This is a genomic window from Pseudarthrobacter sulfonivorans (genome assembly GCF_014712225.1).
Classification (GTDB): Bacteria; Actinomycetota; Actinomycetes; order Actinomycetales; family Micrococcaceae; genus Arthrobacter; species Arthrobacter sulfonivorans.
On record NZ_JACXBW010000001.1, the window covers coordinates 1 to 57,064 of the forward strand.

55 protein-coding genes (1 of these 55 cut by a window edge) are annotated in these 57,064 nt (G+C 64.0%); 32 read left to right on the forward strand and 23 right to left on the reverse strand.

Annotation, left to right across the window (positions count from 1 at the left end):
• Positions 1-96 precede the first annotated feature (96 nt).
• The 9 genes from IAQ70_RS00005 to glmS all read right to left on the reverse strand — a co-directional run bounded on the left by IAQ70_RS00005 (position 97) and on the right by glmS (position 14,476).
• Positions 97-1,182 carry an inositol-3-phosphate synthase gene (locus IAQ70_RS00005; protein WP_190987273.1) on the reverse strand — a complete coding sequence of 362 codons (1,086 nt, stop codon included), beginning with the start codon at positions 1,180-1,182 and terminating at the stop codon, positions 97-99.
• Positions 1,183-1,342: 160 nt separating this feature from the next.
• Complete coding sequence (mgrA, locus tag IAQ70_RS00010) at positions 1,343-2,380, reverse strand: L-glyceraldehyde 3-phosphate reductase (RefSeq protein WP_190987274.1); 1,038 nt, start codon at positions 2,378-2,380, stop codon at positions 1,343-1,345.
• A 92-nt stretch (positions 2,381-2,472) separates the two neighbouring features.
• A complete protein-coding gene (gene treZ, locus IAQ70_RS00015; RefSeq protein ID WP_190987275.1) occupies positions 2,473-4,242 on the reverse strand; it encodes a malto-oligosyltrehalose trehalohydrolase in 1,770 nt (589 codons plus the stop codon).
• The gene (gene treY, locus IAQ70_RS00020; protein ID WP_190987276.1) at positions 4,239-6,566 is read right to left on the reverse strand and encodes a malto-oligosyltrehalose synthase; all 2,328 of its coding nucleotides are present in this window, start codon (positions 6,564-6,566) and stop codon (positions 4,239-4,241) included. The genes treZ and treY overlap by 4 nt, the downstream gene beginning before the upstream one ends.
• Entirely contained in the window at positions 6,563-8,821 is a 2,259-nt protein-coding gene (gene glgX, locus IAQ70_RS00025) for a glycogen debranching protein GlgX (protein WP_190987664.1), read from the reverse strand. The genes treY and glgX overlap by 4 nt, the downstream gene beginning before the upstream one ends.
• A gap of 213 nt (positions 8,822-9,034) precedes the next feature.
• Entirely contained in the window at positions 9,035-10,564 is a 1,530-nt protein-coding gene (locus IAQ70_RS00030) for an NAD(P)H-hydrate epimerase (RefSeq protein ID WP_190987277.1), read from the reverse strand.
• Positions 10,565-10,600: 36 nt separating this feature from the next.
• Positions 10,601-10,948, reverse strand: a complete 348-nt coding sequence (locus tag IAQ70_RS00035) for a holo-ACP synthase (RefSeq protein ID WP_190987278.1) — start codon at positions 10,946-10,948, stop codon at positions 10,601-10,603.
• Between the two features lie 120 nt (positions 10,949-11,068).
• Positions 11,069-12,403: a sensor domain-containing phosphodiesterase gene (locus IAQ70_RS22550; protein WP_223858559.1), complete on the reverse strand. Its 1,335-nt coding sequence runs from the start codon at positions 12,401-12,403 to the stop codon at positions 11,069-11,071.
• A gap of 180 nt (positions 12,404-12,583) precedes the next feature.
• Positions 12,584-14,476 carry a glutamine--fructose-6-phosphate transaminase (isomerizing) gene (gene glmS / locus IAQ70_RS00045; protein WP_190987279.1) on the reverse strand — a complete coding sequence of 631 codons (1,893 nt, stop codon included), beginning with the start codon at positions 14,474-14,476 and terminating at the stop codon, positions 12,584-12,586.
• Positions 14,477-14,564: 88 nt separating this feature from the next.
• On the opposite strand from glmS, the gene coaA reads away from it, so the two are divergent.
• The 5 genes from coaA to IAQ70_RS00070 all read left to right on the forward strand — a co-directional run bounded on the left by coaA (position 14,565) and on the right by IAQ70_RS00070 (position 19,695).
• Positions 14,565-15,530, forward strand: a complete 966-nt coding sequence (coaA, locus tag IAQ70_RS00050; protein WP_190987280.1) for a type I pantothenate kinase — start codon at positions 14,565-14,567, stop codon at positions 15,528-15,530.
• Between the two features lie 5 nt (positions 15,531-15,535).
• Positions 15,536-16,417: a M15 family metallopeptidase gene (locus tag IAQ70_RS00055; protein ID WP_190987281.1), complete on the forward strand. Its 882-nt coding sequence runs from the start codon at positions 15,536-15,538 to the stop codon at positions 16,415-16,417.
• Positions 16,303-17,862: a glycosyltransferase family 87 protein gene (locus IAQ70_RS00060; RefSeq protein ID WP_190987282.1), complete on the forward strand. Its 1,560-nt coding sequence runs from the start codon at positions 16,303-16,305 to the stop codon at positions 17,860-17,862. The genes IAQ70_RS00055 and IAQ70_RS00060 overlap by 115 nt, the downstream gene beginning before the upstream one ends.
• A 125-nt stretch (positions 17,863-17,987) precedes the next feature.
• The gene (gene mscL / locus IAQ70_RS00065; RefSeq protein ID WP_190987283.1) at positions 17,988-18,377 is read left to right on the forward strand and encodes a large conductance mechanosensitive channel protein MscL; all 390 of its coding nucleotides are present in this window, start codon (positions 17,988-17,990) and stop codon (positions 18,375-18,377) included.
• 148 nt (positions 18,378-18,525) lie between these two features.
• The gene (locus IAQ70_RS00070) at positions 18,526-19,695 is read left to right on the forward strand and encodes a hypothetical protein (RefSeq protein ID WP_190987284.1); all 1,170 of its coding nucleotides are present in this window, start codon (positions 18,526-18,528) and stop codon (positions 19,693-19,695) included.
• On the opposite strand, the gene glmM is transcribed toward IAQ70_RS00070, so the two are convergent.
• Positions 19,685-21,046 carry a phosphoglucosamine mutase gene (gene glmM, locus IAQ70_RS00075; RefSeq protein WP_190987285.1) on the reverse strand — a complete coding sequence of 454 codons (1,362 nt, stop codon included), beginning with the start codon at positions 21,044-21,046 and terminating at the stop codon, positions 19,685-19,687. The genes IAQ70_RS00070 and glmM overlap by 11 nt on opposite strands.
• Positions 21,047-21,242: 196 nt before the next feature.
• On the opposite strand from glmM, the gene IAQ70_RS00080 reads away from it, so the two are divergent.
• From IAQ70_RS00080 to IAQ70_RS00090, 3 genes are read left to right on the forward strand one after another with little or no spacing between them, the layout of a single operon-like run.
• The gene (locus tag IAQ70_RS00080; protein ID WP_190987286.1) at positions 21,243-22,487 is read left to right on the forward strand and encodes a bifunctional glycosyltransferase family 2/GtrA family protein; all 1,245 of its coding nucleotides are present in this window, start codon (positions 21,243-21,245) and stop codon (positions 22,485-22,487) included.
• Complete coding sequence (locus IAQ70_RS00085) at positions 22,484-24,388, forward strand: ArnT family glycosyltransferase (RefSeq protein WP_317983539.1); 1,905 nt, start codon at positions 22,484-22,486, stop codon at positions 24,386-24,388. The genes IAQ70_RS00080 and IAQ70_RS00085 overlap by 4 nt, the downstream gene beginning before the upstream one ends.
• Entirely contained in the window at positions 24,360-26,303 is a 1,944-nt protein-coding gene (locus tag IAQ70_RS00090; protein ID WP_190987287.1) for an ArnT family glycosyltransferase, read from the forward strand. Before IAQ70_RS00085 ends, IAQ70_RS00090 begins: the two co-directional genes overlap by 29 nt.
• 57 nt (positions 26,304-26,360) lie before the next feature.
• Here the strand turns inward: IAQ70_RS00090 and rpsI are convergent, their stop codons facing one another.
• Together rpsI and rplM are read right to left on the reverse strand one after the other, a co-directional pair.
• On the reverse strand, positions 26,361-26,867 hold the full coding sequence (gene rpsI, locus IAQ70_RS00095) for a 30S ribosomal protein S9 (protein ID WP_164205955.1): 507 nt from the start codon (positions 26,865-26,867) through the stop codon (positions 26,361-26,363).
• Positions 26,868-26,905: 38 nt separating this feature from the next.
• Positions 26,906-27,349 (reverse strand): 50S ribosomal protein L13, encoded by a 444-nt coding sequence (gene rplM, locus IAQ70_RS00100; RefSeq protein ID WP_058931751.1) that lies wholly within the window; start codon positions 27,347-27,349, stop codon positions 26,906-26,908.
• 296 nt (positions 27,350-27,645) lie between these two features.
• Between rplM and IAQ70_RS00105 the strand changes: the two genes are divergently transcribed.
• From IAQ70_RS00105 to IAQ70_RS00200, 20 genes are all read left to right on the forward strand, one after another.
• Positions 27,646-28,311: a prepilin peptidase gene (locus IAQ70_RS00105; RefSeq protein ID WP_190987288.1), complete on the forward strand. Its 666-nt coding sequence runs from the start codon at positions 27,646-27,648 to the stop codon at positions 28,309-28,311.
• 277 nt (positions 28,312-28,588) lie between these two features.
• The gene (locus IAQ70_RS00110) at positions 28,589-28,789 is read left to right on the forward strand and encodes a Flp family type IVb pilin (protein WP_190987289.1); all 201 of its coding nucleotides are present in this window, start codon (positions 28,589-28,591) and stop codon (positions 28,787-28,789) included.
• Positions 28,790-28,825: 36 nt separating this feature from the next.
• Positions 28,826-29,017, forward strand: a complete 192-nt coding sequence (locus IAQ70_RS00115) for a Flp family type IVb pilin (protein ID WP_190987667.1) — start codon at positions 28,826-28,828, stop codon at positions 29,015-29,017.
• A gap of 81 nt (positions 29,018-29,098) precedes the next feature.
• Positions 29,099-29,512 carry a TadE/TadG family type IV pilus assembly protein gene (locus tag IAQ70_RS00120; protein WP_190987290.1) on the forward strand — a complete coding sequence of 138 codons (414 nt, stop codon included), beginning with the start codon at positions 29,099-29,101 and terminating at the stop codon, positions 29,510-29,512.
• Positions 29,500-30,474, forward strand: coding sequence for a pilus assembly protein TadG-related protein (locus IAQ70_RS00125; RefSeq protein ID WP_190987291.1), 975 nt, complete (start codon positions 29,500-29,502; stop codon positions 30,472-30,474). The genes IAQ70_RS00120 and IAQ70_RS00125 overlap by 13 nt, the downstream gene beginning before the upstream one ends.
• 22 nt (positions 30,475-30,496) lie before the next feature.
• Positions 30,497-31,294: a Flp pilus assembly protein CpaB gene (cpaB, locus tag IAQ70_RS00130; protein ID WP_190987292.1), complete on the forward strand. Its 798-nt coding sequence runs from the start codon at positions 30,497-30,499 to the stop codon at positions 31,292-31,294.
• A complete protein-coding gene (locus IAQ70_RS00135) occupies positions 31,291-32,493 on the forward strand; it encodes an AAA family ATPase (RefSeq protein WP_190987293.1) in 1,203 nt (400 codons plus the stop codon). Before cpaB (IAQ70_RS00130) ends, IAQ70_RS00135 begins: the two co-directional genes overlap by 4 nt.
• Positions 32,490-33,947: a CpaF family protein gene (locus tag IAQ70_RS00140; protein ID WP_407682550.1), complete on the forward strand. Its 1,458-nt coding sequence runs from the start codon at positions 32,490-32,492 to the stop codon at positions 33,945-33,947. The genes IAQ70_RS00135 and IAQ70_RS00140 overlap by 4 nt, the downstream gene beginning before the upstream one ends.
• The gene (locus IAQ70_RS00145; protein WP_190987294.1) at positions 33,947-34,903 is read left to right on the forward strand and encodes a type II secretion system F family protein; all 957 of its coding nucleotides are present in this window, start codon (positions 33,947-33,949) and stop codon (positions 34,901-34,903) included. Before IAQ70_RS00140 ends, IAQ70_RS00145 begins: the two co-directional genes overlap by 1 nt.
• A gap of 9 nt (positions 34,904-34,912) precedes the next feature.
• Positions 34,913-35,785 carry a type II secretion system F family protein gene (locus IAQ70_RS00150; RefSeq protein ID WP_190987295.1) on the forward strand — a complete coding sequence of 291 codons (873 nt, stop codon included), beginning with the start codon at positions 34,913-34,915 and terminating at the stop codon, positions 35,783-35,785.
• A gap of 8 nt (positions 35,786-35,793) precedes the next feature.
• Positions 35,794-36,006 carry a Flp family type IVb pilin gene (locus IAQ70_RS00155; protein WP_190987296.1) on the forward strand — a complete coding sequence of 71 codons (213 nt, stop codon included), beginning with the start codon at positions 35,794-35,796 and terminating at the stop codon, positions 36,004-36,006.
• Positions 36,007-36,286: 280 nt separating this feature from the next.
• Complete coding sequence (locus tag IAQ70_RS00160; protein ID WP_190987297.1) at positions 36,287-36,514, forward strand: Flp family type IVb pilin; 228 nt, start codon at positions 36,287-36,289, stop codon at positions 36,512-36,514.
• Between the two features lie 114 nt (positions 36,515-36,628).
• On the forward strand, positions 36,629-37,018 hold the full coding sequence (locus tag IAQ70_RS00165; protein ID WP_190987298.1) for a TadE family protein: 390 nt from the start codon (positions 36,629-36,631) through the stop codon (positions 37,016-37,018).
• A 38-nt stretch (positions 37,019-37,056) separates the two neighbouring features.
• Positions 37,057-37,977 (forward strand): TadE/TadG family type IV pilus assembly protein, encoded by a 921-nt coding sequence (locus IAQ70_RS00170; RefSeq protein WP_317983540.1) that lies wholly within the window; start codon positions 37,057-37,059, stop codon positions 37,975-37,977.
• 27 nt (positions 37,978-38,004) lie between these two features.
• Entirely contained in the window at positions 38,005-38,775 is a 771-nt protein-coding gene (gene cpaB / locus IAQ70_RS00175; RefSeq protein WP_190987300.1) for a Flp pilus assembly protein CpaB, read from the forward strand.
• On the forward strand, positions 38,772-39,968 hold the full coding sequence (locus tag IAQ70_RS00180; RefSeq protein WP_190987301.1) for an AAA family ATPase: 1,197 nt from the start codon (positions 38,772-38,774) through the stop codon (positions 39,966-39,968). The genes cpaB (IAQ70_RS00175) and IAQ70_RS00180 overlap by 4 nt, the downstream gene beginning before the upstream one ends.
• Positions 39,969-41,525: a CpaF family protein gene (locus tag IAQ70_RS00185; RefSeq protein ID WP_190987302.1), complete on the forward strand. Its 1,557-nt coding sequence runs from the start codon at positions 39,969-39,971 to the stop codon at positions 41,523-41,525. It abuts the gene before it with no gap.
• 7 nt (positions 41,526-41,532) lie between these two features.
• Positions 41,533-42,465, forward strand: a complete 933-nt coding sequence (locus IAQ70_RS00190) for a type II secretion system F family protein (protein WP_190987303.1) — start codon at positions 41,533-41,535, stop codon at positions 42,463-42,465.
• Between the two features lie 7 nt (positions 42,466-42,472).
• Entirely contained in the window at positions 42,473-43,354 is an 882-nt protein-coding gene (locus IAQ70_RS00195) for a type II secretion system F family protein (RefSeq protein WP_190987304.1), read from the forward strand.
• A 92-nt stretch (positions 43,355-43,446) separates the two neighbouring features.
• Positions 43,447-43,920, forward strand: coding sequence for an Hpt domain-containing protein (locus tag IAQ70_RS00200; protein WP_223858565.1), 474 nt, complete (start codon positions 43,447-43,449; stop codon positions 43,918-43,920).
• On the opposite strand, the gene IAQ70_RS00205 is transcribed toward IAQ70_RS00200, so the two are convergent.
• Complete coding sequence (locus tag IAQ70_RS00205; RefSeq protein ID WP_190987305.1) at positions 43,917-44,762, reverse strand: response regulator transcription factor; 846 nt, start codon at positions 44,760-44,762, stop codon at positions 43,917-43,919. The two genes, IAQ70_RS00200 and IAQ70_RS00205, sit on opposite strands and share 4 nt — an antisense overlap.
• Positions 44,763-45,013: 251 nt before the next feature.
• Here IAQ70_RS00205 and IAQ70_RS00210 point away from each other — a divergent pair, with 251 nt between their 5' ends.
• The gene (locus IAQ70_RS00210) at positions 45,014-46,681 is read left to right on the forward strand and encodes a sensor histidine kinase (RefSeq protein WP_190987306.1); all 1,668 of its coding nucleotides are present in this window, start codon (positions 45,014-45,016) and stop codon (positions 46,679-46,681) included.
• A 76-nt stretch (positions 46,682-46,757) separates the two neighbouring features.
• On the opposite strand, the gene IAQ70_RS00215 is transcribed toward IAQ70_RS00210, so the two are convergent.
• From IAQ70_RS00215 to IAQ70_RS00250, 8 genes are all read right to left on the reverse strand, one after another.
• Entirely contained in the window at positions 46,758-47,651 is an 894-nt protein-coding gene (locus tag IAQ70_RS00215; RefSeq protein ID WP_190987307.1) for a tRNA pseudouridine synthase A, read from the reverse strand.
• 32 nt (positions 47,652-47,683) lie between these two features.
• On the reverse strand, positions 47,684-48,277 hold the full coding sequence (rplQ, locus tag IAQ70_RS00220) for a 50S ribosomal protein L17 (protein WP_190987308.1): 594 nt from the start codon (positions 48,275-48,277) through the stop codon (positions 47,684-47,686).
• 66 nt (positions 48,278-48,343) lie between these two features.
• Positions 48,344-49,354: a DNA-directed RNA polymerase subunit alpha gene (locus tag IAQ70_RS00225; RefSeq protein WP_013601812.1), complete on the reverse strand. Its 1,011-nt coding sequence runs from the start codon at positions 49,352-49,354 to the stop codon at positions 48,344-48,346.
• 130 nt (positions 49,355-49,484) lie between these two features.
• Positions 49,485-49,886, reverse strand: a complete 402-nt coding sequence (gene rpsK, locus IAQ70_RS00230) for a 30S ribosomal protein S11 (protein WP_018769149.1) — start codon at positions 49,884-49,886, stop codon at positions 49,485-49,487.
• Positions 49,887-49,938: 52 nt separating this feature from the next.
• On the reverse strand, positions 49,939-50,313 hold the full coding sequence (rpsM, locus tag IAQ70_RS00235; RefSeq protein WP_028275004.1) for a 30S ribosomal protein S13: 375 nt from the start codon (positions 50,311-50,313) through the stop codon (positions 49,939-49,941).
• 177 nt (positions 50,314-50,490) lie between these two features.
• Complete coding sequence (gene rpmJ / locus IAQ70_RS00240) at positions 50,491-50,604, reverse strand: 50S ribosomal protein L36 (RefSeq protein ID WP_009358722.1); 114 nt, start codon at positions 50,602-50,604, stop codon at positions 50,491-50,493.
• Between the two features lie 60 nt (positions 50,605-50,664).
• Positions 50,665-50,886: a translation initiation factor IF-1 gene (infA, locus tag IAQ70_RS00245; protein ID WP_009358723.1), complete on the reverse strand. Its 222-nt coding sequence runs from the start codon at positions 50,884-50,886 to the stop codon at positions 50,665-50,667.
• A 171-nt stretch (positions 50,887-51,057) separates the two neighbouring features.
• Positions 51,058-52,071: a P1 family peptidase gene (locus tag IAQ70_RS00250; protein WP_190987309.1), complete on the reverse strand. Its 1,014-nt coding sequence runs from the start codon at positions 52,069-52,071 to the stop codon at positions 51,058-51,060.
• A 391-nt stretch (positions 52,072-52,462) separates the two neighbouring features.
• Here IAQ70_RS00250 and IAQ70_RS00255 point away from each other — a divergent pair, with 391 nt between their 5' ends.
• The 3 genes from IAQ70_RS00255 to IAQ70_RS00265 all read left to right on the forward strand — a co-directional run bounded on the left by IAQ70_RS00255 (position 52,463) and on the right by IAQ70_RS00265 (position 55,765).
• Positions 52,463-53,380 carry a carbohydrate ABC transporter permease gene (locus tag IAQ70_RS00255; protein WP_223858640.1) on the forward strand — a complete coding sequence of 306 codons (918 nt, stop codon included), beginning with the start codon at positions 52,463-52,465 and terminating at the stop codon, positions 53,378-53,380.
• Entirely contained in the window at positions 53,377-54,315 is a 939-nt protein-coding gene (locus IAQ70_RS00260; protein ID WP_190987311.1) for a carbohydrate ABC transporter permease, read from the forward strand. Before IAQ70_RS00255 ends, IAQ70_RS00260 begins: the two co-directional genes overlap by 4 nt.
• Positions 54,316-54,418: 103 nt before the next feature.
• Positions 54,419-55,765, forward strand: a complete 1,347-nt coding sequence (locus tag IAQ70_RS00265; protein ID WP_190987312.1) for an ABC transporter substrate-binding protein — start codon at positions 54,419-54,421, stop codon at positions 55,763-55,765.
• Positions 55,766-55,896: 131 nt separating this feature from the next.
• On the opposite strand, the gene map is transcribed toward IAQ70_RS00265, so the two are convergent.
• Positions 55,897-56,724 (reverse strand): type I methionyl aminopeptidase, encoded by an 828-nt coding sequence (gene map / locus IAQ70_RS00270; RefSeq protein WP_190987313.1) that lies wholly within the window; start codon positions 56,722-56,724, stop codon positions 55,897-55,899.
• A gap of 71 nt (positions 56,725-56,795) precedes the next feature.
• Positions 56,796-57,064, reverse strand: partial view of an adenylate kinase gene (locus IAQ70_RS00275; protein WP_190987670.1) — the end only. 301 nt of this gene lie beyond the right edge of the window; 269 of the gene's 570 nt are visible here — the last part of the coding sequence; the start codon falls outside the window, past its right edge — the gene reads right to left on this strand; its stop codon occupies positions 56,796-56,798.

A 57,064-nucleotide genomic window follows, 5' to 3' on the forward strand; every position in this document is an offset into this window, starting at 1 on the left:
GGAGTGAGAGAGCGTCACGTAAAAACCCACATTAAGTGAGAGAGGATCGCCCGGAAACCCACATTAAGTGAGAGAGCGTCGCAGGGGTGGGAGGGGTTAGCGCTCCAGGTCGCCGCGGATGAAGGCCTCGACCTTTTCGCGGGCGAGGTCGTCGTTGAACTGCTCCGGCGGGGACTTCATGAAGTAGCTGGAAGCGGAGAGCAGCGGGCCGCCGATACCGCGGTCCAGGCCGATCTTGGCGGCACGGATGGCGTCGATGATCACACCGGCGGAGTTGGGTGAGTCCCACACTTCGAGCTTGTATTCCAGGGACACGGGGGCGTCGCCGAAGTTGCGGCCTTCCAGGCGGACGAAGGCCCATTTGCGGTCATCGAGCCACTGGACGTAGTCGGACGGGCCGATGTGGACGTCCTTGGCAGCCAGCTCGGCTTCGACGTTGGAGGTGACGGCCTGGGTCTTGGAGATCTTCTTGGACTCGAGGCGGTCGCGTTCCAGCATGTTCTTGAAGTCCATGTTGCCGCCGACGTTCAGCTGGTACGTGCGGTCCAGCGTGACGCCGCGGTCTTCGAAGAGCTTGGCCATCACGCGGTGCGTGATGGTGGCACCGATCTGGCTCTTGATGTCGTCGCCCACGATCGGGACGCCGGCAGCGGTGAACTTGTCGGCCCATTCCTTGGTGCCGGCAATGAAGACCGGCAGGGCGTTGACGAAGGCCACGCCTGCGTCGATGGCAGCCTGGGCGTAGAAGTGGGCAGCATCCTCGGAACCAACCGGAAGATAGCAGACCATCACGTCGGCCTTGGATTCCCGGAGCGCGGCGACGATGTCAACGGGCTCTTCGGTGGACTGCTCAATGGTCTCGAGGTAGTACTTGCCGAGGCCATCCAGGGTGTGGCCGCGCTGGACAGTCACGCCGGTGGGAGGAACGTCGGCGATTTTGATGGTGTTGTTTTCGCCGGCGAGGATGGCGTCGGCAAGGTCAACGCCCACCTTCTTGCCGTCTACATCAAACGCGGCAACAAACTGGACGTCGTTGACGTGGTACTTGCCGAACTCCACATGCATCAGACCCGGGATCGTGGCCTGGGGGTCGGCGTCGCGGTAGTACTGCACACCCTGGACGAGCGAGGCGGCGCAGTTACCTACACCAACAATGGCAACACGAATCGGATTTGCAGACACGGAACTCCTTTGAAGACAACCTCAGCCGCCAGGACGGTCAACACCGGAAAGTACGACGGCGGCGCGCTGGCAGTGCGCCAATCGGCGCTTTATCATCTTACCCAACCAAGCGGCGGCCGGGATTGTTCCCGGCCCCCGCAATGTCAAAAGTGCGGCTACGTTACTTCTGCTTCCAGAGGTTGATGTCCGATTCCACGGCGAACTCGTCGATTGCCTGCAGTTCATCGTCCGTGAATTCAAGGTTGTTGATGGCGGCGAGGCTGTCTTCCAGCTGCCGGACGCTGGAAGCGCCGACGAGGGCGGAGGTCACCGAAGAGCCCTTGCCCTGCTCACGCAGGATCCAGGCGACGGCCATTTGCGCCAACGTCTGGCCCCGGCCTTCCGCAATGGCGTTGAGCCCGCGGATACGGCCCAGGGTCTCGTCCGTGATCATGCCCTGGTCCAGGGACTTGTCCTGCGCCGCCCGCGAATCGGCGGGCACGCCGTTGAGGTAGCGGCCCGTGAGCATCCCCTGGGCCAGCGGTGAGAAGGCGATGCAGCCGGCGCCCACCTGCTCCAAGGCCTCGTAGAGGTTAGGGCTGCCGTTCTCGGTCCAGCGGTTCAGCATGGAGTAGCTCGGCTGGTGGATCAGCAGCGGCGTGCCGAGTTCCTTCAGGATCCGGGCCGCTTCCAGGGTCTGCTCCGGCGTGTAGGACGAGATGCCGGCGTACAGGGCTTTGCCCGAGCGGACGGCCTGGTCCAGGGCACCCATGGTCTCTTCCATCGGCGTTTCCGGGTCCGGGCGGTGGCTGTAGAAGATGTCCACGTAGTCCAGGCCCATGCGCGCCAGGGACTGGTCCAGGCTGGCCAGCAGGTACTTGCGCGAGCCAAAGTTGCCGTAGGGGCCGGGCCACATGTCGTAGCCGGCCTTGCTGGAGATGACGAGTTCGTCGCGGTACGGCTTGAAGTCGTCTTTGAAGTGGCGGCCAAAGTTGGTTTCGGCTGCGCCGTAGGGCGGACCGTAGTTGTTGGCGAGGTCGAAGTGGGTGACGCCCAAATCGAAGGCGCGGCGCAGGATGGCGCGCTGCACTTCGAAGGGCTTGTCGTCACCGAAGTTGTGCCAGAGTCCCAGCGAGATGGCCGGGAGCTTCAGACCGCTGCGTCCGACGCGGCGGTAGGGCATGGATTCATAGCGGTTTTCCGCGGCTGAATAAGTCATACGTTCTATCCTGCCACCTGTGACCCAGGCAACAGGACAGAGCGCCGGTGTTACGCCGCGGGCTGACAGAAGCCAGCCCGCGGCCATTCACCCTAGAACTGCACGATTGCGGCACTCCATGCAGGGAGGCTGAGCGAGCCGCCTTCCGGCTGCGCAGCGTCATCAGTGCTGAGCAGTACCGTTCCGCCGACGTTCTCAAGCCGTGCCGCCTCCGGGGAGAAGTTCAGCAGCACCTCCACGGGCCCGCGCCGGAAACGCAGCCAGCCGGCGTCGTCGTCGAACGTCACGTCGGTTTCCGCGAAACCCAACCCCGCCAGGTCGGGATGCTCGCGACGCAAGGCCGTCAGCGACCGGTACAGGGCCAGCAACCGCGCGTGGTCACCGTCGGATGCCTCCGCCCAGTCGAGCTTGGAGCGCCGGAACGTTTCGGGATCCTGCGGATCGGGCACGACGGCGGGATCCCACCCCATGCGCTCGAACTCGCGGATCCTGCCCTCCGCCGTCGCCTTGCCCAGCTCCGGTTCGGGATGGGAGGTGAAGAACTGCCACGGCGTGGAGGCCGCGAACTCCTCGCCCATAAACAGCATGGGCGTGAACGGCGAGGTCAGCGTCAGGACTGCCGCCACGGCCAACGGGCCGTAGGGCAGGGACTGGGACAGCCGGTCCCCGGTGGCGCGGTTGCCGATCTGGTCATGGTTCTGGTTGCACACCACCAGCGCGGCAGGGTGGACCAGGGAGGTGTTGATGGGCCGGCCGTGGTGGCGTCCGCGGAAGCTGGAGTAGCTTCCGTCGTGCAGGAAGCCGTCCTGGAGGACCTTGGCCAGCACGCCGAGGGACGCGAAGTCGGAGTAGTACCCGGTGGTCTCGCCGGTGACGTTGACGTGCACGGCATGATGGAAGTCGTCGCTCCACTGCCCGGCGAGGCCGTAGCCGTTGGCCTCGCGGGGGTAGATCAGCCGGGGATCGTTGAGGTCCGACTCGGCGATCAGCGTCTTGGGCAGCCCGGTCTCGGCCGAGATGGCGTCGCCCAGCGCACCGAGGTCCTCCAGCAGATGCACGGCACGCTCGTCACGGAGCGCGTGCACGGCGTCCAGGCGCAGGCCGTCCACGTGGTAATCGCGCAGCCAGAGGGCGGCGTTGTCCAGGATGTATTCACGCACGACGTCGGAGCCGGGGCCATCGAGGTTGACCGCATCACCCCACGTGTTGGCGTCGCCCTGCTTGAGGTACGGGCCGAACCGCGGCAGGTAGTTCCCGCTGGGGCCCAGGTGGTTGTAGACCACGTCCTGGATGACGCCCACCCCGGCGGCGTGGGCGGCGTCCACAAAGCGCTGGTAGGCAGCGGGCCCGCCGTAGCCTTCGTGCACCGCGAACCACTGCACGCCGTCGTAGCCCCAGTTGTGGGTGCCGTTGAAGCCGTTGACCGGCAGCAGTTCCACAAAATCGACACCAAGGTCCGCGAGGTAGCCGAGCTTGCCGGCCGCCGCGTCCAGGGTCCCCTCAGGGGTGAAGGTTCCCACGTGGAGCTCATAAATGACCGAGCCACGCAGTTCCTTCCCCTCCCAACCGGGGTCCTGCCAAGCGTGCGAGGCGGGATCGTACGTTCGGGACAGGGCGTGAACGCCGTCCGGGAGGCGGCGGGACCGGGGGTCCGGCAACGGGGTGGTGTCGCCGTCGAGCAGGTAGCCGTAGTCCACCACACCGTCCTCGGGCGCGTCAGGCGCGGACCACCAGCCTTCCGCGCCGGGGGCGGCGGCCACCTGCTTCATAGGGTACTGCTGCCCGTTGGCGAGCAGGACCACCGCAGAGGCATCCGGCGCCCAAACGTCGAACCGTTCGGATCCTACATTGACCACAGTCATTCGTTTTCTCCATCCACCGGTACGAGCAAAGCCACCGGGTAGGTACCCAGGACGGCGGCCACCGAAACGGTTCCGGCCCGGTAAGTGACGCCGGTGAGCTCGTCCTTCATCGCGGTGGGGAGTTCGACGGCGGTGTCCCGCCACCCGCCGTCGCGCTCAAGTCCCAAGGGGAGCCGGGTAGCGAAGGTCAGGAGCCCGGGCGCCCCGGGAGCGCCGCGGTGGAACGCCAGCAGATGCTGCGCCGCCGCGCCGGACGCGGTCAGCGGGCTGTAGCCCTGGAAGAGTTCGGGCCGGTCGCGGCGAAGCCGGAGTGCGCGGGACGTCACGAGCAGCTTGCTGGTTTCGGTACCCGCTGCAGGCAGGGTGCCGGCGTCGATCGCTGCCAGCTCCTTGACCCGCTGCGCAAAGTCAACCGGCCGCCGGTTGTCCGGGTCGGTCAGCGACCGTTCCCAGAACTCAGAGCCCTGGTAAACGTCTGGCACGCCGGGCATGGTCAGCTGGATGATCTTTGCCGCCAGTGAGTTGGACGCGGCGGCGGAGTCGATCCGTGCCACGAAGTCCTCCACCACGCGGGTGACCCGGGCGTCGTCGAACGCCGCGTCCACGGCTGCGGTGACGCTCGCTTCGAACTTTTCGTTTGGGTTCGTCCACGTGGTGGAATTGCCCGCCTCACGGGCAGCCTTTTCGGCGTAGCCCTGCAGGCGCTCCCGCGAAGCCGGCCAAGCGCCCACGACCGCCTGCCACAGCAGGTTCTCGAACGGGCCGTCGGGCACCGGGGCCAGTTCGCGGAGGGTGTTCAGCGTGGCCTTCCACTCGTCCGGCAGTTCGGCGATGACCGAGATCCGGGCACGGGCGTCCTCGCTGCGCTTGGTGTCGTGGGTGGACAGCGTGGTCATGGAGAGGGGCAGTTCCTCCTGCCGGCGTTTCATCCGGTGATGGAACTCCTCCGGTGCCACTGAGAACTCGGTGGGTTCGGCCCCCACTTCGGTGAGCGTGCCCAGCCTCGTGTAACGGTAGAACGCCGTGTCCTCCACCCCCTTGGCCATGACCATCCCCGAGGTCTGCTGGAAGCGTACGGCGATGGGTTTGGCGGGGTCGAGCAGCAGCGGCAGGAGCGTGCCCACGGCCGCGGCAAGGTCGGGACGGTGCTCCGCCGCCGACCCGCAGGCTTCCTTCAGGATCTCCGCCCCCGTCGGCAGGTACGTGCGGTAGACCGGGAAGGAGGCAATGATTTCGGCGATGGCATCCGCCGCGACGTCCAGGGCGAGCCCGGCCGAAGCAGGCACCAGGCGCGCCAGCCGCAGCACCTCGGCCCGCAGGATGCCGTCGGCGATCATCCGCTTGGTGCCGCGGATCATTTCCGCGTAATCGGCCGGAGCGCCGGTACCCCGCAGGGCAGCATCCAGCGCGTCCAGGGCGGGTCCGCCCGAAGGGTCCACGAGGACCCGGTCCACCTCCGCCAGTGCGTCGTAGCCGGTGGTGCCCTCGCAGGCGAAGTCCCCGGGAAGCTCCTCTCCCGGCTCCAGGATCTTCTCCACCAGGACGTACGCGCCGCCGCTGACTTCCTTGAGCCAGCGCAGGTACCCGGCTGGATCCGCCAGGCCGTCCGGATGGTCCACGCGGAGCCCGTCCACCAAGCCCTCAGAGAACCAGCGCTTCACTTCGGCATGGGCCTGGTCGAAGACCCAACGGTCCTCTACCCGGATGCCCGCCAGCGTGGTGACGGCGAAGAAGCGCCGGTAGTTCAGCTCGGCATCCGCGCGGCGCCAGTCCATCAGCTCATAGTGCTGGCGGCCGTGTACATCCTGCGGCGAATCGCCGTCAGAATACGAGCCCGCTGCGAGCGGGAAGCGGTGGTCGTAGTACCGGAGCTCCCCGTCCTTCACTTCGAGCTGGTCCAGGTCCGCGTCCGAGCCCAGCATCGGAAGGCGGATCTTGCCCCCTCCCAGCTCCCAGTCGACGTCGAACGCTTCCGCGTAAGGCGAGGCGCGTCCCTCCCGCAGCAGCGACCACCACCAGGGGTTCTGCGCCGGCGAGGCCACACCCACGTGGTTGGGGACGATGTCCACGAGCACACCCATGCCGTGGGCGCGGGCAGCCTTGGAAAGTGCCAGCAGCCCTTCGGGTCCGCCCCGGTCCGGATCCACCGACGACGGATCCGTCACGTCATAGCCGTGATCGGACCCGCTTTCAGCGGTCAGGATCGGAGAGAGGTAGACCCAGTCGACGCCCAGGGACTTCAGGTAGGGAACCGTTTCGGCAGCATCAAAGAGCGTGAAGCTGCTGCGGATCTGGAGCCGGTAGGTGGACGCCGGAGCCTTCACTTTGCGGGACCCTTCGGCTTGCTGACCTTCTTTGTCTTCTTGGGCTCCGGCACGGCGGGCGTGCTCAAAGCGGCGGTTTCGGCGGTGGCGGTCTGCGACAGTGCGGCGAGCGACGCGGCCACGGAGTGATCCGGTTCCGTCTCCTCAATGGTGTGGGCTCGGAGCACCACCAGGGACTTTGCGTCCACAGGCAGGCCCTCCCCTGCCTTAACAGGTGCGGTGTCGGCGTTGTGGCCTGCGGTGTCGATGATGATGTCCCAGGCGGGCGCGTACTCGTCGGACGGCAGGGTGAATTTCACCATGTCGTCGTGGGCGTTGAAGTACAGGACGAAGTTCACGTCCGTGATCCGGCGGCCGCGTTCGTCCTTGCCCTGGATGCCGTCGCCGTTGAGGAACACGCCCACGGAACGGCCAAAGCCGCTGTCCCAGGCTTCCGGTTTCATGGTGTCGCCGGAGGGGTCCAGCCATACGATGTCCGGCAGTCGTTCGCCTTCGCCTCGCAGCACGGGGCGGCCGTCGAAGAACCGGCTCCGGCGGAACGTGGGGTGCTTGGCGCGAAGCGCGTTGACGGCGGCCGTGAATTCGATGAGGGGCTGGTCGATGTTCTCCCAGTTGATCCAGGTCAGTTCAGAATCCTGGCAGTAGCCGTTGTTGTTGCCCTGCTGGGTGCGGCCCAGTTCGTCGCCGTGCAGCAGCATGGGGACGCCCTGGGAGAGCAGCAGGGAGGCGATGAAGTTCCGCTGCTGGCGGGCGCGCATCCCAAGGACGGCGGGATCGTCGGTGGGGCCTTCGGCGCCGCAGTTCCAGGACCGGTTGTGGGATTCGCCGTCGTTGTTGTCCTCGCCGTTGGCGTCGTTGTGCTTCTCGTTGTAGGAGACCAGGTCCGCGAGGGTGAAGCCGTCGTGGGCGGTGACGAAGTTGATGGACGCCACGGGACGGCGGCCGGAGTGTTCGTAAAGGTCGGCGGAGCCGGTGATGCGGGAAGCGAATTCGCCGAGGGTGGCCGGTTCGCCGCGCCAGAAGTCGCGGACAGTGTCGCGGTACTTGCCGTTCCACTCCGTCCACTGCGGCGGGAAGTTGCCCACCTGGTAGCCGCCGGGGCCAACGTCCCACGGCTCGGCGATCAGCTTGACCTGGGAAACCACCGGGTCCTGCTGGATGAGTTCGAAGAACGTGGAGAGCTTGTCCACGTCATAGAACTCGCGGGCCAGGGTGGAGGCAAGGTCGAAGCGGAAGCCATCCACGTGCATTTCGGTGACCCAGTAGCGCAGGGAGTCCATGAGCAGCTGCAGGGAGTGGGGCTGGCGGACGTTAAGCGAGTTGCCCGTGCCCGTGTAGTCCATGTAGTGCTTCTCGTCGCCCTCCATGAGGCGGTAGTAGGACTGGTTGTCGATGCCCTTGAAGGACAGGGTGGGGCCCAGGTGGTTTCCTTCGGCGGTGTGGTTGTACACCACGTCCAGGATCACTTCGATGCCGGCCCGGTGCAGCGACCGGACCATGGCCTTGAAGTCCTGGACCTGCTGGCCTGTGTCGCCGGTGGAGCTGTAGGTGTTCTGCGGGGCGAAAAAGCCGATGGTGTTGTAGCCCCAGTAGTTGTTCAGGCCTTTGTCCTGCAGGGTCCCGTCATTGACGAACTGGTGCACCGGCATCAGTTCGATGGCGGTGACGCCCAGCTTCTGGAGGTGCGAGATGACGGACGGGTGCGCGACGCCGGCGTAGGTGCCGCGCTGCTCCTCGGGGATCTCGGGGTGGAGCTGGGTGAGGCCCTTGACGTGGGCTTCGTAAATGACCGACTTGTGATACGGGACGCGCGGCAGGTGGTCGCCGTCCCAGTCGAAGAAGGGGTTGATGACCACGCCCATCATCATGTGCGGCGCGGAGTCATCGTTGTTGATGGTGTCCGGCTCTTCGCCCAGGTTGTACGTGAACAGGGCCGGGTCCCAGTCAATCTGGCCGTGCACGGCCTTGGCGTACGGGTCCAGGAGCAGCTTGTTCGGGTTGAACCGGTTGCCGGACTGGGGGTCGTACGGTCCGTGGACGCGGTAGCCATACTTCTGGCCGGGCTGGACCTGCGGGATGTAGCCGTGCCACACGTAGCCGTCCACTTCATCGAGGCTGAACCGCGTTTCCCCGCCGTTGTCGTCGAAGAGGCAGAGCTCCACCTTTTCGGCGCGTTCGCTGAACAGCGCGAAGTTAGTGCCAGTCCCATCAAAAGTGGCGCCAAGCGGATAAGCCGATCCGGGCCAGATTTCCATCATGCGTGCTCCTCGTTGTTGTTCGACATCGGGGCGGGCGAAATCATCGCCGCGCCACCCAGCCGGTGCAGAACCTATGCCTACGGTAGCGGGTGGGTGTGACTATTACGTTTCTAGCCCCCGTGTTTACTAAGCATGCTGACTTTACCGCAAACCTCTGCTATGGCAGCAATCCTCGACCCGGCCATGGAATCAGCGGGTCCACAGTTCAGGTCAGCCCGCGAGCCGTCCCCAAACCTCCGGCACGGCGTCAGCAATCCGCCCCGCGGTTAGCGGTCCCCCGCCGGCCGCGGCAGTGCCTGCCAGGCCGTGGAGGCTGGCACCCAGGGCCGCGATCGCCGCCCAGCGCTCGTCCGGATCGATGCCCGCGTTCCGGAAGCGCCCGACGTCGGACCCCACCTGGGCGAGCAGCGCACCGATGATCCCGGCCAGGACGTCGCCGCTCCCGGCCGTGGCGAGCCACGGCGTGCCGTCCGCCTGGCTGTAGAAGTCCCGTAAGGGCGATGCGACCAGGGTGGTGGCGCCTTTGAGCAGGACGGTCGCCTCAGTCAGCACGGCCGCCTGCCGCACTGCGTCCAGCGTGGTCGCCTCCACGGCCGAGCGATCGTAGTCAGCGCCGAGCCGGTCCAGGAGCGATGCCAGCTCGCCGGCGTGCGGGGTCAGCACCACCTGCGGCGCCAGGACGTCGGGAAGGGCCGGCAGCGCACCGGCGTCGGCGATCACCGGCAGGCCCGATTCGACGGCGTCGCGGGCGCGCTGCAGCTGGTCCGGGTCGCCGGGGCCCATGCCCGAACCAACCAGCCAGGCCTGGACCCGGGTGTCCGCCACGGAGCCGGTGCTGCAGACCACCTCGGGGCAGGACTGGCGCACCAGGTCTGCCACCTCGGGCGGCCCGAGGTAGCGGACCATGCCCGCGCCGGCGGCCAGCGCCCCGCGGCAGGCCAGCACCGCGGCGCCGGGATAGTCGGCAGATCCGGCAACGACGCCCAGAACCCCGCGGGTGTACTTGTGTGCGCGCCTCCCGGGCTGCGGCAGCAGCTCTGCCAAATCCGAAGCCTCGAGGCGCCGCAGGGCCGGCGAGGGAAGATGTTCCTCGATGCCGATGGGAACCACCTGGACGCGGCCGGTGTGGTCGGCGCCGGGGTCGGCCAGCAGGCCCACCTTGGCGGCGCCGAAGGTGACGGTCAGGTCGGCGGAGAGCACGGGGGCATGGGCTTCGCCGGAATCGGCGTCCACGCCGCTGGGGATGTCGCAGGCCACCACGAGCCGGGACGCACCGGACCGCACGTCGGCGAGACCGGCCACCAGTGCGGCAGCAGCTCCCCGCAGCCCGCCCCGCGCACCGGTCCCCAGGACAGCGTCTATGACGACATCGGCACCCGCCACGTCTGCCGTCAAAGCGCCGACATTCGCATCAGTGAGGAAAACCGCCTGCCCGCCGGCGCGCTCAAAAGCAGCCAGCGCCTCGGGGTGGGCGGCGTCCCCGGTAAGTACCGCCGTCGTACGCATTCCCCTGGCGGCCAGGAAGGATGCGGCGAAGAGGCCGTCTCCGCCGTTGTTGCCCTTGCCGGCGAGGACGGCCACGCCGGTGCCGTAGAGCGGCCGGCCGCGGGCCTGCAGCTCGTGGACGATGGCGTTGGCGAGTCCGTAGGAGGCGCGCTGCATCAGCACGGCGCCCATCCCGGCTGCCAGGAGCGGCTGTTCGGCCGCCCTGATCTGGGTTCCGGTGTAGGCGCTGATCATGGTGTCAGGTGCTGGGGCGTCCCGGCGGAGGGGCGCTCAGCCTTCGGCGAGGACCGTGGCGGTGGCGATTCCGCCGTCGTGGCTGATGGACACATGCCAGCGCTTGACGCCCTTGGACTCGGCCACGGCCAGGACGGTGTCCTTCACCTGGATGGTGGGGCCGTGCTGGTCCAGCCCGATCCAGCAGTCCTGCCAGTTCATGCCGGCCGGCGCGCCGAGCACCTTGGCCACGGCTTCCTTGGCCGCGAACCGGGCCGCCAGGGACCGGGTGTTCAGCTCGCGTTCCGCCGGAACGAACAGCCGGTCGCGGAGCCCCGGTGTCCGTTCAAGCTGGCGGCCGAACCGCTCAATGTCTACAACGTCTACGCCAATGCCAACAATCATGGCACTACTCTACGGTGACGCCCATGCCTGCAGCGCGCACTGCGCGCTGCAGGGTCTTTAGATGTCGGAGGGCGCCACGAGACGGCATCCAGCCTCCCCAGGGTATTGAGGCCAGCATCCTCACCTTGTGGAGTCGCTGATGTCTGTTTTGTGCCAAGCCGCCCAGTCTGCGGGGTGGAGAGAGGGTCGGCCCAGGAAGTAGCCCTGACCTGAGGTCATGCCAAGTTCGGTGACGGCTGTGAGTTCCGCCTGGGTTTCAATGCCTTCGGCGACGATATGGGCATCGATTTGGTGGGCGAATTCGACCATGGCGGCGCCGAGCGCCCGCTGGCCCCGGTCGATGTCGATGCCGGCGATGAGGCTACGGTCCATTTTGATGAGGTCGGGCCGGAGTTGAAGGACATGGCGCATGGAGGCGAAACCTGATCCGGCGTCGTCGACGGCTATCCTGAGGCCGCTTTGGCGCATGGGTTCAAGTGCAGCCAAAAGCGGTACGTATTCGTCCACTGCCAGGCGTTCTGTCAATTCCAGAACGATCCTCTCAGCGGCCAGACCGGATCGCTCCAGCAGCACGGGCAGCCGGGGGTCCAGACATGTGTCGGGTGAGAGGTTGAGCGCGACATAGAGGTGCTCGGGGAGCTTCGCCGCCTTGCGGAGTGCAGCCTCCAATGCTGCGAATTCAAGTTCTCCCCCGAGGCCGACGCTGGTGGCTTCGCTGAACCAGTGCTCCGGGCTTCGGCCGTCGTCGCTGGGGAACCGGGCCAGCGCTTCAACGCCGGTCATGGTTCCGGTGGCGAGTTCGTAGATGGGTTGGAAGGCCGTGAGGATCATGCCGCCCTGGACGGTGCTGCCGATCCGTTCCCTGATGCGGCTCTTGAGGAGCGCCCTCACAGTTTGCGTGGGCAGAGGACGGCTGCTTCCTTCGAATCCAGGTCGCGGTCCTTCCCGTGTGGGGCGTGACCTGCCGGATACTTCCATCCAGACGGGTGCGCCGTTGCGGTGCCGGTAGGAGATCCTGACGCCGGTCCAATCTGGACCGTGATCACCTAATTGGCCTGCAATTGCCTCGCGCGCACTGGCGAGCTCATCTGGATCGATAACTGTACCGACGGGTCTGCCGATCAGTTCGTCAGGTTCATAGCCGAGAAGTGTCGTGCTTGCCCTGCTTGAGAAGGTGAAGTTTTCGTGGCCATCGACGGCCCAGACCCATTCCTGGCTGGTGTCGAGAACAGTCTCCATAAGGTCGGACACGGCCCGGCTCCGGTCATGCTCCCTGCGTTGAGTGCGGAGGCCCCGCACCGCCGTCCACCCCGCAAGCAGGATCAGACCTCCGGCGACGGTGCTGAGTACGCCGGCTATGGCCGGTGTCTCAGGGGCGTTGGGAGCCCAGAAGTACAATCCAATCACGATTGTGATGGCAAAGGCCGCCTGCACGCTGAGCACGCAAAGGAGCATGTGGCTGGCCTTGAATGACTGAATTTCTGTTTTACGACGTCGGACCATGGTGCACCCCCTCTTCTCATGCTAGCCGCGTTCCGCAATGGTCGGGGCTGAGCACAGAAGCCCCGAGCCCTAGGGCCCGGGGCTTCCGTTTCGCTGGGGGAACAAACCAGCTCCCGGCCGGTCAGTCCACGGTTACTCTACGGTGACGCTCTTGGCGAGGTTGCGCGGCTGGTCCACGTCGTAGCCCTTGGCCGCGGCGAGTTCGGCGGCGAAGATCTGCAGCGGGACGGTGGTCAGCAGCGGCATCAGCAGCGTCGGCGTTTCGGGGACGTAGAAGACGTGTTCGGCGTAGGCCTTCACGGCTTCGTCGCCTTCCTCGGCGATGACCAGGGTGCGGGCGCCGCGGGCGCGGACTTCCTGGATGTTGGAAACCACCTTGGCGTGCAGCGAGTCTCGGCCGCGAGGGGACGGGACAATCACGAATACCGGCTTGCCCTCGTCGATCAGCGCGATGGGGCCGTGCTTGAGTTCACCGGCGGCGAAGCCCTCGGCATGGATATAGGCGATTTCCTTGAGCTTCAGGGCACCTTCGAGGGCAACCGGGTACCCCACGTGGCGGCCCAGGAACAGGACGGACTGCTCGTTGGCCATGCTGCGGGCAAGTTCACGCAGGGGCCCGGCACCGTCGAGGATGGTCTGGATCTTCGCCGGGATCTTGCCCAGGTCCGCCAGGACGTCCTTGATCTGCCCGGAGAAAATGTTTCCGCGCAGCTGCGCCAGGTACAGGCCCAGCAGGTAGGCCGCCGTGATCTGCGCCAGGAATGCCTTGGTGGAGGCAACCGCGATCTCCGGGCCGGCGTGGGTGTAGAGCACGGCGTCGGACTCACGGGGAATGGTGGACCCGTTCGTGTTGCAAATGGAGATGGTCTTGGCACCCTGTTCGCGGGCGTACCGGACAGCCATCAGGGTGTCCATGGTCTCCCCGGACTGGGAGATGGAGACAATCAGGGTGTTCGCGTCCACAATCGGGTCGCGGTAGCGGAACTCGTGCGCCAGCTCCACCTCGGTGGGGATCCGGCACCAGTTCTCAATGGCGTACTTCGCCACGGTCCCGGCGTACGCGGCGGTACCGCAGGCCAGCACGATGATCTTGTTGACCTTCTTGAGCTCCTCCGGATCGATGCGAAGCTCATCCAGGGTCAGGTTCCCGTTGAGGTCCGAGCGGCCAAGCAGCGTCTGGCGGACGGCGTCAGGCTGATCGTGGATTTCCTTTTCCATGAAGGAGCTGAAGCCGCCCTTCGTGGCCGATTCGGGATCCCAGTCAACGTGATATTCCTTGCCCTCGGCCGGGGCGCCGAAGAAGTCCGTGATCTCCACGGAATCTGCGGTGATGGTGACAATCTGGTCCTGGCCCAGCTCCACCGCACGGCGGGTGTAGTCAATGAACCCGGACACGTCCGAGCCCAGGAAGTTCTCGCCCTCGCCCAGGCCAACCACCAGCGGGGAGTTGCGGCGGGCAGCCACCACAACACCGGGCTGGTCGGCGTGCACGGCCAGCAGGGTGAACGCACCCTCCAGCTGCTGGCAGGCGAGCTGCATCGCCTTGGTCAGGCCGCCGTCGGAAACGTCCCCGTTAAGTTTGGTGCGGAAGATATCGCCCAGCAGTACGGCCGCGACCTCGGTGTCCGTCTCGGACGCGAACTCGTAGCCCTTGGCCACCAGGTCCAGCTTCAGCTCGGCGAAGTTCTCAATGATGCCGTTATGGATCAGCGCCAGCTTGCCGCCGTCGGCCAGGTGCGGGTGCGCGTTCTGGTCCGTGGGGCCGCCGTGCGTGGCCCAGCGTGTATGGCCGATGCCGGTCAGCGTCTCCGGCAGCGGGTGCTCCTCCAGCTCGGCGAGGAGGTTGCTCAGCTTGCCGGACTTCTTCCGGGACTGAATGGCCCCGTCCGAGACCACCGCAACGCCCGCGGAGTCGTAACCCCGGTACTCCAGGCGGCGCAGTCCCTCAAGGACCACATCCAACGCACTGTGACCGGCATTCCCACGGCCATCAGCATGACCCACATATCCCACAATTCCACACATGCGCTACAGCTTATCGGCAGCCGGGTTGAGATTTAAACTTGGGGCGTGGCATTTCGCTCTCAGCCGCGGGCGGGGCAGAATCTCTAAAGTGACTTTGCAACGCAACGAAGCGAACGGTGAGGGTGTCTCCCCGTTCGTTGAGCTGGACCGCCAGACCTGGTCCCGGCTCGCCGCCCAGATGGAGCAGCCCCTTAACGAAGAGGACATTGTCCGTCTGCGTGGTCTCGGCGATCCACTGGACATGAAGGAAATCCGCGAGGTCTACCTGCCCCTGTCCCGGCTCCTGCACCTTTATGTCGAGGCTGCGGGCCAGCTGCATTCGGCCACCACCACCTTCCTGGGTGAGAAGACGCAGCGCACGCCGTTTGTTATTGGTGTGGCCGGTTCCGTGGCTGTGGGGAAATCCACCATTGCGCGTGTGCTCCGGGAGATGCTGCGGCGCTGGCCCGGGACCCCGAACGTTGAGCTGATCACCACGGACGGATTCCTCTATCCCCTGGCTGAACTCAAGCGCCGGCAGCTGCTGGAACGCAAGGGTTTCCCCGAATCCTACGACCGGCGCGCGCTGCTCCGTTTTGTGAGCGAGGTCAAGGGCGGCGCCGAGGAAGTCCGGGCACCGTGGTACTCCCACGTCACGTACGACATCGTGCCCGAGAAGGAAGTGGTGGTCCGCCGCCCGGACGTACTCATTGTGGAGGGCCTGAACGTGCTGGCCCCGGCCCGCCCGCGCCAGGACGGCCGGCAGGGCCTGGCAGTGAGCGACTTCTTCGACTTCTCCATTTATGTGGACGCCAAGACCTCCTACATCGAGGAGTGGTACGTGGAGCGGTTCCGCAGGCTCCAGAGCACGGCGTTCGCGCAGCCCGAGTCCTACTTCCACCGGTACGCCTCCCTCTCCCCCAGCGAGGCGGAGAGCACCGCCCGCGACATCTGGAAGCGCATCAACGAACCCAACCTGGAGGAAAACGTCCTCCCCACCCGCGGCCGGGCGCAGCTGGTGCTGTCCAAGGACGCGGACCATTCCATCCGCCGCATGCTCCTGCGGAAGGTTTAACCCACGTGTGCCACGACTGTGTGGCCGGCGGTGCCGCCTCAGGGGCCAGCCGACGGTCCTTCGCCCGTTTCCTCGCCGCCGGAGCGGGGCTGACTGTCCTGGCAGCGTGCACCCCGGAGGCACCTGTGGCGGTGGCGCCGTCGTCGCCCGCCCCCGTTCCAACCGTGACATCCGACTACACCTCCCCCTCCGCCGCCGCAGTGGAAAGCACGACGGCGGCAGCTGAGCCGCCTGCGCAGGCTCCCGTTCCGCCGTCGGCGGCTGCGTCATTGCCCGGCCAGTTTTCGCTGACGGATCCGGCCAGCCCCTGGGTGGTGGTGAACAAGCACCGTCCGCTGCAGCCGGCGGACTATGCCCCGGCGGACCTGGTCCAGCCGAATGTGCAGCTGGCGGTATCCGGCGAGGCGGCCCTGCTGAACAGCACAACGGCGGCGGCCGCGGAGGCAATGTTCGCCGCGGCCGCGCGGGACGGCGTGGTCATGACTCTGGCGAGCGGCTACCGCTCGTACGGCACGCAGGTGGCCACCTACAACGGGTATGTGGCAGCCCGCGGCCAGGCGGATGCCGATACGGCCAGCGCCCGGCCGGGCTACTCGGAGCACCAGACGGGGTGGGCCTTCGACATCGGCGACGGCGGCGGGGCGTGCGGCTTCCAGCCCTGTTTCGCGGACCAGCCGGCCGCGGTGTGGGTGAAGGCGAACGGTCACCGGTTCGGCTTTGTGGTGCGGTACCCGTGGTGGCTCCACCCGATCACCGGTTACTACTACGAGCCGTGGCACCTGCGGTACATCGGCGTGGAGGCCGCCACCGACATGGCGAACCGGGGCATCAGCACACTGGAGGAGTACTTCGGGGTGGAAGCAGCGCCGGGGTACGCCGGGAATTAATCTCGGCCGAATACAACCTCATATGCTGCTTTTGTCATGTACCCTCACATTCCATGTCGAGTAGAGGCAATGTCCGTCCGTCTTCCATCCTGGTCCGAACCGTGCGGCTGAATTTCTCGCGGCTGCTGGGGCATGCGGACCGTTTCATCACGGAAGAGCGACTGCGGCTTTATCCGATCGTGTTCATCGTCGGGTCGGTGGTCGCGGTGACAATATCTTCCGCAATTAGAATCGCCGATCCCACGGTTCAGGGCGCACTTATGCCTGACTACCTGGCCCACTGGACAGGTGGCGGTCTCCTAATTTCGGCTGATCCAAGCATCCTCTACGACCCCCAAACCCAATCTGCGTTCCAGAGGAACGCGCTGGGCACTGATGTTGCCCTCTCATGGTTCGTCTCTCCCCCGATCGTTGCGGCGTTTTATGCTCCTTTCGCATTGCTGCCCTACAACATCAGCGGAATTCTGTGGCTGATTGTGAGCACAGCCCTTCTTGTGTGGTGTGTTCTGAGTTTGAAATCCCTGGCCCCGACCCTTATGGGCCGCAAGCGAAACGTTGTCATTCTCGCTGTCTTGGCTTCGGCGCCAGTCTTCGAACTGCTTGGCGGAGGCCAGGACTCGGCGTTCACCTTGGCTGTTTGGCTGGTTGGGATACGGCTGCTCGGCAGTCATCACAACGCCTGGGCAGGTGTTGTCCTGGCGTTGGGCTTCGCTAAACCGCAGGTGGTAGTCCTTGTGCCACTGGTTCTACTGGCCACACGGAATTTCCGCGCTCTGGCGTCTTTCGTCGTAGCCTGCGGCCTGCTGCTCGGCATTTCGATCGGACTTGTGGGAGTTGATGGTCTCCTGAGATGGGCCGCGGCCCTATCGAGCCCTCTGTACGTCGACGAAGTTCAGCAGGGCCAGGCATGGAAGATGCTGGGCCTGCCCTCCTTGGTGCAAGGGCTCCTTCCGCCGGCACTGGGCGGCCTGATCGCCCCGGCCCTGATGTGGGCCTCCCTCCCAATCGGCGCAAGCATTTTGTTGTTCCGGCTTCACAGAAACCGCACACAGCAAGCGGAAACCCCGGCCATCTGGAGCGCCACTTTGGCGACAACTGCAGTGTTTTCGCCCCACTTCCTCACGTACGACGCGGTCCTTCTGATTCCGGTCATCGTCCTTCTCCTTGAGCTGCGCCCGTCCCGTTATGTTCGCGTTTCAGCGGTCAGCCTTTTTGTACTCATTTGGCTCACGCCCGTTTTCCATCTGGCTGCCGCTCAGCTCCCGTGGCCCCTTTCCGCGGTTGACGCACCGTGGGCCGCCATTCCGATGGCAGCGATATGGATTGAATCCCTGCGAGCGCTGCACGGCCCGGCCGCAGGAATCGGACAACGGCCGGCGGCCGCCACGGAGTGCTTCAAGGCCGCGGATCCTTCACCGTCCATTGAAGGCCAGCAGCACGGATGAATTCTTAACCGTCTGGACTTCCGCAGCCGCCCTGACGGTCAGTGCGTTGACTTAGTTCCCGACACGCGGCCAAAATTTACGGGCCGGTCATGCGACGCTCGCCTGCGTGCGCTAGCTTTGGTCCTATGTTGACAGGATTCAAGAATTTCATCATGAAGGGCAACGTCGTAGACCTTGCCGTCGCCGTCGTGATGGGTGCCGCTTTCGGCGCCGTCGTGACCTCAATTGTCGAGGGCCTGCTCACACCGCTGATCGGCCGTCTGTTCAGTGCCAAGGGCATTGCAGAAATGCAGTGGGAGGGATTCATGTATGGATCCGTCATCTCCTCCATCATTTCCTTCCTGCTGGTGGCCGCCGCCATCTACTTCATTGTCATTGTCCCGATGAACCACATGATCGAACGCCGCAACCGCCGGCTCGGGATCGACCCGGACGTCAAGGAAGAATCCGCCGAAGACCCGCAGATCGCCCTGCTCACCGAGATCCGCGATTCGCTGCAAAACCGGTCCCGCTAGGCACGCCCAGGCACCAACCAACTGTGGCCCGCTTCCTGACGGAGGCGGGCCACAGTTGCTTGTCGGAGCTATCGTCGCTGCCGCGGTGCATCGACAACAGACTCTCCGTTCGATTGACACGGCAGCCTTCCCATCGAATGATTGCGCAATGGGGGAATCCAAAATTCTGCAAAACGTAAACATGAGACCGCTGACGCATCGCCCTCCCATGGCCGTTATCTGGATTATGGGGCTTCTTGCCATTGCAGGCCGTCTGGCATTGTTTCCATACGTCAGCGAAGATTCCATGATTTTCCTTTTGCCGTGGATGCAGGAATTCCGCGACCACGGGGCCGCCGCTTTGGGCGGGGAGTTTTCCAACTATAATTTTCCCTATTTATTCTTGATGTTCCTCGGAAGTCTGCTGCCCGTGGAACCGCTATTCGCAATCAAACTTATCTCTATGGCGGGAGATTTCCTGCTTGCCTACGCCGTCGCGGCGGTCGTGGCTCAACTGCCGTCCACAAGGCTGGCGCCCGAAACGGCAGCACTGACCGCACTCTTCCTGCCCACGGTGCTCATGAACGCCAGCATGTGGGGGCAATGCGATTCCATCTACACTTCTTTTCTGCTTCTTGCCCTCAGGAGTGTGGTGCGGAATGATGCCCGCGGCGCCTGGCTGTGGTGGGCGGCCGCGCTGTCGTTCAAGCTCCAAGCAGTGTTCTTTCTGCCGGCGTTGGTGCCCATCGCTCTGCGAAACCGCCACAGCCTCGGGCTGCCCGCCATCGCGGGCTGTCTGTGGGCGTTACTCAGCGTTCCACCGGTGCTGCTCGGTCGCTCGTTGATCAGCACACTAAGTGTCTATTTTCATCAGACCCAGGAGTATCGCCTGGTTGCCGGCGCCGCGAACGTCTACGCGTGGGTTCCGAACGCAACCGCAGACCAAGGCAGATTTCCGGCAATCCTTGTTTGTGGTGCTGTGCTATTACTGACCGCGGCAGTGTATTGGCGGGGACCCGATTCGACAGAACGCCGCGTGTTGTTCACGATCACTGTGGTGGCAATCTGCCCGCTTCTACTTCCACAAATGCATGATCGCTACTTTTTTGTTGCCGAAGTGATGTCCCTGCTTCTCCTTCGACACAGCCGGCTGTTCCTTGTGCCATGGCTCTTCGCTGCAACGGGACTCGCTGTGTACGTTCTATATTTCGTGAGCAACCAGTACGCGTGGCCGTTGATGCTGGCGTCAACCGTCCAGTGTTTCGCCGTCGGAATGCTTTGGCACAGACTCTGGCGTACGCAGGATCAGCTGTCGCTGGACACCGCCGCTACTCGGTGACGAGCTCGAGCGCGAGCTCAGTGCGGACCACCTGTGCAAGCCGCTCGGCGATGGACTGGGCCGTGGCTTCGTCCCCCGCTTCCACCATCACGCGGACTACGGGCTCTGTGCCTGACGGCCGGAGCAGGACGCGTCCTGTGTCGCCGAGCCCCGCTTCAGCCACGGCCACAGCCTGCTGCAGGACGTCCGAGCTGCCCACGCGGCTGCGGTCAACGCCCTTGACGTTGATGAGGACCTGAGGGAGCTTGGTCATCACAGCGGCCAGTTCCTTGAGGGTTTTGCCTGTCAGCGCGATCTGGGCCGCGAGCTGCAGGCCGGTGAGGACGCCGTCGCCGGTGGTGGCATAGTCGGAGAAGATGACGTGTCCGGACTGTTCGCCGCCGAGGTTGTAGCCGCCGTCGCGCATGCCCTCCAGGACGTAGCGGTCCCCCACTGCCGTCTCGCGGATACTGATGCCGGCTTCGCGGAGTGCAATCTTGAGGCCCAGGTTGCTCATGACGGTGGCCACCAGGACGTCGTCGATCAGCTTGCCCGAGTCCTTGAGGGCAACGGCCAGGATCGCCATGATCTGGTCGCCGTCCACTTCGTTGCCTTCGTGGTCCACGGCCAGGCAGCGGTCGGCGTCGCCGTCGTGGGCGACGCCCAGGTCCGCGCCGTGCTCCAGGACTGCGGCCTTGAGCTGCCCCAGGTGCGTGGAACCGACGCCGTCGTTGATGTTGTGGCCGTCCGGGTCCGCGCCGATGACTACGACGTCGGCGCCGGCGTCCTTGAAGACCTGCGGTGAGCAGCCGCTGGCTGCCCCGTGGGCGCAGTCAAGCACCACCTTGAGACCGTCCAGGCGGTGCGGCAGCGTGCCCAGCAAGTGCACGACGTAGCGGTCCTCGGCGTCGGAGAAGCGCTGGATGCGTCCCACCTCGGCGCCGACGGGACGGGTGGGCTCCTTGCTCATCTGCTGCTCGATGGCGTCCTCGACCTCGTCGGGGAGCTTCTGGCCACCGCGGGCGAAGAACTTGATTCCGTTATCGGGGGCCGGGTTATGCGACGCGGAGATCATCACACCGAAGTCGGCGTCGAGATCGGCCACCAAGTAAGCGGCGGCCGGCGTTGGGAGGACACCCGCGTCGTAGACGTCAATACCAGAGCTGGAGAGCCCGGCCTCGACGGCGGCGGCAATGAACTCGCCGCTCGCGCGGGGGTCGCGCGCCACCACGGCGCGGGGCCGGTTGCCGGTGGTGTTGCGGTCGTGCCCGAGCACCACGGCGGCTGCCTGGGCGAGCTGCATGGCGAGCTCCGCCGTCAACAGGCCGTTAGCCAGGCCCCGGACTCCATCTGTTCCAAATAATCTAGACATCGGGGTCAAGTCTAGGCGATGACGGCGCCAAGACACCCCGGCCTGCAACGTCTAGAGCCGCGTACCTACCGTTTTGCGCCGAGTACCTGCCCGCGAAACATGCCGATGACGGGGACTACTTGGCTTTTTTCAGTCGGTACCTGTCTTTGACGGAAAGCCTCGCTATCGGTCTTCAGCCGAACCTACTATTCGATGCATGACACCTAGCTATGGGGGCTTGGCGCTCGAAATTGTAGTACCGGTTTTCAATGAGGAAGCCGTGCTCGAAGACAGCATCTCAAGGCTCGCCGAATACCTGACGCATGAAATGCCTTCGACGTGGAAAATAACCATCGCCGACAACGCAAGCACCGATAACACTCCGGTGATCGCGGCTCGACTCAGCCAGCAATTGCCGAACGTTGAGTATCGCCGTCTGGAAGTAAAAGGACGCGGACTGGCTCTTCGGGACGCCTGGAGCTCCTCCGAAGCAAAAGTGCTGGCCTACCTGGATGTGGACCTTTCCACGGACCTTGCTGCCCTCCCGCCGTTGGTAGCACCTCTGCTGTCCGGGCATTCTGATATTTCCATCGGCACTCGCCTCGGCCATTGTTCACGAGTCAGCCGCGGACCAAAAAGGGAATTCATTTCGCGTTCCTACAATTTCCTTCTGCGCCGCACAATGCAGGTGCGCTTCTCGGATGCCCAGTGCGGGTTCAAGGCAATCCGCGCCGATGTTGCCCGCCGATTGCTTCCCCACGTTGAAGACAACGGATGGTTCTTTGATACAGAACTGCTCATCATTGCTGAACGGTCGGGGCTTCGCATCCACGAAATTCCGGTTGACTGGATCGATGATCCGGACAGCAGCGTAAACATCAAGCAAACAGCCATGGACGACCTCCGGGGTATGGTCCGGGTGGCCGGTTCGCTGGTGAAGGGCTCTATTCCGGTTCAAGCCATATATGCGGAGCTGGGGCGTCGGCCGATCGTGCCGCCCGGCCGGCCAAGCTTCTTCGGCCAGGTCATCAGGTTCGGGCTCGTTGGGGCCGTATCCACCCTCGCTTTTGCCATGCTCTACCTCGTGTTGCAGGGACCCTTCGGCGCCCAAGAGGCCAACTTCCTGGCGCTTCTGCTGACAGCCGTCGGAAACACAGCAGCCAACCGGCGGTTCACCTTTGGTATCAGCGGCCCCGCGAAGCTGTTCACCCAGCAGATCCAAGGCCTGGTCGTCTTCGTGTTGGCGTGGACCATCACGTCGTCGTCCTTGCTGATGCTGCACGCCGTGAATTTGGACGCCAGCCCCAGCGCGGAGCTGTTGACACTGACAGGCGCTAACGTTTTCGCCACGTTGTTGCGGTTTGTCCTCCTCCGGCTCTGGGTCTTCCGTGAACGGCGGAACTACTCACGTGGCGGCGTTCTGGTTACCGCGGCCCTGGCATCGGCCGGTCGCGTCGCGTGAACCGGCAACTGCTCGAGGACGCCGCGCCGGCGGTAACCGTGGGGAACTTCTGGCGCGGCCCGTCACGGGACGACGCCTGGGAGCGGCCAGCTCTCCTGTGCCTGCTGGCGGCTGCGGCCGCACTCTACCTTTGGGGCCTGGACGCCAACGGCTGGGCGAATCCCTACTATTCAGCTGCTGCCCAGGCCGGCGCCAACGACTGGAAGGCTTTCTTTTTCGGCGCCTTTGAGTGGGGCAACCTCATCACGGTGGACAAGACGCCGCTGAGCCTCTGGGTTATGTCCCTTTCGGTACGCGTCTTTGGCCTGAGCAGCTGGAGCATCCTGGTTCCCCAGGCGCTGATGGGAGTGGCCACCACCTATCTGATCCACCGCGTTCTCCGGCGCGGGTTTGGTCCGCGCACGGCCCTGTTTGGCGCCGCCCTGTATGCCACCACCCCGGTGGTGGTGCTGATGTCCCGGTTCAACAACCCTGAACCGCTGATGGGGCTCCTGACGGTGGCCTCCGTTTTGGTGGCGCTCAAGGCCATGGAATCCGGCAGGCTCAGGAGCTTCGCGCTGGCCGGCTTCCTCCTGGGACTGGGATTTATGGCCAAGCAGGTCCAGGCCTTGCTGGTGCTGCCTGCCCTCGGCGTGGCAGTGCTTGCTTTCGGCCACGGCCCCTTCACGCACCGCATCCGTCAGCTGTTGGTCGCCGGCGGAACACTGCTGGCCACGTCCGCAGCATGGCTCGTCACCGTGGACCTCATTCCCGCCGCCCAACGGCCATATATTGGCGGCTCGCTGAACAACAGCGCCGTGGAACTGACCCTGGACTACAACGGCCTTGCCCGCTTCATCCACATCCCGATGACCGCCGAGGGCGGGCGGGCAACAACGGCCCAGGACGACGTCTCGGTCGGCGGAGACGGGCTCCGACGGCTCTTGAACGGAAACTTTGCCCCGGAAATCGGCTGGCTGCTCTTTACCGGCGTGGCCTGCTGCGTGGTCATTCTGGTCCTGAACCGGTCCCTGGATCTCACCGCCAGGCAACGCAACACAGCCGCCATCGCCTGCCTGTGGTTCACATCCGTGCTGGTGGTCCTCGCATCCATGGGCACCATGATCCACACCTACTACACCTACTCCCTGGCCGCGCCGCTCGCCCTGGTGGTGGCCATTGGGCTGTCGTCGTTGTGGAAGCAACGCCATCGGATGGTTGTTCGTGCCCTCGGAGCAGTCCTCATCGGCTCCTCGGCCTACATGGCCCTCCGGGTGATGGAATACAGCCAGGAATGGCCGCTCTGGGCGCGGCTGCTGGTGGGCTTGGCTGGAATCAGCGGAAGTCTGCTGTGGCTCAGTCCGCGGTTCAGCGCCCGCATTCCAAGAACCAGCGCCGTGGTGCTGCTGGGCTGCCTCCTGCTCGGGCCGATGGGCACTGCCCTGTTCACCATCGGCACCCCGCAGCAAGGCACGAATCCCCAGTCAGGGCCCGTCGGCGACGATCCGGCTTCCATGTCCCGCCTGCTGCTGTCCGTCAAAGCAGGCCAGCCTCCGTGGGCGCAGCAGATCGCCCTTGGCGCACCGCCGTCGCACTCTGTTCTTGACCTTCTCAGGAACCACTCCTCAGGCCAGCAGTGGGCGGCTGCTACCTACTCTGCCCAGAACGCCGCCCGCTATCAGCTCGAATCCGGACGGCCCGTCATCCCGCTGGGCGGCTGGCTGGGGACTGACCCCGCGCCCACCTTGGAGCAGTTCCAGGGGCTGGTGGCGCAGCACCGGGTCGGCTATTTTATTTGGCAGCAGGACTTGCTTGAGCGAGGGGAACTCAGTGCAGAAACCCGGGGGATCACTGATTGGGTCCGCAGCAACTTCACGGAGCAGGTGGTCGACGGTGTCCGCCTCTACGATCTCCGGGGCTAGGCGAGGCAAGACCTCTCCGCCGCAGACTACGGTAGCCGAAAGGGGCGGCGCCCCCGGGGTCCTGCTGTGGCGCGGCCGCCCTCAGGACCCGGTGTGGGAGCGCCCTGCCCTGCTGGCAATCCTGGCAGCCAATGCCCTCCTCTATGGCTGGAACCTCGGCATCAACGGCTGGGCCAACTCCTTCTACAGCGCAGCCGTCCAGGCCGGCACCATGGACGCCAAGGCGTTCTTCTTCGGGTCATCGGACTGGGGCAATTCCATCACCGTCGACAAGCCGCCCCTGAGCCTGTGGGTGATGGGCCTGTCCGTCCGGATCTTCGGCTTCAACCCTGTCGCCATGCTGCTCCCGCAGGTGGTTATGGGGGTGGGGACCACGCTCCTGGTGTACGTGATCCTGCGGCGGTATGTTTCCGCGGCCGGCGCCCTGTTTGGCGCGGCTGTCTTCTTCACAACCCCGATCGTCACGCTGATGTCCCGGTACAACAATCCGGACCCGCTGATGCTGCTGCTGATGGTGGCGGCACTCTGGTTCGTGCTCCGGAGCATCGAAACCGGGCACGGGCGCTTCTTCATAGCGGCCGGGGCGCTGCTTGGGCTGGCGTTTATGACCAAGCAGATGCAGGGTGTGCTGAATGTCCCCGCCATCGGCCTGGCCTTCATCTTGTTCAGCCCGCAGGGCTGGGCCAAGCGGCTGGGCACGGCCGCGGCCGGCCTGGGCGCCTTGGTGGTCACGGGCGGCCTGTGGATGACCATCGTGGACCTGGTTCCGGCCGGCCAGCGGCCCTACGTGGGCGGATCGGCGTCCAACAGCGTCCTGGAGCTGACACTGGCCTACAACGGCGTGGAGCGGATCGTCGGCAGCAAGGCAATCCCGGAGGCCATGCAGGTTCCCATCCAGTTCCGCCCGGTTGACAGCGACGCAGGAATTCTCAGGCTGCTGAACGCCAACTACAACCAGGAAGCCTCCTGGCTCCTGTTCCCCGCAATTCTGGCCGCGATTGCCCTCCTCATCACGCTGGGCAAAGGACGCAAAGCTTCCGGTGCGCGTGCCTTGATTTTGGTGTCAGGGTTCTGGCTGCTGACAGCGTTCCTCCTGCTGAGTTTTATGGGCAACCAGATCCATACGTACTACACCGCAGCCCTGGCGCCGCCGCTGGCACTTGTCCTGGGAATCACCCTCGACATCCTGATCACCAACCGAAAATCGTGGTTGATTCGCGCCGGCGGAGCTGTGATCGCCCTGGCAGCGTTGCTGTCCTCCACGCTGATCCTCAGTGGAACGTCCGAGTGGCCGGCATGGCTGCCCGGGGTCCTCACCGGCGCCGGCATACTTGCGCTCTCGTCACTGGCCATCAGGCCCCCGAACCCCACATTTGAAGCGGCGGCCGCCGGAGTACTGGCTGCGGTCCTTCTGTGCGGCCCGGTTGTCACCTCTGTCCACAACGTCGCCACCGGCTTCAGCGGATCCAATCCCCTGTCCGGCGTTCTCTCCAAGAACCCGTCCGGGATCAGCCACCTCCTGGCATCGCTGCGCAACAATGAACTGGTCTGGGGCCATGACATAGCTTTCGGCCGGGCGCCTGATCCTGAGGTGGTTGAGGCCCTGGCGGGCACCAAGGGCTGCACCTGGTCTGCGGCCAGCTACGCCAGCCAAACCGCCGCACGGCTTCAGTTAGCGTCCGGGCGTCCCGTGATGCCCCTCGGCGGTTTCGCCGGCAGCGACCCGTCCCCGACGCTTGACGATTTCAAGGCCAAAGTGGCTGCCGGGGACATCTGCTACTTCGTTGAGCAGGAGGCGTTCCTCGCAGTCCAGGCGACCGAATCTGCCTCAACCTCCGTTTCCGCCTGGGTGCAGGCCAACTACAACGCCGAAAAACTCGGTGGCACCACCGTGTACCGGCTCACGACGGACTAGTCGGAACGACAGAAGCCCGCCCCGCCAACGGCGGGACGGGCTTCTGTGCAAGCGGATTTAGCGCTTGGAGTACTGCTGAGCCTTACGGGCCTTCTTGAGACCGGCCTTCTTACGCTCGATGATGCGGGCGTCGCGACGCAGGTAGCCGGCCTTCTTGAGCGTGGCGCGGTTGTTGTCGACATCGATCTCGTTCAGTGAACGTGCGATGCCGAGGCGCAGTGCGCCGGCCTGGCCGGAGATGCCGCCACCGTGGATGCGGGCGATAACGTCGTAAGCGCCTTCGAGATCAAGGATCTTGAAGGGCTCGTTGACGTCCTGCTGGTGCAGCTTGTTCGGGAAGTAATTGTCCAGCGCGCGGCCGTTGATGGTCCACTTGCCGGAGCCCGGTACAACGCGGACGCGGGCAACAGCTTCCTTGCGGCGGCCAACGGCTGCACCGGCGACGGTCAGGGCCGGGCGCTCCTTCTTCGGCGCAGCAGCCTCGGCTGCCCCGCTTTCAGAGGTGTAGCTGGTCAGGGTTTCCTCAGCCTCAACGGCTTCGGTGGTCTCTTCGTTCTGAGCCACGATTCTCCTTGTATAGATAAGTTGTTTGGTGGCCAGGACTACTGGGCGACCTGGGAAATTTCGAAAGTCTTGGGCTGCTGGGCGGCGTGGGGGTGCTCTGCACCGCGGTACACCTTCAGCTTGCCCAGCTGCTGTGCAGCGAGGGAGTTCTTGGGGAGCATGCCCTTGATGGCCTTCTCAACGGCGCGGACCGGGTTGGACTCCAGGAGTTCCGCGTAGTTGACGGAGGTCAGGCCGCCCGGGTAGCCGGAGTGGCGGTATGCGCGCTTCTGCTCCAGCTTGGCGCCGGTGAGGGCTACCTTTTCAGCGTTGATGATGATGACGAAGTCGCCCATGTCCATGTGGGACGCAAAGGTGGCCTTGTGCTTGCCGCGCAGCAGGATTGCGGTCTGGCTAGCAAGACGACCAAGGACAACGTCTGTGGCGTCAATGACGTGCCACTGGCGGTTGATATCGCCGGGCTTCGGGGTGTACGTACGCACGGTTTTTGCCTCGTTCTTGTTCTGGCGTTCTTGTTTAGGTGTCACTCAAACGTGTGCACCTACTATCTATGCGCTACCGGAACAGAGGTGAGGGCTCTATGTAACCAGTCATCCAGAGGTCTCGAATGTGCTCGTTGAGTAGCTATCCTGCAACCGGATCCTCAAGCGGGCACGCATCATCGAGAAAGGACACGCACAACGACTACCAATGTTAGCTTGAACCGGGCCTCAGGGTCAAAATGGGTGAGCCGGACAGTCTTCGCCGCCCGCCGGCCTGACGCATGCAGGGGGATTCAATGACTTCACTGGGCTACGCCGGTTCGACGGTGCCGCTTTTTGTGACCGGGCTGGGACTCCTGGGGCTCCTCGTTTCACCTGTCGCTGAAATGCTCATCGCCAAGCTCCTCCCGCGCATCGGCCAACTGCCCTCCACGCGTGTCCGGATGACGACGGCGTTGATCACCGGCCTGCTCTGCGCGGGCTTCGCTTTCCGCTTCGGAGCCGATCCAGGGCTGCCGGCGTTCGTACTGCTTGCTGTTCTTGGCGTGCAGCTAGCCCGAATTGATGTTTCGCTGCATTTGCTCCCGAACCCGCTAGTTCTTTCCCTCTTAGTAAGCGGGCTCATCTTTCTCTTTGCCGCAGCAATTGGCGGACAGCAATGGACCAGCCTGCTTCGAGCATTCGCCGGCGCGGCAATCCTCTTCGTCATTTACCTGGTTCTGGCCATTATTTCGCCCCGGGGCATGGGAATGGGCGACGTCAAGTTCGCGGCTCCAATTGGCCTTTACTTAGGGTACTTGGGTTGGAGTCAACTTCTTTATGGCGGTCTCCTGGGATTCATCCTCAACGGAATCGTCACCCTGCTGGCGGTACGTCAAAACCACTCAGAACGTGCCTCCGAAGTGCCCCACGGGCCGTCCATGCTTATTGCCACGGCGGGTGTGGCACTCTTTTTGGCCTAGCCCACGGCACACGTTGGTTATTGCAGGCCATGAGTGGTGCCGCTGCGTCCAAGTAGTGACGTGCGTACCTACAGTTCGGATCCGAGTACTCCCGTTTGGGTTTCGAGTACGTCCTTGAGATGACGTAGAAAAAGTCGAGTACCTCTACGCATTGTTGCAGTCACCCCCAAATGACAATCTCTTCTTAGCGAAGTCCAGCCGCTAAGGAAATATGGGGGCAGCTGGAAATTCGTTGAAAGTATCCAAATCAATTTCATCGAATATAAAGGAACATAAAATGACTTCTCTTATGGTCTCAATGATGGCTTTTGTTGCCGGCGTCAAGGATCGCTTCTCTTCTGAAAAGGGTGCAACTGCCACGGAGTACTCGCTCCTGGTGGGTCTCATCGCGCTGGTCCTGGTGGTCGGTGTCGGCTTCTTCGGCAGCAAGCTGAACGTCTGGTTCAGCACCCTCGGCGGCACAGTCGCCGGCTGGTAACCCACTTCGCGAATAGAGGATAACAACGTGAAGAGCATGCTAATAGCCATCCGAAGCCTCGAAGCCTGGCTGCAGACGGATTTCAAGTCCCAGAAGGGCGCGACGGCCACGGAGTACTCACTGCTCGTCGGACTCATCGCGCTGGTCCTGGTGGTCGGTGTCGGCTTCTTCGGCAGCTCACTGAACACCTGGTTCAGCACCCTGGGTACGACCGTAGGCGGCTGGTAACACAGCTTCATCCGGTGTGCCGCGCTGCCACAGCGCGGCACACCGACCCTTTTCCACGCTGCAATTGTCCAGGGGGACCCTTTGAAACGCAGCCGTAAAACCACAAAGAACGGCGAACGCGGTGCCGTGGCGGTTGAGTTCGCACTGGTCGCTCCGATCCTCCTGGCGTTGGTCATGGGCATCGTCGAATTTTCGAACTACTACAACATGCAGATCTCGGTGAGCCAAGCGGCGCGCGAAGGTGCGCGGACCATGGCCATCAAAAACGACCAGGCCCTGGCGAAGGCTGCAGCCATATCGGGGGCACCAGGGATTGCCGGCGCCGGCTTCAGCGTTTCCGCGGCGAATCCCACGCCCTTCGCCTTTTCAACAGCCTCGTGTACTGCGGGCGCAACTATGAAGGTCACCATCACGTACCAGGGAACCGCCTTAACCGGGCTATTCGGCAGCAGTTTCAAGGTCAAAGGCGAGGGGGCAATGCAATGTGGCGGCTAAACCGGAAACGAGTTCGGCCGGCTGATTCAGCCGAAAGAGGAGCCGCCGGGATTACGGTCGCGGTGATGATGCTGGTGCTCATTGGTGCCGGCGCGTTGGCCGTTGACACGGGCCAGATTTACGCCGAACGCGCGCAGTTGCAGAACGGGGCCGACGCCGGGGCACTCGCGGTGGCGAAAAGTTGCAAGCCCGGCCCCTGCACGCCTTCACTCGCCGGTCCCCTGGCCAACGCCAATTCCGGGGACGGCGCAAGCGACGCCACCGTCAACCTCAGCGTTGCCGGCCAGGTGACCGTTACCACATCCACTCGCAACGGCACGTCGGCTTTCCTGTCGAAGATGTTTGCCAGCGCCCTCACGAACGCGGGTCCTGTCCGGGTCGGAGCCACGGCAACGGCGGCCTGGGGGGCGCCGGGGTCCGGGCCGGCCGCGCTTCCACTCACCTTCGCGGCCTGCCAGTTCGATACAACCGGCGCCGTCCACACCATCCACACGCACGGAAGTGAAACCTGCGTAAGCGACAGCCCGTCCGGCGCTGTCATACCAGGCGGATTTGAATGGCTAAAGCCAGATGAGGGGCAATGCCGGTCGACGGTGTATCCCGATGATCCGGCCACGGCCGGCCTCGTTGATCCGTATGCCAAGACCGACGCCGGGCTGAACCTGCCCAACGAATGCAAATCTCTTCTGCCCGGCTTGCTGAACACCGTGATCCTGTTTCCGGTGTTCTCCTCAGCCGTAGGCACAGGAAGTAACGCCAAGTACTACATCAAGGGCTACGCAGCCTTCCTGCTCCTGGGATACAGCTTTCCCGGAGCGTCCGGCGGTGACCAAACGGACCTTGGCAGCTCGGACCGCGGGGTGCGGGGGAAGTTCGTTACCTGGGTCGCAGATCCGTCGTTGTACGGAGGCGGCGGCTACTCGGGCGGCGGAGCCACACTTCCGCCACACCTTGTCAAGTAGTTCCAACTAAGGGGAAGAAAAAATGAAAGCACGCCTACTGGGAGGCATCGCCGCATTGGTTGTCGCAATCGTTGGCACAGTCCTTCTATTCACGTACGTCCAGGGCGCGGACCGCCGTGCACTGGCCAACACCGAAACGGAAGACGTTTTGGTCGTCAAACAGGAAGTGCCCGCCGGTACGCCCGCGGGCCAGCTCGGCCAGTATGTCGTCAGCAAGCCTGTTCCCCGTACAGCCGTCGCCGTCGATGCCGTCGCTGACCTGGACGCTCTCGGTTCGAAGGTCACGTCGGTGGCCCTCGTCCCCGGCGAGCAGCTGCTGAACGGCCGGATGGTCGACGCGAACGCGTACCTGGGGCCGGCCCGCGTCGAGGTCCCCGCCGGACTCCAGGAGATCACTGTACGGCTTGGCATCGACCGGGTCGTCGGCGGCCGGGTGCAGGCAGGCGACACAGTGGGTGTGTTTATTTCCCTCGGGAACGCTCCCGCCGTCACGGACGCCGGCGCTCCCGCCACCGGCGGAAACGGCACGCAGCTGACATTCCACAAAGTCCTCGTCACCGCCGTCCAGTTCAGCTCTGGTGCCGCGGCCCAGACCCAGGCCGAGGCAACGCAGACAAGCTCCCAGGGCGCGCTGAACGCGGCAAGCGAAACCAAGCCGACCACCAGCGACTCCTACCTCATCACTTTCGCCAGGAACGCCGTCGATGCTGAAAAGCTGGTGTACGCCGCCGAGTTCGGGAAGATCTACCTCTCGAAGGAGCCGGCAGACGCCACCGAGGGCACCAACGGGGTCGTCAATCAAACCAAGGTGTTCAAATGAGCCGCTTCATTCTTATCTCACCCTCTGCCGACTATGAGCGGAAAGTCAGGGCGTCGATCGCTCCGCTTCGTGGCTCTCTGCAGTTCTACCAGGCTGCCTACTTGCCGGAAACGCCTGACGACATTCTTCGGCAGCAGGCCGGAGAGCCCCCGGAGGTCCTGATCCTGGGGCCTGGCCTGCCACTGGATGAGGCCTTGAAGTTTGCGGCCGTCCTGGATCTTCAATACCCGGAGATCAGCATCGTTCTGGCTGCAGAGGACGACGGCGACACAGCACTGAATGCCATGCGCTCCGGCATCCGGGACATCGTTTCTCCGGACGCCGACGCCGACGCGGTGCGGGCGCTCGTGGAAAGGGCCAGTCTCTCCGCCGCCGGCCGCCGTAGGGGCCTGGCACCGACAGCGTCGGAGGGACCCAACGCGGAGGGTGGCCGGGTCGTTGCGGTTATGTCCCCCAAGGGAGGGGTAGGCAAAACAACGATTGCCAGCAATCTGGCCATAGGCCTTGGTCAGACAGCTCCCATGAGCGTTGTCATCGTTGACCTCGACCTCCAGTTCGGTGACGTCGCCAGCGGCCTGATGCTCGAACCTGAGTTCACGATCACTGACGCCGTAGTAGGTGCGGCCAGCCAGGACGCAATGGTCCTGAAGACCTATCTGTCCGTGCATCCGGGCAGCATCTACGCCCTCTGCGCTCCACGCAACCCCATCGACATGGACAAGATCTCCGGCGAAGACATCAGCCACCTGCTTCGTCAGTTGCGCTCGGAATTCCAGTACGTCGTTGTGGACACGGCACCGGGCCTCGGCGAACATGTCCTGGCTACGCTCGAACAGGCCACGGACGCCGTGTGGGTCTGCGGAATGGACATTCCCAGCATCCGCGGCCTGCGGACCGGATTCCAAATCCTGTCGGAGCTCGATCTGCTGCCTGACAACCGGCACGTCGTGCTGAACATGGCCGACCGCAAGACAGGCCTGACAGTCCAGGATGTGGAGGCAACCATCGGCGCGCCGGTGGATGTCGTTCTCCCCCGCTCGCGGACAGTTCCGTTCTCCACCAACAAGGGTGTCCCCCTGCTGCAGGACGGGAGCCGGGATGGAGTTGCGAAGGGCCTTCGCCAACTTGTCGAGCGATTCAAACCCAACTGGGAAGCACGTCCCCATAAGAAGCTGCATCGAAGGGTGGTAGTGGCGTGAGTCTTTCAAAGCGATTTGCGAAGTTGCGGGTGGACGACGCGGATGCCTTCGACGGCGGTGTCCCCACCGAGCTGGCCCCCACCTCGACGCTGAGCTCGATCCAGCAGCAGGTGCAGGCCGCCGAGCAGGCGTCAGCTCCAATCAGCCTGCCGGTGACCGCCGGCAACGCGAGCGAGGCGCTCTCGGCCCTCAAGGAGCGGGTAAGCCACGCCCTCTATGAGCGTTTGGGCTCCCGGATCACGGACTCGTCCATGGAAGAATCCGAGCTGCATCAGTTTGTGAAGGACGAACTGAAGACAGTGGTGGATGAAGAGCAGGTTCCGCTCTCGACGGGTGAACGGCAGCGCCTGACCCGCGAGATCATTGACGACGTCCTTGGCCATGGTCCCCTGCAGAGGTACCTCGATGACCCCAGCGTTACGGAAATCATGGTCAACCGGGCGGACCAGATCTACGTTGAGCGGCACGGCCAGCTGTTTATGACCGACACCAAGTTCTCCAACGAGGAAGCGCTCCGCAAGGTCATTGAGCGGATCGTCACGCGCATCGGACGGCGGATCGACGAATCCTCGCCCCTGGTCGATGCCCGCCTGTCCGATGGCTCCCGCGTCAATGCCATCATCCCTCCTCTGGCAGTGAACGGGGCGTCGCTGACCATCCGTAAGTTCGCCCGGGAAGCCCTCACAGTCGAGAAACTGATTGGCTTTGGCAGCCTCTCGCCGGAGATGGCTGAACTCCTGAGGGCATGTGTCCTGGCAAAGATGAACATCATCGTTTCCGGCGGCACGGGCACCGGCAAGACCACCATGCTTAATGTTCTGTCGTCCTTCATCCCCGCCTCGGACCGCATCGTGACAATCGAGGACGCCGTCGAACTGCAACTCCAGCAGGACCACGTCGTCAGGTTGGAAAGCCGTCCGGCCAACATCGAGGGCAAAGGAGAGGTCTCAATCCGCGACTTGGTGCGCAACTCACTGCGCATGCGGCCCGATCGAATCGTTGTTGGCGAGGTTCGCGGCGGCGAGTCGCTGGACATGCTCCAAGCCATGAACACTGGCCACGATGGTTCGATTTCCACCGTCCACGCGAACTCGCCTAGGGATGCCGTGGCCCGTCTGGAAACGCTGGTGCTGATGGCTGGCATGGACCTTCCGCTTCGGGCCATCCGCGAACAGATCGCGTCGGCGGTGAACCTGATCGTCCACATTTCCCGTCTCCGGGATGGCTCCCGCAGGGTTACGCACGTCACCGAAGTACAAGGCATGGAAGGCGATATTGTGACCCTTCAGGATGCGTTTGTGTTCGACTACTCGGCCGGCGTTGACGCCAATGGCCGGTTCCTTGGGAAGCCGATACCCACCGGTGTTCGGCCCCGCTTTACCGACAGATTTGTTGAACTGGGGATCCAGGTCTCGCCCGCGGTGTTCGGCGCCCAGCCCGCCAGGAGCCGGTGATGGAGGTTCCAGAAGTTCCGGCCAGCTTCTTTGTCGCTGGAATCCTCTTGGTGTTCACCGCCGTCGTCCTCTTGTTCGCAGTCGTTTTCAAGTCCCGGCACGTCCTACCCGTCTCACGGCGCCGCCCGGATGTGGTGGCGGCGTCCGCGTCGGGATTGACGAGGCTCACTGATTCCGCCGTGGGTGCGATCAACAAACGCCTCAAGGCGCGGAGCGGTTTCGTGGTGGATCGCGAAAAGCTGGAACGGGCAGGCCTGAAGGCTCAGCCCGCCGACTTCCTGCTGATGATGGGCGCGGGGGCGTTCGTCGGCGCGGTGGTTGGGTTCCTGCTCGGCGGGTTCCTGATCGGGATCCTCCTGTTCGCGGCAGTTCCGGTGGGGATGCTGGCGTACCTGTCCGTGCTGACGTCCCGGCGACAAAGCAAGTTTGAAGAGCAACTGCCTGACACCCTCCAGATGCTGACCGGAAGCATGCGCGCCGGGCACAGCCTCCTGCGGGCCATCGATGCATCGGCGCAGGAGTCTGATGCCCCCATGTCCGAGGAGCTCAGCCGGATCATCAATGAGACACGGATCGGGCGGGACCTGGGGGAATCCATGATCGACGTATCCCGCCGTACGGGCAGCGAGGACTTTGCCTGGATTGCCCAAGCCATCGAAATCCACCGGGAAGTGGGCGGAGACCTTGCCGAAGTGTTGGATCACGTCGGCGAAACAATCCGTGACCGCAACCAGATCCACCGGCAGGTGAAGGCACTGAGCGCCGAAGGAAAGATGTCTGCTGGAGTACTCATGGCACTTCCGATTGTGCTCTTCTTCGCGCTGATCCTGATCAACGCCAACTACGCCAAGACGTTCACTGCCACAGGCCCGGGCTTCCTGATGTTGGGCGCGGCCGGCGTGATGCTCACGGCTGGCGGATTCTGGCTCAAAGCCCTCATCAAGCCGAAGTACTAGGAGGAAGACATGTCGCCCATAGCTCTTGGCGCAATGCTCGCCATCGTTGTTCCCATCTCGTTCCTGGTATTCCTGGCGTTCGGAACGGACCGGGTGGCAATCCGCAACATCCAGGCCAACCTCGGGCAACGGGCACGGGTAACCACTCACCAGAGCCTCGCCGCACAGTTCAGCGGGTTTACCCGCCGGATCACGCCGGGAAGCTACGAGGCGTGGCTGGACAAGCAACTCGCCGGCGTCGGCAGGCCCAAGGAGTGGCCCCTTGAGCGGCTTCTGGCCGTCAAACCCCTCCTCGGGTTGGGGACAGGATTTGTTGGGCTGCTGTACCTGCTGGCCGAGCCCTCCCTTGCTCGTGCCTCGATCATGGTGGGCGCCATAGCCTTCGGATACTTCGCGCCGGACCTCCTGCTGCGCAGCAACGCGCAGAAACGCAGGGATGCCATCCGGCAGGAGTTGCCCAACACCTTGGACCAGATGCTTATCTCGGTGCAGGCGGGGCTGGGCTTTGAGGCAGCGATGGCCAGGGCGGCCCAGAACGGTTCCGGCCCGCTGGCCGACGAATTCATCCGGACGCTCCAGGACATGCAGGTCGGACGGTCCCGCAAGGAAGCGTACCTGTCCATGTCCGACAGGGTAGATGTGCCGGATCTGCGGAGCTTTATCCGCTCTATCGTTCAGGCTGACGCATATGGCATTGCCATTGCGAAGGTGCTGAAGGTTCAGGCGAAGGAAATGCGCATGAAGCGCCGGCAACGTGCCGAGGAACATGCGATGAAAATCCCGGTGAAGATCCTTTTTCCCTTGATCTTCTTTATCTTCCCTACTCTGTTCATCATCCTGCTCGGTCCTGCTGTCATGAACATCATCGCGGCATTTTCCTAGGAGGAACCATGAAACAACTGCTACAGCTTTCTTCTCAAGCCTGGACTTGGCCTCAGCGCTTTCGAGGCGAGGAACGCGGCGCGACGGCGACCGAATACAGCATCATGGTCGGATTCATTGCCTTGATAATTGTCGCTGGAGTCGGCGCCTTCGGCCTCGCTCTCAACGGCGTCTTTACGTGGCTGGGGACCGGCATTAAGACAGCGCTCGGCATCCCCTAGCCTCCTTCGGGCCCTTACAGCCCTTCACCCCGCGCCACCTGGCGCCCAAGTACCGGACCCCCTCGGAACCCAGAACCGAGGGGGTCCGCCTGTGTGCCCGGAAGTTTTCCGATTCCAAGGTTCAGCACAGCGTGCACCAAGGAAATGCGCAGGAATGCCCCACCCGAGAAAGAGTTTGCGCAGGATGTTCGAAGATCCAATCAACGTCGGATCAAGCGTTGCTAGCTTCGTATCAGTGCTGGTGCAGGGCCAGCCACCCAAACTCGCTCAGGAGTCCCCCATGCTTTCTCTCCACACCAACCTCATGATCCGCCTTCGCAGCGATGAAAAAGGTGCTACCGCCGTAGAGTACGGCATCATGGTCGCGCTCATCGCCGTTGTCATCATCGTTGCCGTCACGATGCTCGGCACGACTCTCGGTGACATGTTTGGCGATGTCAAGTGTTCCATGACCGAAACCACCAACAAGGCTTGGGACGCAGCCACCGCGGCGTGCGTCGCCCCATAAGCCCCCGCTCCACCCGGGCAGATACCCCCGGCTATGGATGAAGGAATGGTGGCGGCCTCCGAGCCGCCGCCATTCCTTCATCCAAACCAGATCGTTGTACTGAAAGGTACCAGCATGTCCAAGGCATCCGAGCGTGGCGCCGTTGCGGTTGAGTTTGCGATCGTGGCGCCGCTCCTGGTCATGCTGCTCTTGGGCATCATGGAATTCAGCCGCGTCTACAACGCGCAGGCCTCTCTCTCAGCCGCCGCCCGCGAAGGCGTCCGGGTCATGGCCATCACGGGCAACGCGTCCACCGCCAAAAACGCAGCCAAGGGCACCGCCTGGTCCCTTACACCGGCGCTGAAAGACACAGATTTTGTTTTTGGCACAGCGTGCCCACCGACGATTCCCCCCGGCACAAGTCCGCAGACCACTTTCACCGTCAATTACACTTTGTCGACCATCACCGGCATCGCAGGTCCTTTCAAAATGAGCGGAACCGGAGCCATGCTGTGCGGCGGTTGACACCCAGACACAAGAACAACCACGGCGAGCGCGGAGCGGTGAGTGTCATCGTTGCTCTTTCGCTGGTGGTTCTGCTGGGGTTTGGCGCCATGGCGGTGGATGTGTCCATGATGTTTGCCGAGCGCACCCAACTGCGCAATGGCGCCGACGCCGCCTCCTTGGCCATCGCGCAGACATGCGCGAAATATCCCGGCAATGCGGGCTGCAGCAGCCCTTCTACCTTGGCGGCGAGCATGGCCAACGGCAATGCCAACGACAAGCTCAGCAACCTCAAGTCGATAGACCGGACTACGCCCAACGCCGTCACGGTGACTGTTGGCGCTCAAGAGACCGGTCACACACCAAACCAGGTTTCGCTCTTTTTCGCGCGGGTCCTCGGCTTTAACACCGCCGAAGTGACAGCCAGTTCCACGGCAAGATGGGGGACTCCATCCAAGGGGCCGGTAATCCTGCCGCTGGCAATCCCCTCCTGCCGGCTGGACCTGACCACCGGTACTACATCCGGCTCCGTCCAGGTGCTTAAACAGGACGTCAATGATTGCGGTGGAATACCGGGCGGATTCGGCTGGATCGATACTCCCGGCGCAACAAAATGCGGCCTGACGCTCAGGGCCGGAGCGTCAACGGATGCCGGCGTGTGGTTCACCAGCAATACCGGGGCCAGCACACCCTCGCTCTGCACCGCCGCCGACTTCAGCCAGATGAACGACCAAACCGTGCTGTTGCCGCTCTACGACTGGGCCACGGGAACGGGCTCCGGCGGCAAGTACTACATCAAGGGGTTCGCCGCCTTCCACATCACGGGTTACCAGTTTCCCAGCATGGGCTGGTCCACCGGCGCCAAGGTGGACAACAAGTCGATCCGAGGCTACTTCGTGAAGTTCGTAAGCCTCTCTCAAGCCTTTGAACTTGGCAACACCCCCGACTTCGGCACGTCCGTTATCCGCCTCACCCCCTAGCAAGAACCGAATCAACAGGAGCAGTCAGTGAAGTCACGTTTGTTGGCAGGAGTGGTGGCAGTGCTGCTGGCCATCGTCGGGGCAGTCATTGTTGTCTCCTATGCCCAGGGCGCCGACCAGCGGGCCGTCAAAGGCCTGGACCCGGTGGATGTCCTGGTGGTCACCAAAAAGGTCCCGGCAGGTTCAACGGCGGAAGCCCTCAAGGCGTCCGTGGCCCTTCAGCAACTGCCGGGCACCGCCGTCGCGAAGACCGCCCTGACTACCTTGGACGGATCCGCCGGCAAAGTCACCTCCGCCGATCTTGTGCCCGGCGAGCAACTGATCGCCGAACGCCTCGTCTCCCCTGAGGAGCTAAAGACCTCCGGCTCGGTGCCTGTCCCGGCCGGCCTTCAGGAGGTTTCGTTCCAACTCGAACCGCAGCGAGTCGTCGGCGGACGGCTGGCCCCCGGAGACAACGTCGGCATCTTCATCTCCACAGCCACCGGCGGCATCGAGGCGAAAGCGGACAAGGAAGCCGTCCAACTCTCCATCCACAAGGCTCTCGTAACGGCCGTCCAGCGCGCGCCCGAAGGAGCAACCGCCAAGCCCGCCCCCGCCGCGAGCGGGGCGCCAGAACCTGATCCCCGCGACGTCAACCTTCCCACGGGACTCCTCATGGTCACCGTGGCCGTAAACGACGTCAACGCCGGCAAAATCGTGTTCGCTGCTGAGTACGCATCCCTCTGGCTCAGCCGGGAACCCCTCGACGCCACGGACGGCGGACCGCGGATCATGACCAGGTCGGACTTGTACAAATGAGCCGCTTCGTCCTCATCACCCCCGACGTCGACTTCGACGCACGGCTCCGCCAGGCCGTGGCCGGCGGGCTCCAAGGCGGCGTGCAGACGTTCTTCACCAATCTGCTTCCCGCCGATCCGTTCGAACTCTTCGCGCATCTGGACCAGGGACAGCCCGAGGTCCTCGTCCTGGGACCGGAAGTTCCTCTTGATGATGCGCTCCGCCTTGCCACCGTAATAAGCGTCAGGCTCCCCGAGCTCAGTGTCATCCTGTCCGCCGAACCTGACCCCAGTTTCCTCATCCAGGCCATGCGGGCCGGCGTCAGGGATATCATCGCCCCTGACTCCGACTCCGCCCAGATGCGTGTGCTCCTGGAGCGGGCCAGCCAGTCCTTCACCAGCCGCCACCGCGCCCCCGCCCCCATGCAACCCGCTGAGAACAACAAAGGCCTGGTCATCGGCGTGTTCTCGCCCAAGGGCGGGGTAGGCAAAACGACGGTCGCCACGAACATCGCCATCGGGCTGGGCAAGATCGCCCCCATGAGTGTCGTCATCGTGGATCTCGACCTCCAGTTCGGCGACGTCGCCTCAGGGCTCTACCTCGACCCCGAGCACACAGTGACGGATGCTGTCTCACCCGCCGCTAGCTTGGACTCCCTGGTCCTCAAAGCCTTCCTCACGGTGCACCCGGGCAGTATCTACGCCCTCTGCGCCCCGCCAAGCCCTATTGATGCGGACGAAATCACCCCGGAACAGGTCAGCCGACTCTTGGAACAACTGTCGGAGCAATTCCGGTACGTTGTGGTGGATACCGCGCCGGGACTCCCCGAAATCGGACTCGCCGCGATGGAAAAGTGCACCGACGTGGTCTGGGTCAGCGCCATGGACATTCCCAGCGCGCGGGGCCTGCGCTCCGGCCTTGAAATCCTGCGCCAACTGGACATCCTTCCCGAATCCCGGCACGTGGTGCTGAACATGGCCGATCCCAAAATCGGCCTCACCGTCCAGGACCTTGAATCCACCATCGGGGCACCGGTCGACGTCAGCATCCCGCGCTCCCGGGCGGTGGCCTTCTCCACAAACCGCGGAATCCCGGTGCTCCAGGACCCGCAAAAGGATCCGGCAACCAAGAGCCTCAACCAGCTCGTGGAACGCTTCAACCCTGCCCGCCGGGAAAAATCCCAGCGCCGTCTGCACCGAAGGGTAGTGGTCTAGATGAAACTTTCAGAGCGCATCAGCGCCGCCCAGGCGCGGGTCCAATCCGGAGGCCAGCCATCGCCCGCCCTGGCGACATCGCCCACGCTTGAACTCCCCCGCCCCGAACTTCCTGCTAAACGCACTCAGTGGTTTGAACAGAAATCAGAACAAAAGACGACGACGCCGACGCCTCCCGCCGCTGACGCCATCGCCATCGCCGTCGCCGTCGCCTCCGACCTTCCCGAGGAGGTGCGGCCGAAAGCCCAGCAGCCAGTGGACGTCTTTGCCGCCCTCAAGGAAAGGGCAGCCACCGCGCTGTTCGAGCACCTCGGCGCACGGTTCAACGACTCCGCGATCACGGAACAGGAACTGAAATCATCCGCCCGGGATGAACTGACCAAGATCATCGACGCCGAGCAGGTACCGCTGTCGGCCGACGAGCGCACGCGGCTGGTTCAGGACGTCGCCGATGACGTTTTGGGCTACGGTCCCCTGCAGCGGTTACTCGACGATCCCGCTGTCACCGAGATCATGGTTAACCGGATGGACCAGATCTACGTGGAGCGCAAAGGACACCTAACCCTGGCGGAGACCCGGTTCAGCTCGGAGGAGCACCTGCGCAGGGTCATCGAGCGCATCGTCTCGAAGGTGGGCCGCCGCATCGACGAGTCGTCGCCCTTGGTGGACGCCCGCCTGGAGGACGGTTCGCGCGTCAACGCCGTCATCCCTCCCCTGGCCGTGGGCGGATCCTCCCTGACAATCCGCAAATTCAGCAAAGTCCCGCTGACGGTCCGGAACCTCATCGATTTCGGCACCCTGACGCCCGAGATGGCGGAACTGCTGAACGCATGCGTCAAAGCGAAATTGAACATCATCGTCTCGGGCGGAACCGGCACAGGGAAGACAACCCTTTTGAACGTTCTGTCCTCCTTCCTGCCCGCAGACGAACGGATCGTGACGATCGAGGACGCTGTGGAACTCCAGATCCAGCAGGACCATGTGGTGCGGCTGGAGAGCCGCCCTCCCAATACGGAGGGCAAAGGTGAGGTGACCATCCGCGAACTCCTGCGGAATTCACTGCGTATGCGCCCCGACCGCATCGTGGTGGGCGAGGTCCGAGGGGGCGAATCCCTGGACATGCTGCAGGCGATGAACACCGGCCACGACGGTTCGCTCTCCACGGTGCACTCCAACTCGCCGCGCGATGCGGTAGCCCGCCTGGAAACCCTGGTGCTGATGGCAGGGATGGACCTGCCGCTCCGGGCCATCCGCGAACAGATAGCATCCGCGGTGAACCTCATCGTACAAATTTCGAGGCTTCGCGACGGCTCACGACGGATCACCCACGTCACCGAGGTCCAGGGCATGGAAGGCGACATCGTGACCCTCCAGGATGCGTTTGTGTTCGACTACTCGGCCGGCGTGGATGCCCAGGGACGCTTCCTTGGCAGGCCCGTGGCCACGGGAATCCGTCCCCGGTTCATTGACCGGTTCGAAGACCTGGGCATCCACGTGTCCCCAGCAGTGTTCGCCTCTCCCCTGAGCCCGGCAGCAGCCGGTGACGGCAAGGGATAGGAGCATCATGCTGATATTCGTTGGAGCCGCGCTCCTCTTCCTCGCCCCCATCCTGGTCGGCTTCGCGCTGGTGATGCCCAGGATCCCCGGTATTGCACTGGACCGCCGCCGGCCCTATGAGGCGGAGCCGCCGTCGGGCCTTACCCGGCTGGCCGATACCACGGTGGGTGCCCTTGACCGGTTCCTGGCCACCAGGAACGTACGGCTGTACAACCGTGAGGCGCTGGAGAACGCCGGGGTCCGCATCAGCCAGGCTGAGTTCATGGTGCTGGTCATTGCGGGGGGCATCGTTGGGGCCCTGGTGGGACTGGTGATCGGCGTACCGTTTGTGTCCTTCCTCCTGGTCATCCTTGCGCCGTTCGCGGGCCACCTGGTACTGGGATTCCTGGCCGGCAAGCGACGTGCCAAGTTCGATCAGCAGCTGGGCGACACCCTGCAGCTGCTGTCCGGCGGCCTGCGCGCAGGCCACAGCATCCTTCGAGCCATCGACGCCGCCGCGGCCGAGTCGCAGAGCCCCACCTCCGAAGAGATGCGCAGGGTCATCACCGAGACCAGCCTCGGCCGTGACCTGCTGGATTCGTTGACTGACACCTCTGAGCGCATGCAGAACGAGGACTTCGTCTGGATCGCCCAGGCCATCCAGATCAACCGCGAAGTAGGCGGAAACCTGGCGGAGGTCCTGGACCAAGTCAACGAGACAATCCGCGAGCGCAGCGAGATCAAGGGCCACATCAAGTCCCTTGCAGCGGAAGGCAAGTTTTCCGCGTACATTCTCATCGCCATGCCGTTCGGCATTGTCCTGATGCTCATGGTGGTAAACCCCGGCTACATGAACTCGATGTTCACCCACCCGCTCGGGTGGGGCATGATCGGCGCCTCGGTTGTGCTCATGACGATCGGCAGCCTGTGGATGCGCAAAATCATTGATCTGAAGTTCTGAGGCGTCCTTGAGTCCGCTAGTCATATCCTCGCTCCTGCTGGTGTCCGTTCCCGTTGGTTACTTGGCATGGTCCATCCTCTCCGTCGACCGCAGAGGACGGACCGCCACGCTGGCCATCCTGAACCGCGGCAGAAGGGCCGCCGAAACGCCGGAGAAGAAGACCGGAAACCTTCTGGCTCTGGGCTACCGGCTGACGCCGCCCGCATACGTCCGCAAACTGGACGGACTGCTGGCGCTGGCCGGAAGACCGGGGGGCTGGCCCCTGGGTCGCATCCTGATGGCAAAACCCGTCCTGGGACTCGTTGGCGCCGTGCTGTGTTTCCTCATCAGCACCAGCAGCCCGCAGCCCATCATCAAACTCGCCGGCATCTTCCTCCTTTTCCTCGGCTACTTCATCCCCGACCTGCTCCTGTACAGCAAGGGCATGGAGCGCCAGAAGGCCATGCAGCTGGAACTGGCCAACACGCTGGACCAAATGCTGATTTCGGTGGAGGCGGGCCTCGGCTTCGAAGGTGCCATGGCCCGCGCCGGCGAGAACGGCAAGGGCCCGCTGGCGGAGGAACTGGTCCGCACCCTGCAGGACATGCAGGTGGGCCGCAGCCGCCGTGAGTCGTATCAGGCGCTGGCTGAACGGACCAACATTCCTGAGCTCCGGAGCTTCGTCCAGGCAGTGGTTCAGGCCGACACGTACGGCATCGCCATCAGCCGGGTGCTGCGGATCCAGGCCAAGGTCATGCGCGTCAAGCGCCGCCAGCGGGCCGAGGAAAAGGCCATGAAGCTGCCCGTGATGATTCTCTTTCCCCTCTTGTTCTTCATCTTTCCCGTGCTTTTCATTGCAATTCTCGGTCCCGCGGTTATCAACACCGTTGTCACGTTCAGCGGTCAGTGACAACGGATCAAGCAGGTCAAGGATGACTCAAGGTTTCCACAGGATCCCTTGAAGATGGACCCTCACCTAATTACAGGAAGTAGCCTTGAAGCATGGACAGCCCACCACTCATCTCCAGCAGCGGGGGTGTTCCCGCCGAGCCGGCGGCTCCGGGATCCGCTGCGGACGTGAACGGTGGGGCGCATCCAGGCGTGCCGACGGCGGGCGGGGAACCTATGCAGTGGGTTGAACTTACCGTCCTGGCCGAGTTGGAGGCGGAACTGGACGGCCCCGAACTCGCCCGTGGATTCGCCGGGGACTATGCGGCCATGTGGGACCAGCGCTTCAGCCGCCTGGCTGCAGCCGTCCAGGCCCACGACCGCAAGGCCGCCTTGGACGCCGTCATCAGCCTGCGGATCGCCTCCGCCATGGTGGGCGGCATCCGACTGGCCACCCTGGCCCAGTCACTGGAGGACGCCATCCGCCGGGACGACTTCGCCCAGGGACAGGATCTTCTGGCAGTTGTGTGCGAGCACGGAGTCAGTACCGTCTCGGAGCTACAGGCCGCCTACATCGTGAAAAACTAGCCTTGCCCCGGCCACGCCGGCACGTCCGTCCGCTGCGGGGCCAGCCGGTAGCCAACTCCCCGCACCGTCTGCAGCCAACGCGGTGACTGGGGATCCTCCTTGAGCTTGCGCCGAAGATTCCCGATATGGACCTCCACAGCCCGCTCATCAGCCTCACTGATATAGGCATCGGGCTCGTAGAGGTCACCGCGAACCGCGCGGACCAGATCCGACCGTGTACACACAGCGCCCTCGCCCCGAAGCAGCGTATGCAGCAGGTCGAACTCGCTGCGCGTGAGTCCAAGGCTTGTCTCGCCAATCACCACGGTGCGTGTCCGGTAGTTTAGGACCAGTCCGTTGTGCTGGAGGACTCCCGCCGGGACCGATGACGATTGCCCGGAGGGAGTGTGGCCCAAGGACGGGATAAATGATGCCGGTGCCGCCGGAGCCGCAGCCCAGGAGGGCGAAGCCTGCTGCGGCCGGTTGATCTCGTGGCGGGGACGGCGCATCATTGCTGCCACCCTCGCCCTGAGCTCGCGCGGCCGGAACGGTTTCGCAATATAGTCGTCCGCACCGGCGTTCAGGGCCGAAAGCAGGTCCGGCTCCTCCGTCCTGCCGGTCAGCATCACCACGTAGGCGTCGCTGAAATTCCTAATCCGCCGGAGGACCTCAAAGCCGTCAATGTCCGGTAAGCCGATGTCCAGCGTGACCACCTGGGCCATGTTGTTCCGGACCACCTCCACGCCTTCCCGTCCCTCGGCCGCGGTATGGACCACAAAGCCCGCCTGACGCAGCACACCCTCCAGGAGGTTGCGTATATCCGCGTCATCTTCAATTACTACTGCTACCCCAAGATCTTCCATTGCTATCCCTGATGCCAGGTGGAAAAGGCCCCCATCAGCCCAGCGCCAATCCCTTATCCACTCCAACTCTCTATACCGTACAAGCATGAACAGCAGATGACACGCCCGTCCGTGTTTACTTTTCAGAAGTCAATTATTATGACACCTCATGCACATTAGGATTCATAACATTGATTGAGGCAGGCTTCAGAAAAAAGGCTGCAGATTTCGTTGGTGACGGATGGGGACCGTCGGAAAAATGGAGATCCCCCATGGCTGTACGACCCTCGCCGCGAGGCGTTGCGCTGTTCTTCAGGAAGCTCGGCCGTCGCACCCAGGTAGCGCTCTGCCAGCTTCCGCTGTTCCTGATTGTCGGCGTCCTGGGCGTGGCCACACCGTTCACCTGGCCGTCACTACTGAGCAGCCCCGCCTACGTGGCAGGACTCGGCCTTCACCTCGTACTGTTCGCCGCCTGCTTTGTGACCCCCTGGGAAAGGATGCGTTGCGGCGCCTATCTGATCATTCCGGTGCTTGACCTGCTGGCGATTGGGCTACTGCGGAACGGCGCCGCACCCCATCTTGGCGGACTGGCCATCCTGCTGGTCTTTCCGATCATCTGGCTGGCTGCCTCGGGCATGCTGGTCCGGACCACGCTCGTGCTCAGCGCAGTGGGCCCGTTCCTGATCATGCTCCCCTCGGCTGCGGTCAGGTTTCCCCATCTCACAGCTGCGGACATCACGTCCCTGGTTCTCTTCCCGCTCATGATGCTGGCCGTTGCGCTGGCCATCCGCTTCGCCGGCGTCAACATGCGCGTTCAGCAGCGCGAGCTGCGGGCCATGAGTGAGGAACTGCGGGAGCTGCTCTCGGTAAGCCGGGAACGCGAGAAACTCCTCACCACTATCCTGGACGCGACCGACGTCGCCGTTGCCGCCGTCGACCGCTCAGGCCGCTACCTGGTCACGAACAACCGGCAGCGCATCTTCCGGCAGGCCACTGGCGTGGCCGATGAGATGCCGGGGCAAGGGCACCAGCTCATCTTCGGGCAGGACAGGCAGACCCTGCTGCCATCCGGGAAACGGCCCATCAACAGGGCCATCGCCGGAGAATCCTTTGCCGACTACCTGGTCTGGGCCGGGGAGGAACCGCTCCAGCGTGCCTATTCCACTGCCGCGCGGCCATTGACGAGCGAGGACGGCAGCCTGAACGGTGCGGTGGTGGTGTACAGCGACGTGACCGGCTGGGTGGAGGCACTGGCCGCCCACGAGGAACTGATCTCCAACGTCTCCCACGAGTTCAGGACGCCGCTGAACTCCATTCTGGGCAATGTGGACCTCGTTCTCGAGGATGCCGCCGAACTGTCCTCGATCACTGCCCAGCGGCTCACCGTGGTGCAACGGAATTCCGAACGGCTGCTGGCACTGCTGGCCGACCTGACTGCCACGGCCTCCGCGGCCCTCAAAGTCCATCCGAAACGCACCGATCTGGCCAGCCTCGTGGAGACCAGCCTCAGCTCCGCCCGAGCCGAGGCTGACCGATCCGGCGTAAGCCTCGCCGCGGACATCCCTTCGCCGCTGTGGGCGTACGCGGATCCGCTGCGGATCGGGCAGGCCCTGGACAACCTGGTGTCCAACGCCATCAAGTACTCCCCCGACGGCGGCGTGGTGGACATCAGTGCGGGCGTCAGCGGGGACTGGGTGCATCTTCGCGTCCGCGATACCGGAATGGGCATGAGCACGGACGACGCCGCCAAGATTTTCCGCCGCTACTTCCGCACCGATTCCGCCCGGGAGGCAGCCATCCCGGGAGCGGGACTGGGGCTGTCCATTACCAAAATGATTGTGGAACGCCACGGAGGCAGAGTTGCGTGCACCAGCGATCGGGGCAAGGGCAGCACCTTTACGGTGACGCTGCCGGCGGACGGCCCGGCGCCGTCGTTCTAGCGGACCCATCCATTGCTCCGTACCGGCCCTTTTGAACCCTTAAAAGGGCCGGTACGGAGCAGTCGATGGGGCAGCGTTAGTGTTTCCGCACCGCCCGTGTCAGTTCGGCGCGGGCCAGCATCTCGTCGTCGGACGGGTAGGCCACTTCCTCGAGGACGAGAGGGTGCGGGGCGGCCAGGACTGACTTGGCGTCACGCTTTCTGGCGAGCAACCGGTCATGCAGCCAGCCGGGCTCCTCAACGCCCTCGCCCACGTACAGGGCCGAGCCCACCAGGGACCGGACCATGTTGTGGCAGAACGCGTCGGCCTGGACGGTGGCCACGATAACGCCGTCTTCACTGCGGTGGAACTCGAAGCGCTGCAGCTCACGGATGGTGGTGGCGCCGTCCCGCGGCTTGCAGTAGGACAGGAAGTTCTGCAGCCCGAGCAGCTGGGACGCACCCTCGTTCAGGAGGTCAACGTCCAGCCGGTTCTTGTGCCACAGCGTGAAGTAGCGTTCCAACGGGTCCCACAGGGCAGGGCCGTCGGCGATGCGGTAGCTGTAGCGGCGCCACAGGGCGGAGAACCGGGCGTCGAACCCGACCGGCGCCAAGGACACCTGATGGACCTCGATAGCCCCGGACAGGTCGCCCAGGCCCCGGCTCAGCGCACCCCGGATCCGGCGCAAAAGCGCGACGGCGGGATCCAGTTCGTGCCCCCGCGGCAGCCGCAGCCACTCGGCCTCCGTCAGGTCAAGGTGGACCACCTGGCCCCGGGCGTGCACGCCCGCATCGGTGCGCCCCGCCACGGTGACCCGGATAGGACGCCGTACCAGCAGCGCCAGAGCTTCCTCCAGGATGCCCTGGATGGTGCGCAGGCCAGGCTGCAGTGCCCACCCGCTGAAAGGACCGCCGTCGTACGATAAATCAAACCGGACACGCAAAAACCCGCCGCCCCCCAAAACGGGGGCCGCGGGTTTTTGGTCGTTCATAGAACTAAGTCTATGCGAAGAAAATCAGCGAATTACTTCGCGTCCTTTTCCTCGGCGGCGGGAGCAGCTTCCTCAGCGGCCGGAGCCTCTTCGGTTGCAGCTTCCTCGGCCGGAGCCTCGGCAGCTTCAGCCTCTACAGCTTCGGTCTCAACAACCTCAGCCTCGGGAGCTTCTTCAGCGGCCGGAGCTGCAGCAGTTGCTTCCTTCTTGTCGGCGTCGCGCTTGGCAGCGGAGGTAGCCTCGGCTACAACGGCCTGCTTAGCGGAAACCGGCTCGAGAACCAGTTCGATGACAGCCATGGGAGCGTTGTCGCCCTTGCGGTTGCCGATCTTGGTGATGCGGGTGTAGCCGCCTTCGCGGTTCTCCACTGCCTGTGCAATGTCGGTGAACAGCTCGTGGACGATGCCCTTGTTGCTGATCAGGCCGAGTACACGGCGGCGGGAAGCCAGGTCGCCGCGCTTGGCGAAAGTCACCAGACGCTCGGCGTACGGCTTCAGGCGCTTGGCTTTGGTCACCGTGGTGGTGATCCGCTTGTGCTCGAACAGTGCTGCGGACAGGTTCGCGAGCATAAGACGCTCGTGAGCCGCTCCGCCTCCGAGGCGCGGACCCTTAGCGGGGGTAGGCATTATAGTTTCTCCTCATATGGAAGCCGGCGGTGGGCACACCATGGTGCCCGCCGGCCAAGATCTGTTTTAGAGTTCGTCGTCGCCGAAAGCGGCGTCGTCCTCTTCAATTGCTGCGGCGCGTGCTGCGAGGTCAAAACCGGGAGGCGAGTCCTTGAGGGACAGGCCCAGTTCAACCAGCTTTGCCTTGACCTCGTCAATGGACTTCGCACCGAAGTTACGGATGTCCATGAGGTCAGCCTCGGAGCGTGCAACGAGTTCACCCACGGTGTGGATGCCCTCACGCTTGAGGCAGTTGTAGGAACGGACGGTGAGGTCCAGATCCTCGATCGGCAGTGCCATGTCTGCTGCCAGGGCAGCATCCGTCGGCGACGGGCCAATCTCGATACCTTCAGCTGCGGTGTTCAGCTCGCGAGCCAGACCGAAGAGTTCCACCAGGGTGGTACCTGCGGAAGCAACAGCATCGCGCGGGGCGATGGCCTGCTTGGTCTCGACGTCGACAATGAGCTTGTCGAAGTCGGTGCGCTGCTCAACACGGGTTGCTTCCACGCGGAAAGTAACCTTCAGCACCGGCGAGTAGATCGAGTCGACCGGGATACGGCCGATCTCGGCGTCGCCGGACTTGTTCTGAGCTGCCGAAACGTAGCCCCGGCCGCGCTCGATGGTCAGTTCGAGTTCGAACTTGCCCTTCGAGTTCAGCGTGGCAATGTGCAGATCCGGGTTGTGGAACTCGACGCCGGCCGGCGGAGCGATGTCCGCGGCGGTGACGACTCCGGGGCCCTGCTTGCGCAGGTAAGCAACAACCGGCTCATCGTGCTCGGAGGAGACCGACAGGCTCTTGATGTTCAGGATGATCTCGGTGACATCTTCCTTGACACCCGGAACCGTGGTGAACTCGTGCAGCACGCCATCGATCCGGATGCTGGTTACAGCGGCACCGGGAATGGAGGAGAGCAGGGTACGGCGGAGGGAGTTTCCGAGGGTGTAGCCGAAGCCCGGTTCCAGCGGTTCAATGATGAAACGCGAGCGGTTTTCGGAGACTACCTCTTCGGAGAGGGTGGGGCGCTGTGCAATGAGCACTTAGGTTTCCTTTCGGCGAGCATCCGCTATATGACGCAACACAGGTGGTGGAAATTCGGTCTGAAGACTTAACGCGGCTGGGCTTGCCCGGACCGCAACGGTCCGGGCAAGCTCAAACTGCTGAAAAGGCTTAGACGCGGCGGCGCTTCGGCGGACGGCAGCCGTTGTGCGCTGCGGGGGTGACGTCCTGGATGGAGCCAACCTCCAGGCCAGCGGCCTGCAGCGAGCGGATTGCGGTCTCGCGTCCTGAACCCGGTCCCTTGACGAAAACGTCAACCTTGCGCATGCCGTGCTCCTGCGCACGCTTGGCAGCAGCTTCGGCAGCCATCTGGGCTGCGAACGGGGTGGACTTACGCGAGCCCTTGAAGCCAACCTCACCTGAGGAAGCCCAAGAGATAACAGCGCCGTTCGGATCCGTGATGGAAACGATGGTGTTGTTAAAAGTGCTCTTGATGTGCGCCTGGCCCAGCGCGATATTCTTTTTGTCCTTCTTACGCGGCTTGCGAACCGCGCCACGAGTCTTTGGGGGCATTTTTTTCTCCTACAGAAAGTTATCGGGGAAAGCCGTGTAAATCCCGAAGGATTTAACGGGCCTTCTTCTTGCCTGCGACGGTGCGCTTCGGGCCCTTGCGGGTACGAGCGTTGGTCTTCGTACGCTGCCCGCGGACGGGCAGGCCCTTACGGTGGCGAATACCTTCGTAGCTGCCGATTTCAACCTTGCGGCGGATATCAGCTGCTACTTCGCGGCGAAGGTCACCCTCAACCTTGTAGTTGCCTTCGATGTAATCACGCAGTTCAACCAGCTGGGCGTCGGTGAGGTCCTTAACGCGGACGTCAGCGCTGATGCCAGTGGCAGCCAGGGTTTCGTGTGCACGGGTCTTGCCCACGCCGTAGATGTAAGTGAGCGCAATTTCCAACCGCTTTTCGCGGGGAATGTCTACGCCAGCGAGACGAGCCATATTGGCAGTACTCCTTGAATAAACCGGAGGTCGTAGGCAGTACACCCGCACGTTCTGTGCGGCCCCAGCCTCCGACCGGGGGTTAGCTGTCCGGGCTCATGCGTCCCAATTCAGCTTGTGCTGCCTTTATTTACTTGCGTGGGTTAGCAACCCAGGGTTTCCTTCAGAAGAGGGAAATTAGCCCTGACGCTGCTTGTGGCGCGGGTTCTCGCAGATCACCATGACCCGGCCATTACGGCGGATCACTTTGCACTTTTCGCAGATCTGCTTGACGCTCGGCTTGACCTTCATGGCATTCCTTTGCGTGTGGCAGTTGATCACTGGAGCGGCCGTGCTGAGGCCGCCCAGAATTTACTTGTAGCGGTAGACGATACGACCCCGAGTGAGGTCATACGGGCTCAGTTCCACCACTACGCGGTCCTCAGGGAGAATCCGGATGTAGTGCTGGCGCATCTTGCCTGAGATATGCGCGAGTACGATGTGCTTGTTGGTCAGCTCAACGCGAAACATCGCGTTAGGCAGCGCCTCAGTCACAACGCCTTCGATCTCAATGACCCCGTCCTTCTTGGCCATACCCTCCGCTAACTGTTGTTGCCGCAGCCCGCCGGATTGCACCGGACATGACCACGAACGTTTTTGTTGGATCGGTTATCACCTCAGGCCCCAAACAGGGCACAGCAGGGCAGACAACCAACAAGCAACACTACCCTTTTTCCCGGCAAATGTTAAATCGGGCATAGTAACCTACTCCGCCCTGTACGCACCATATTCCCCGGCGGGAGTGCTCACTGCCTCCGCGCTCAGCACGCCATCGAGAATGGCCAAACGTACGACGTCGGCTGCCGCACTCTGGAGCGTGATGAGACTTATCTGCCGGGCCGTTTCAGTACTCCGGTCCAAGGGCACCTCACCAGTAGCCAAACAAAAGACTGTGTCCCCGTCAGCCAACGTATGGCTCGGGTTGAGCGCCCGGGCCAGGCCGGCATGCGCCGCCGAGGCCGTCCTTTTGCAGTCGGCCTTGCTCAGGACAGCATTGGTAGCGACGACGACGAGGGTTGTGTTGAGCGGCGGAACTTCCGGTGCCGTTCCGCGCCCGCCTTTCGCCGCAGCAGCCGAAACCCTCGGCGTGCTCGCTCCTTCGTCGCTTAGACGCACGCTGCCGGGCTCCGCCTGCTTCTGCGATGTGCCAAAAGGCAACCCCACGGCGTTCACTACCGCCAGTGCCCCGACAACGACGCCGTTCTCGAGCGTGACCGAGGCGGTCCCCACTCCCCCTTTGAATTGGCCGCGGCCGAGGACTGCACCGGTGCCGGCCCCCACGTTGCCGCGTTCGACGTCGTGACGTTCCTTTCGGGCGGCAGCGGCGGCGGTTGCCGCATAGCCCATTTCCTCATCGGGCCGGGCCGAAAAGTCGCCGCCGCGACCCAGATCGAAGATGGCGGCGGCCGGTACGATCGGAACGAGGCCGCCGGGCACTGCGAATCCCCGGCCGTCCTCCTCGCACCAGCGCTGAGCCCCGCGTGCGGTGACCAGGCCATAGGCGCTTCCGCCGGTAAGCACTACCGCGTCCACCCGCTGGGACATGGTGGTGGGGTCCAAAGCATCCGTCTCAGACGTCGCCGGCCCTCCGCCGCGGACGTCAACGGAACCCACTGTCCCCGGCGGCGGCAGCACCACCGTCACCCCGGTCAGCCAGCCGTCGTCGGTCTTCTGCACGTGCCCCACCCGGATTCCCGGTACGTCGGTAATGGCTCCCATGGCCTCCATTGTGCCCTGCGCTCGTCACCGGGCATCCGCTTCGCGACGCGCAAAATTGTTGGCGACGCGCATTTTCCTTTTCGCTCCCCATATTTCGGTAGCGAAAAGGAATATGCGCCTCGGGAGGGACTATGCGCATCGGGAAAGCCGATTCGCCTCGGCGGCTCCAGGTTCGCCGCCCGCAATCCGAACGGTTCGTGAACAGGTCCGGAAGGCTCGGCTAACAATCCGTCGCGGGCCCGAATCTGGTCCTGACCACCCCCGACGATGTGATGGAGTGATCTCAAATCCGTCCCCAGCCCTGCCACAGCAGGCCTCCTGATTGAGATCCATGACTCCACAGCTCACGGCCAAGCCCGGCACTTCCGCGCCTGCGGCCACCGGCAGGACAATGCCCCAGAGCCGCCCGGTTCCGCAGAACCGGAAGCGCTGGTCAACCCGCTCCCTCCGGGACTTCGTCGTCTTCCTCGCACTGGCCCTGCCGAACCTGCTGCTCATCGCGGTCTTCACGTATCTCCCGCTGATCAACAACATCTACTACTCCACACTGAACTGGACGCTCGGATCCGCCTCAGCCGCCGTCGTCGGGCTCGAAAACTACGTCACGTTCTTCACCAGCGCCGATGCCGGCCGGGTCCTCCGCACCACCGCGGTGTTCACCGCCGCGACCGTGGGCGGCTCCATGGTGCTGGGCCTGCTCATCGCCCTGGCATTGAACTCCAAGGTCCGCGGCACAACGTTCGCCCGGTCTGCCGTCTTCGCGCCGTATGTGCTGTCCGGCGTGGGCGTGGGCCTGGTGTGGCTGTTCATCTTCGACCCCGGCTACGGTGTGCTGGCCTGGATCCTCCGGGGGGTCGGCCAGCAGAGCCCGCAATGGATCAACGATCCGCAGCTCTCCCTGGTGATGGTCATCATCGTGTACGTCTGGAAAAACCTCGGCTACTGCGCCGTGGTGTTCCTCGCCGGGCTGCAGTCGCTGCCGCAGGACGTGATGGAGGCCGCCTCGCTCGACGGTGCCGGCAGTTTCCGCCGCTTCGTCAGCATGTCGCTGCCGCTCCTGTCCCCCACCACGTTCTTCCTGCTGATCACCACCATGCTCAGCTCGCTGCAGGCCTTCGACCTCATCCGGATCATGACGCCCCTTGGCGCCGGCACCAGCACCCTCATCTACGAGGCCTATCTGCAGGCCTTCGGCGCCTACAACCGCGCCGGCTACTCCGCCGCGATCTCGGTGGTCCTCTTTGTCATCCTGCTGGTCATCACGGTGCTGCAGCTGCGGTTCATCGAAAAGAAGGTGCACTACTCGTGAGCGCTCCCGCCCCCGCCGTCGTCCCGGACGGTTCAACACCGGGCAGTTCAACACCGGACAGTTCAACGCCCGACGCCGCCCCGCCCCGCGCGCGGCCGTTCTCCCGTGCCAATCTGCTGCAGACACTGGTTGGCGGCTACGTGCCGCTGGCCGTCGCCGTCCTGGTCGTCTTCCTGCCCCTGCTGTGGATGGTGCTGAGCTCCTTCAAGCAGCCGGGCGAAATCGTCACCCTGGATCTGCAGGTGCTCCCGGCCGCCCTGGACCCGGAAAACTACCGGGTGGCCATGACCACGGTGCCGTTCGGGCAGTTCTTCCTCAACAGCACCATCGTCACCGTGGTGGGCTCCGGCATCAAGGTGATCCTTGCCCTGCTGACCGCCTACGCGCTGGTGTTCGTGCGTTTTCCGTTCAAAAACCTGATCTTCATCCTGATCCTCGTGGCCCTGATGGTCCCGGCCCAGGTGTCCATCCTGCCCAACTACATCCTGATCGCCGGGATGGGCGGCAAGAACACTTTGTGGGGCATCATCCTGCCCGGCCTGGGCACGGCCTTCGGCACATTCCTGCTCCGCCAGCACTTCCTCACGCTCCCCGGTTCCATCCTCGAATCGGCCGAGATCGACGGCGCCGGCCACTGGCGGCGGCTCTGGCAGATCGTGGTGCCGGTGTCCGTTCCCTCGATCGCGACGGTTGCCCTGGTGACCGTGGTCAGCGAATGGAACGAGTACATCTGGCCGCTGATCATCACGGACAAACCCGAAAGCATGACCCTGCCGGTGGGGCTGACGCTCCTGCAGAACTCCGAGGGCAACGGCGCCGGCTGGGGAATCATGATGGCCGGCGCGGTTCTGGTGATCATCCCCATCCTCCTCATCTTCGCCATGCTCCAGCGCTACATCGTCGCCGGACTGACCCAGGGCAGCGTCACCGGCTAGCGGCCGGTGCCGCCCTTGGGCACCTCCCGTACGCACCGCCGTCGGGCATCCATACCATTCTCCGCATCCAGCATCACCGAGGCACCCAACGAAAGGCAGCACCATGACGTTCACCCTTGATCGACGGTTTTTCCTCACCCTGGCCGGAGCCGGGGCGGGAGCCGCAGCCCTGGCCGCCTGCGGGGGTCCGTCAACCACCCCCGGCGCCACCGCGGCGGCCCCTGCTGACATCGATTTCAGCGGCGTCAAGCCGGCTGCGTCCATAGACTTCTGGTCCAACCACCCCGGCAAGTCACAGGACGTGGAAAAGAGCATCATCGAGAAGTTCCACGCCAAGTACCCGGACATCAAGGTGAACCTGGTGACAGCCGGCGCGAACTACGAGGAAATCGCGCAGAAGTTCCAGACCGCGCAGGCCGCCAAGTCCGGCCTGCCCTCACTGGTGGTCCTCTCCGACGTCTGGTGGTTCCGCTACTACCTGAACGAGAGCATCATCCCCATCGACTCGCTGGTCAAGCAGCTGGACATCAAGCTGGCTGACTTCCGCACGTCGCTGGTGGACGACTACAAGTACGCCGGCAAGCAGTGGGCGCTCCCCTACGGCCGGTCCACCCCGCTGTTCTACTACAACAAGGACCACTTCGCCGCGGCAGGCCTGCCGGACCGTGCTCCAGCCACCTGGCAGGAATTCGCGGGCTGGGCGCCCAAACTCAAGGCAGCCTCGGGCGCCCAGTACGCCTTTATGCACCCGGCCCTGGCCGGTTACGCGGGCTGGACCCTGCAGAACAACCTGTGGGGCGAAGGCGGCAGCTGGTCCAAGGGCTGGGACATCACCTGTGATTCAGCGGAGTCCGTGGCGGCACTTCAGGCTGCGCAGGACTCCGTGTACAAGGACAGCTGGGCGGGCGTCTCCTCCAAGGAATCCGCCGACGACTTCGCCGCCGGCCTGGCTTCTGCCACGTTGTCCTCCACAGGATCGTTGATCGGCATCCTGAAGTCCGCCAAGTTCAATGTGGGCGTCGGCTTTATGCCGGGCGGCTCCAAGGAGAAGACCGGCGTGTGCCCCACCGGCGGCGCGGGCCTGGGCATCCCCAGCGGCGTCACCAAGGAAGAACAGCTGGCGGCAGCGATGTTCCTGCAGTTCATGACCGAGCCGGAAAACACCGCAGCCTTCTCGGCGGCCACCGGTTACATGCCTACCCGGACCTCCGCCGACATGACCGCGGTGCTGGCCCAGACCCCGCAGATCAAGATCGCCATGGACCAGCTCGCCGTCACCAAGGTCCAGGACAACGCCCGCGCGTTCCTGCCCGGCGCCGACCAGGAGATGGCCAAGGCTGCCGCCAAGATCCTGACGCAGGAGGGCGACGTGAAGGCCACCATGGCCGAGCTCAAGGCAACGCTCCAGGGAATCTACACCAAGGACGTCAAGCCCAAGCTCAAGGCCTGACCCACCGCGCCAGCCCCCGCCGGCCGCGGGGGCACCCCACCCCCGGCCTTAAACCCAACTGGGTCGCAGTTAATGTCGTTATGACCGCTCATAAAGACATCTGCTGCGACCCAGTTGGGTTAAGCGCTGGGTTACGGGATCGGCACGGGCGTAACCCCCAGGGGCACAAGGTGCTCCGCGCCGCCGTCGGGCGCGGACAGCACCCAGATCCCCCGGTCATGGACGGCCACGGAGTGTTCCCACTGGCAGGAGCGCTTGCCGTCGGTGGTCACCACGGTCCAGTCATCCGCCAGGACTGCGGTGTCGATGCTGCCGCGGACCAGCATGGGCTCAATGGCCAGGCACAGGCCGGCCTTGACCTTGGGGCCGCGGTGGCTGGTCCGGTAGTTCAGGACATCCGGTGCCATGTGCATTTCGGAACCGATGCCGTGGCCAACGTAGTCTTCCAGGATGCCCAGCGGCTTGCCCGGGACGGAGGAGACGTAGTCGTCGATGGCGGCGCCGACGTCGCCCACGTGGCCTCTCTTGGCAAGCGCCGCGATGCCGTGCCACATGGCGGCCTGCGTGACGTCGGAGAGCCGCTGGTCTTCGGGATCGGCTGTGCCGACGATTACCGTCCGGGCGGAGTCCGAGTGCCAGCCGTCAACAATCGCGCCGCCGTCGATCGAGATGATGTCGCCGTCGTTGAGGACCTTGCTGCCGGGGATGCCGTGGACAACTTCCTCGTTCACGGACGTGCAGACGGTGGCGGGGAAGCCGTGGTAGCCGAGGAAGTTGGACTTGGCACCGGCCTCGTTCAGCACTGCGGCGAAGACGTCATCCAGGTGCTTGGTGGTGACGCCGGGAACGGCGGCGGCGACGGCGGCATCCAGTGCACGGCTCAGGACCAGGCCGGCCTCGTGCATGGTGCGCATCTGGGCGTTGGTTTTGTATTCGATACGGGGCTGGCCGAAGGCCATGGTGTGTCCTCTCAATGGCTGAGGCTCCTCCCGGATTCCGGGAGGAGCCTCGAATAACTTGTTTGCCTGGCTCAGGCGGTCTGGGCCGCCTTGATGGCCTCCATGACGCGGTCGGTGACCTCGTCGATGCCGCCGATGCCGTCAACCTGGGTCAGGATGCCGCGTTCGGCATACTTCGCGACAACTGCTTCGGTCTGCTCGTGGTACAGGTCCAGCCGGTGGCGGATCACGGCTTCGTTGTCGTCGCTCCGGCCGGTTTCCTTGGCACGGCCCAGGAGCCGCGCTACGAGTTCTTCGTCGTCGGCAGTCAGCTGCAGGACGACGTCGAGCTTTTCTTCGC

Coding starts and splice junctions, on each gene's coding strand:
- IAQ70_RS00215 (WP_190987307.1), bottom strand. CDS start 47,651: ATGAACGACCAAAAACCCGCGGCCCCCGTTTTGGGGGGCGGCGGGTTT.
- IAQ70_RS00210 (WP_190987306.1), top strand. CDS start 45,014: ATGGCTGTACGACCCTCGCCGCGAGGCGTTGCGCTGTTCTTCAGGAAG.
- rpsK (WP_018769149.1), bottom strand. CDS start 49,886: ATGCCCCCAAAGACTCGTGGCGCGGTTCGCAAGCCGCGTAAGAAGGAC.
- IAQ70_RS00160 (WP_190987297.1), top strand. CDS start 36,287: ATGCTTTCTCTCCACACCAACCTCATGATCCGCCTTCGCAGCGATGAA.
- IAQ70_RS00030 (WP_190987277.1), bottom strand. CDS start 10,564: ATGATCAGCGCCTACACCGGAACCCAGATCAGGGCGGCCGAACAGCCG.
- IAQ70_RS00070 (WP_190987284.1), top strand. CDS start 18,526: ATGGGGGAATCCAAAATTCTGCAAAACGTAAACATGAGACCGCTGACG.
- IAQ70_RS00185 (WP_190987302.1), top strand. CDS start 39,969: ATGAAACTTTCAGAGCGCATCAGCGCCGCCCAGGCGCGGGTCCAATCC.
- IAQ70_RS00155 (WP_190987296.1), top strand. CDS start 35,794: ATGAAACAACTGCTACAGCTTTCTTCTCAAGCCTGGACTTGGCCTCAG.
- glmM (WP_190987285.1), bottom strand. CDS start 21,046: ATGTCTAGATTATTTGGAACAGATGGAGTCCGGGGCCTGGCTAACGGC.
- IAQ70_RS00250 (WP_190987309.1), bottom strand. CDS start 52,071: ATGGGAGCCATTACCGACGTACCGGGAATCCGGGTGGGGCACGTGCAG.
- treZ (WP_190987275.1), bottom strand. CDS start 4,242: ATGACTGTGGTCAATGTAGGATCCGAACGGTTCGACGTTTGGGCGCCG.
- IAQ70_RS00080 (WP_190987286.1), top strand. CDS start 21,243: ATGACACCTAGCTATGGGGGCTTGGCGCTCGAAATTGTAGTACCGGTT.
- IAQ70_RS00190 (WP_190987303.1), top strand. CDS start 41,533: ATGCTGATATTCGTTGGAGCCGCGCTCCTCTTCCTCGCCCCCATCCTG.
- IAQ70_RS00115 (WP_190987667.1), top strand. CDS start 28,826: ATGCTAATAGCCATCCGAAGCCTCGAAGCCTGGCTGCAGACGGATTTC.
- IAQ70_RS00255 (WP_223858640.1), top strand. CDS start 52,463: ATGCCCCAGAGCCGCCCGGTTCCGCAGAACCGGAAGCGCTGGTCAACC.
- IAQ70_RS00165 (WP_190987298.1), top strand. CDS start 36,629: ATGTCCAAGGCATCCGAGCGTGGCGCCGTTGCGGTTGAGTTTGCGATC.
- IAQ70_RS00110 (WP_190987289.1), top strand. CDS start 28,589: ATGACTTCTCTTATGGTCTCAATGATGGCTTTTGTTGCCGGCGTCAAG.
- map (WP_190987313.1), bottom strand. CDS start 56,724: ATGGCCTTCGGCCAGCCCCGTATCGAATACAAAACCAACGCCCAGATG.
- mgrA (WP_190987274.1), bottom strand. CDS start 2,380: ATGACTTATTCAGCCGCGGAAAACCGCTATGAATCCATGCCCTACCGC.
- IAQ70_RS00135 (WP_190987293.1), top strand. CDS start 31,291: ATGAGCCGCTTCATTCTTATCTCACCCTCTGCCGACTATGAGCGGAAA.
- rpmJ (WP_009358722.1), bottom strand. CDS start 50,604: ATGAAGGTCAAGCCGAGCGTCAAGCAGATCTGCGAAAAGTGCAAAGTG.
- rplQ (WP_190987308.1), bottom strand. CDS start 48,277: ATGCCTACCCCCGCTAAGGGTCCGCGCCTCGGAGGCGGAGCGGCTCAC.
- rpsM (WP_028275004.1), bottom strand. CDS start 50,313: ATGGCTCGTCTCGCTGGCGTAGACATTCCCCGCGAAAAGCGGTTGGAA.
- infA (WP_009358723.1), bottom strand. CDS start 50,886: ATGGCCAAGAAGGACGGGGTCATTGAGATCGAAGGCGTTGTGACTGAG.
- mscL (WP_190987283.1), top strand. CDS start 17,988: ATGTTGACAGGATTCAAGAATTTCATCATGAAGGGCAACGTCGTAGAC.
- IAQ70_RS00265 (WP_190987312.1), top strand. CDS start 54,419: ATGACGTTCACCCTTGATCGACGGTTTTTCCTCACCCTGGCCGGAGCC.
- IAQ70_RS00125 (WP_190987291.1), top strand. CDS start 29,500: ATGTGGCGGCTAAACCGGAAACGAGTTCGGCCGGCTGATTCAGCCGAA.
- IAQ70_RS00035 (WP_190987278.1), bottom strand. CDS start 10,948: ATGATTGTTGGCATTGGCGTAGACGTTGTAGACATTGAGCGGTTCGGC.
- glgX (WP_190987664.1), bottom strand. CDS start 8,821: ATGGAAATCTGGCCCGGATCGGCTTATCCGCTTGGCGCCACTTTTGAT.
- glmS (WP_190987279.1), bottom strand. CDS start 14,476: ATGTGTGGAATTGTGGGATATGTGGGTCATGCTGATGGCCGTGGGAAT.
- IAQ70_RS22550 (WP_223858559.1), bottom strand. CDS start 12,403: ATGCTCCTTTGCGTGCTCAGCGTGCAGGCGGCCTTTGCCATCACAATC.
- IAQ70_RS00105 (WP_190987288.1), top strand. CDS start 27,646: ATGACTTCACTGGGCTACGCCGGTTCGACGGTGCCGCTTTTTGTGACC.
- cpaB (WP_190987292.1), top strand. CDS start 30,497: ATGAAAGCACGCCTACTGGGAGGCATCGCCGCATTGGTTGTCGCAATC.
- IAQ70_RS00150 (WP_190987295.1), top strand. CDS start 34,913: ATGTCGCCCATAGCTCTTGGCGCAATGCTCGCCATCGTTGTTCCCATC.
- IAQ70_RS00200 (WP_223858565.1), top strand. CDS start 43,447: ATGGACAGCCCACCACTCATCTCCAGCAGCGGGGGTGTTCCCGCCGAG.
- IAQ70_RS00145 (WP_190987294.1), top strand. CDS start 33,947: ATGGAGGTTCCAGAAGTTCCGGCCAGCTTCTTTGTCGCTGGAATCCTC.
- IAQ70_RS00205 (WP_190987305.1), bottom strand. CDS start 44,762: ATGGAAGATCTTGGGGTAGCAGTAGTAATTGAAGATGACGCGGATATA.
- IAQ70_RS00180 (WP_190987301.1), top strand. CDS start 38,772: ATGAGCCGCTTCGTCCTCATCACCCCCGACGTCGACTTCGACGCACGG.